At 63.7% G+C, this 57671-nt stretch carries 41 protein-coding genes (1 of these 41 running past the window's edge); 14 read left to right on the top strand and 27 right to left on the bottom strand.

The window, feature by feature from the left end; translation table 11 throughout:
- The 5 genes from dprE1 to RE4_RS24870 all read left to right on the top strand — a co-directional run.
- Positions 1 to 271, top strand: partial view of a decaprenylphosphoryl-beta-D-ribose oxidase gene (gene dprE1 / locus RE4_RS24890; protein ID WP_060939547.1) — the 3' portion only. Its footprint begins 1163 nt before the window's first position; 271 of the gene's 1434 nt are visible here — the last part of the coding sequence; its start codon lies beyond the left edge, outside the window; it ends in the stop codon at positions 269 to 271.
- Positions 268 to 1029: a decaprenylphospho-beta-D-erythro-pentofuranosid-2-ulose 2-reductase gene (gene dprE2 / locus RE4_RS24885; RefSeq protein WP_019746424.1), complete on the top strand. Its 762-nt coding sequence runs from the start codon at positions 268 to 270 to the stop codon at positions 1027 to 1029. The genes dprE1 and dprE2 overlap by 4 nt, the downstream gene beginning before the upstream one ends.
- Before the next feature lie 90 nt (positions 1030 to 1119).
- A complete protein-coding gene (locus RE4_RS24880) occupies positions 1120 to 2973 on the top strand; it encodes a galactan 5-O-arabinofuranosyltransferase (protein WP_060939561.1) in 1854 nt (617 codons plus the stop codon).
- A gap of 73 nt (positions 2974 to 3046) precedes the next feature.
- A complete protein-coding gene (locus tag RE4_RS24875; RefSeq protein WP_024487671.1) occupies positions 3047 to 3655 on the top strand; it encodes a TetR family transcriptional regulator in 609 nt (202 codons plus the stop codon).
- A gap of 99 nt (positions 3656 to 3754) precedes the next feature.
- On the top strand, positions 3755 to 4387 hold the full coding sequence (locus RE4_RS24870) for a hypothetical protein (protein WP_019746421.1): 633 nt from the start codon (positions 3755 to 3757) through the stop codon (positions 4385 to 4387).
- Positions 4388 to 4409: 22 nt separating this feature from the next.
- Here RE4_RS24870 and RE4_RS24865 read toward each other — a convergent pair whose 3' ends face one another.
- Complete coding sequence (locus tag RE4_RS24865) at positions 4410 to 5081, bottom strand: MspA family porin (RefSeq protein WP_020968119.1); 672 nt, start codon at positions 5079 to 5081, stop codon at positions 4410 to 4412.
- Positions 5082 to 5416: 335 nt separating this feature from the next.
- On the opposite strand from RE4_RS24865, the gene RE4_RS24860 reads away from it, so the two are divergent.
- Positions 5417 to 7249, top strand: a complete 1833-nt coding sequence (locus RE4_RS24860) for a glycosyl transferase (RefSeq protein ID WP_019746419.1) — start codon at positions 5417 to 5419, stop codon at positions 7247 to 7249.
- A gap of 9 nt (positions 7250 to 7258) precedes the next feature.
- Here the strand turns inward: RE4_RS24860 and map are convergent, their stop codons facing one another.
- Positions 7259 to 8023 (bottom strand): type I methionyl aminopeptidase, encoded by a 765-nt coding sequence (gene map / locus RE4_RS24855; RefSeq protein WP_060939560.1) that lies wholly within the window; start codon positions 8021 to 8023, stop codon positions 7259 to 7261.
- Between the two features lie 49 nt (positions 8024 to 8072).
- Between map and RE4_RS24850 the strand changes: the two genes are divergently transcribed.
- The 3 genes from RE4_RS24850 to RE4_RS24840 all read left to right on the top strand — a co-directional run bounded on the left by RE4_RS24850 (position 8073) and on the right by RE4_RS24840 (position 15058).
- Positions 8073 to 8342 (top strand): helix-turn-helix domain-containing protein, encoded by a 270-nt coding sequence (locus RE4_RS24850; protein ID WP_003943854.1) that lies wholly within the window; start codon positions 8073 to 8075, stop codon positions 8340 to 8342.
- A gap of 49 nt (positions 8343 to 8391) precedes the next feature.
- Positions 8392 to 11682 (top strand): arabinosyltransferase domain-containing protein, encoded by a 3291-nt coding sequence (locus RE4_RS24845; RefSeq protein WP_436799923.1) that lies wholly within the window; start codon positions 8392 to 8394, stop codon positions 11680 to 11682.
- A 73-nt stretch (positions 11683 to 11755) separates the two neighbouring features.
- Complete coding sequence (locus tag RE4_RS24840; protein WP_060939545.1) at positions 11756 to 15058, top strand: arabinosyltransferase domain-containing protein; 3303 nt, start codon at positions 11756 to 11758, stop codon at positions 15056 to 15058.
- Here RE4_RS24840 and RE4_RS24835 read toward each other — a convergent pair.
- Positions 15055 to 16005 (bottom strand): DMT family transporter, encoded by a 951-nt coding sequence (locus tag RE4_RS24835; protein ID WP_019746415.1) that lies wholly within the window; start codon positions 16003 to 16005, stop codon positions 15055 to 15057. The genes RE4_RS24840 and RE4_RS24835 overlap by 4 nt on opposite strands.
- Before the next feature lie 73 nt (positions 16006 to 16078).
- On the opposite strand from RE4_RS24835, the gene RE4_RS24830 reads away from it, so the two are divergent.
- On the top strand, positions 16079 to 16990 hold the full coding sequence (locus RE4_RS24830) for a LysR family transcriptional regulator (protein WP_020968113.1): 912 nt from the start codon (positions 16079 to 16081) through the stop codon (positions 16988 to 16990).
- Here RE4_RS24830 and RE4_RS24825 read toward each other — a convergent pair.
- The 17 genes from RE4_RS24825 to RE4_RS24745 form a co-directional block, all read right to left on the bottom strand.
- Entirely contained in the window at positions 16987 to 18528 is a 1542-nt protein-coding gene (locus RE4_RS24825; protein ID WP_019746413.1) for an acyl-CoA carboxylase subunit beta, read from the bottom strand. The two genes, RE4_RS24830 and RE4_RS24825, sit on opposite strands and share 4 nt — an antisense overlap.
- Positions 18525 to 23456 carry a polyketide synthase Pks13 gene (gene pks13 / locus RE4_RS24820; RefSeq protein ID WP_060939544.1) on the bottom strand — a complete coding sequence of 1644 codons (4932 nt, stop codon included), beginning with the start codon at positions 23454 to 23456 and terminating at the stop codon, positions 18525 to 18527. Before pks13 ends, RE4_RS24825 begins: the two co-directional genes overlap by 4 nt.
- Positions 23457 to 23493: 37 nt before the next feature.
- Positions 23494 to 25383, bottom strand: a complete 1890-nt coding sequence (gene fadD32 / locus RE4_RS24815; RefSeq protein WP_003943899.1) for a long-chain-fatty-acid--AMP ligase FadD32 — start codon at positions 25381 to 25383, stop codon at positions 23494 to 23496.
- Between the two features lie 182 nt (positions 25384 to 25565).
- Positions 25566 to 26561: an LLM class F420-dependent oxidoreductase gene (locus tag RE4_RS24810; protein WP_019746410.1), complete on the bottom strand. Its 996-nt coding sequence runs from the start codon at positions 26559 to 26561 to the stop codon at positions 25566 to 25568.
- A 206-nt stretch (positions 26562 to 26767) separates the two neighbouring features.
- Positions 26768 to 27721 (bottom strand): cutinase family protein, encoded by a 954-nt coding sequence (locus RE4_RS24805; protein WP_019746409.1) that lies wholly within the window; start codon positions 27719 to 27721, stop codon positions 26768 to 26770.
- Positions 27722 to 27730: 9 nt separating this feature from the next.
- Positions 27731 to 28282, bottom strand: a complete 552-nt coding sequence (locus RE4_RS24800; protein ID WP_021332817.1) for a DUF732 domain-containing protein — start codon at positions 28280 to 28282, stop codon at positions 27731 to 27733.
- 106 nt (positions 28283 to 28388) lie between these two features.
- Entirely contained in the window at positions 28389 to 30272 is a 1884-nt protein-coding gene (locus RE4_RS24795) for an alpha/beta hydrolase-fold protein (RefSeq protein WP_020905771.1), read from the bottom strand.
- Positions 30273 to 30525: 253 nt separating this feature from the next.
- The gene (locus RE4_RS24790) at positions 30526 to 31536 is read right to left on the bottom strand and encodes an alpha/beta hydrolase (protein ID WP_020905770.1); all 1011 of its coding nucleotides are present in this window, start codon (positions 31534 to 31536) and stop codon (positions 30526 to 30528) included.
- A gap of 331 nt (positions 31537 to 31867) precedes the next feature.
- On the bottom strand, positions 31868 to 33787 hold the full coding sequence (locus RE4_RS24785) for an arabinofuranosyltransferase AftB family protein (RefSeq protein WP_060939543.1): 1920 nt from the start codon (positions 33785 to 33787) through the stop codon (positions 31868 to 31870).
- Positions 33765 to 34670: a decaprenyl-phosphate phosphoribosyltransferase gene (locus RE4_RS24780; RefSeq protein ID WP_003943808.1), complete on the bottom strand. Its 906-nt coding sequence runs from the start codon at positions 34668 to 34670 to the stop codon at positions 33765 to 33767. The genes RE4_RS24785 and RE4_RS24780 overlap by 23 nt, the downstream gene beginning before the upstream one ends.
- Positions 34667 to 35200, bottom strand: a complete 534-nt coding sequence (locus RE4_RS24775; RefSeq protein WP_003943893.1) for a phosphatase PAP2 family protein — start codon at positions 35198 to 35200, stop codon at positions 34667 to 34669. Before RE4_RS24775 ends, RE4_RS24780 begins: the two co-directional genes overlap by 4 nt.
- Entirely contained in the window at positions 35181 to 37094 is a 1914-nt protein-coding gene (locus tag RE4_RS24770; RefSeq protein ID WP_060939542.1) for a glycosyltransferase, read from the bottom strand. Before RE4_RS24770 ends, RE4_RS24775 begins: the two co-directional genes overlap by 20 nt.
- Complete coding sequence (gene glf, locus RE4_RS24765) at positions 37091 to 38305, bottom strand: UDP-galactopyranose mutase (protein ID WP_046377735.1); 1215 nt, start codon at positions 38303 to 38305, stop codon at positions 37091 to 37093. Before glf ends, RE4_RS24770 begins: the two co-directional genes overlap by 4 nt.
- A gap of 69 nt (positions 38306 to 38374) precedes the next feature.
- On the bottom strand, positions 38375 to 39298 hold the full coding sequence (locus RE4_RS24760; RefSeq protein WP_060939541.1) for an MBL fold metallo-hydrolase: 924 nt from the start codon (positions 39296 to 39298) through the stop codon (positions 38375 to 38377).
- 110 nt (positions 39299 to 39408) lie between these two features.
- Positions 39409 to 40560, bottom strand: a complete 1152-nt coding sequence (locus RE4_RS24755; RefSeq protein WP_007731824.1) for an acyl-CoA dehydrogenase family protein — start codon at positions 40558 to 40560, stop codon at positions 39409 to 39411.
- Between the two features lie 2 nt (positions 40561 to 40562).
- The gene (locus RE4_RS24750; RefSeq protein ID WP_060939559.1) at positions 40563 to 41744 is read right to left on the bottom strand and encodes a thiolase family protein; all 1182 of its coding nucleotides are present in this window, start codon (positions 41742 to 41744) and stop codon (positions 40563 to 40565) included.
- A gap of 90 nt (positions 41745 to 41834) precedes the next feature.
- Entirely contained in the window at positions 41835 to 43256 is a 1422-nt protein-coding gene (locus RE4_RS24745; RefSeq protein ID WP_020905763.1) for an amino acid permease, read from the bottom strand.
- Positions 43257 to 43426: 170 nt separating this feature from the next.
- Here RE4_RS24745 and RE4_RS24740 point away from each other — a divergent pair, with 170 nt between their 5' ends.
- The gene (locus RE4_RS24740; protein ID WP_019746400.1) at positions 43427 to 44920 is read left to right on the top strand and encodes a PucR family transcriptional regulator; all 1494 of its coding nucleotides are present in this window, start codon (positions 43427 to 43429) and stop codon (positions 44918 to 44920) included.
- Between the two features lie 102 nt (positions 44921 to 45022).
- Here RE4_RS24740 and RE4_RS24735 read toward each other — a convergent pair whose 3' ends face one another.
- Positions 45023 to 46585 (bottom strand): SpoIID/LytB domain-containing protein, encoded by a 1563-nt coding sequence (locus tag RE4_RS24735; protein WP_060939540.1) that lies wholly within the window; start codon positions 46583 to 46585, stop codon positions 45023 to 45025.
- A 331-nt stretch (positions 46586 to 46916) separates the two neighbouring features.
- Here RE4_RS24735 and RE4_RS24730 point away from each other — a divergent pair, with 331 nt between their 5' ends.
- Complete coding sequence (locus RE4_RS24730; protein ID WP_060939539.1) at positions 46917 to 48902, top strand: N-acetylmuramoyl-L-alanine amidase; 1986 nt, start codon at positions 46917 to 46919, stop codon at positions 48900 to 48902.
- Positions 48903 to 48939: 37 nt separating this feature from the next.
- Here RE4_RS24730 and RE4_RS24725 read toward each other — a convergent pair whose 3' ends face one another.
- Positions 48940 to 49761 carry a Cof-type HAD-IIB family hydrolase gene (locus RE4_RS24725; protein ID WP_024488043.1) on the bottom strand — a complete coding sequence of 274 codons (822 nt, stop codon included), beginning with the start codon at positions 49759 to 49761 and terminating at the stop codon, positions 48940 to 48942.
- Between the two features lie 267 nt (positions 49762 to 50028).
- On the opposite strand from RE4_RS24725, the gene RE4_RS24720 reads away from it, so the two are divergent.
- Positions 50029 to 50703, top strand: coding sequence for an Ltp family lipoprotein (locus tag RE4_RS24720; protein ID WP_081098427.1), 675 nt, complete (start codon positions 50029 to 50031; stop codon positions 50701 to 50703).
- 25 nt (positions 50704 to 50728) lie between these two features.
- Here the strand turns inward: RE4_RS24720 and RE4_RS24715 are convergent, their stop codons facing one another.
- Together RE4_RS24715 and RE4_RS24710 are read right to left on the bottom strand one after the other, a co-directional pair.
- The gene (locus RE4_RS24715) at positions 50729 to 51463 is read right to left on the bottom strand and encodes a lysophospholipid acyltransferase family protein (RefSeq protein WP_019746396.1); all 735 of its coding nucleotides are present in this window, start codon (positions 51461 to 51463) and stop codon (positions 50729 to 50731) included.
- A 3-nt stretch (positions 51464 to 51466) separates the two neighbouring features.
- On the bottom strand, positions 51467 to 52222 hold the full coding sequence (locus RE4_RS24710) for a lysophospholipid acyltransferase family protein (RefSeq protein WP_020905757.1): 756 nt from the start codon (positions 52220 to 52222) through the stop codon (positions 51467 to 51469).
- 93 nt (positions 52223 to 52315) lie between these two features.
- Here RE4_RS24710 and RE4_RS24705 point away from each other — a divergent pair, with 93 nt between their 5' ends.
- Positions 52316 to 53155, top strand: coding sequence for a hypothetical protein (locus RE4_RS24705; RefSeq protein WP_060939538.1), 840 nt, complete (start codon positions 52316 to 52318; stop codon positions 53153 to 53155).
- Positions 53156 to 53165: 10 nt separating this feature from the next.
- On the opposite strand, the gene RE4_RS24700 is transcribed toward RE4_RS24705, so the two are convergent.
- The 3 genes from RE4_RS24700 to RE4_RS24690 all read right to left on the bottom strand — a co-directional run.
- Positions 53166 to 54308, bottom strand: coding sequence for an Ig-like domain-containing protein (locus tag RE4_RS24700; RefSeq protein WP_060939537.1), 1143 nt, complete (start codon positions 54306 to 54308; stop codon positions 53166 to 53168).
- 27 nt (positions 54309 to 54335) lie between these two features.
- A complete protein-coding gene (locus RE4_RS24695; RefSeq protein ID WP_155716990.1) occupies positions 54336 to 56360 on the bottom strand; it encodes an Ig-like domain-containing protein in 2025 nt (674 codons plus the stop codon).
- A gap of 251 nt (positions 56361 to 56611) precedes the next feature.
- Positions 56612 to 57671: Ig-like domain-containing protein (locus tag RE4_RS24690; protein WP_162267914.1), on the bottom strand; the 1060-nt coding region annotated here is incomplete at its 5' end.

The raw sequence follows: 57671 nt of genomic DNA, 5'->3' as shown, positions 1-57671 counted from the left end.
GGGCAATCAGGCGCCGCTGAGCTTCCCGATCCCGGGCTGGAACATCTGCGTCGACTTCCGCATCAAGCCGGGCCTGAACGAGTTCGTCACCGAACTCGACAAGCGTGTCCTCGAATTCGGTGGGCGCCTGTACACGGCCAAGGATTCGCGGACGTCCGCGGAAACTTTCCACGCCATGTACCCGCGCATCGACGAGTGGATCGCGACGCGCCGCAAGTACGACCCCACAGGCGTTTTCGCCTCCGATATGTCCAGAAGGCTGGAACTGTGATCAACGCTGTAGGTAACCCGCAAACCGTTTTGCTTCTCGGTGGAACCTCCGAGATCGGCCTCGCCATCTGTGAGGAATACCTGAAGAAGGCGCCGCTCCGCGTCATTCTGGCGGCACTTCCCGGCGATCCGGGACGCGAAGCTGCGGTCAAGCAGCTCGAAGCGAAGGGTGCCACCTCGGTGGAGCTCATCGACTTCGACGCCGTTGATTTCGAATCGCACCCGAAGGTGATCGACCAGGCGTTCTCGAACGGGGACGTCGACGTCGCGATCGTCGCCTTCGCATTGGACGGTGACTCCGAAGAGCTGTGGCAGAACCAGCGCAAGGCGGTTCTGGTCGCAAACGTGAACTACACCGCGTCCGTCTCGGTCGGTGTTCTTCTCGGCGAGAAGATGAAGGCTCAGGGCTTCGGCAAGATCATCGCGATGTCGTCGGTTGCCGGCGAGCGCGTCAAGCGTGCCAACTTCGTCTACGGCTCCACCAAGGCGGGCCTCGACGGTTTCTACCTCGGACTCGGCGAGGCTCTCGCGGAATTCGGACCGCAGGTCACCGTCGTCCGTCCCGGCATGGTGCGCACGCAGTTCAGCGCCCACGTCAAGGAAGCTCCGCTGACGGTCAACAAGGACATCGTCGCGAAGCTCGCTGTTGCCGCCTCGGACAAGGGCAAGGAAATCGTCTGGACTCCCGGCCCGTGGCGTTTCGTCATGATGGGTCTTCGCCACGTGCCGCGCCCGATCTTCCGGAAGTTGCCGGTTTAAGCTCCTCCCGTGCCAGAAACAACGACTGCTCCGAGTACAGAACTTTCGACCCCGTCGCCGTGGCGTAATGCCGCGGCGACGGTGGTGGAAATGGCCCTCGGAGCGCTGGTCGCCGCTGTTGTAGCCACTGTCGGGCTCTTTGCTTTCGGCCGAGTGCAGTGGCCGGCGTTCACGTCTTCCAACGTCACGCAGGCCGTCACGACGGTGCTGCAGGTGCTCTGCATCGCAGTGGTCGGTGTTGCGGTTCTGATGTTCCGCGCCCGCAAGGCCGAGCGGGTCGCAAAACTCCTCTCGTGGGCCGGGCTCTCCGGTTTCGTCACCACGACGCTCGGACTTCCCCTGGCCGCGACGAGTCTGTATCTGCACGGCGTCTCGGTCGATCAGCAGTTCCGGACCGAGTACCTGACCCGGCTGACGGATTCGGCTGCGCTGCAGGACATGACGTACGTGGATCTGCCGCCGTTCTACCCGGCCGGCTGGTTCTGGATCGGTGGACGCGTCGCGAACCTGCTGGGCATGGACGGTTGGGAAGCCTTCAAGCCCTACGCGATCGGCTCGCTGGCTGTCGTCGCCGTCGTTGCACTCGTGTTGTGGACCAAGCTGATTCGACGCGATTGGGCCGTAGTCGCAGCGTTGGCCGTCACTGCCGTCGTGTTGGCGTACAACTCCCCCGAGGCGTACGGCGCCGTCATCAACCTCCTGATCCCGCCGGTGCTGATCCTCGCGTGGGGCGCATTGGACCGGCCGGGGGCGTCTCGATTCGCCGGTGCCGGCGCGATACTCGGGACGGGCCTGTTCCTCGGTTTTGCCGCAACCGTCTACACGCTGTATCTCGGATTCGCCGCGTTCGCAGTGACTCTGATGGCAGTCGTTGCCGCAGTACTTGCCGCCCGCGCTCAGAACACGTGGAAAGCCGCACTGGGTCCCCTTGTCAGGCTCGCCGCAATCGCGGTGATCTCGGGTTTGGTCGCTCTGACGGTCTGGGCACCCTACCTGTTGAAGGCACTCTCGGGTGCGACTGCAGAATCCGGCACGGCAATGCACTACCTCCCCGATTCCGGTGCGGTGCTGCCCTTCCCGATGCTGAGCTTCACCCTCGTCGGCGGACTGTGCCTACTCGGCACGGTCTGGCTGATTTCTCGTTTCCTCTTCTCCCGCCGCGCCCGGGCACTCGGTATCGGTGTCATTGCCGTGTATCTGTGGGCACTGCTGTCGATGACGTTCACCGTTGCCGGCAGTACGCTCCTCGGTTTCCGACTGGAGCCGGTTCTGATCGGACTCCTTGCCGCCGCCGGCGTGTTCGGATTCTTCGAGTTCGCCGGTTGGATCGTCCTGGCCACCAGCGAAAATCCCCGCGTCAAAGCGGTACTGGTTGCACTCGGTGTCATCGGAGCCATCGCCTTCGCGCAGAACATCCCGCAGGTGCTGGCGCCGGATATCGCTGTGGCATACAGCGATACCGACGGCAACGGCGAGCGCGGGGACAAGCGACCTCCAGGGGCCGAAGCCAATTACGCGGACATCGACCGGATCATCCGCGAACAGTTGGGACGCGATCCCCATGACACGGTGGTACTCACGGCCGACATCGGCTTCCTGAGCTTCTACCCGTACTTCGGTTTCCAAGGGCTGACGTCGCACTACGCAAACCCCCTCGCCGATTTCCGTGCCCGCGCCGCACTGATCGAGCAGTGGTCGGAACTGAAGACCCCTGACGAACTGATAGCTGCGCTGGACGCGTCGCCGTGGCGCAGTCCCGACGCCTTCGTCTTCCGCCAGGGCGCCGACGGGTACACACTGCGGTTGGCCGAGGATGTCTACCCCAACGACCCGAACGTCCGCCGCTACACGGTCACGTTCCCCAAGGAACTGTTCGACGATCCTCGTTTCACAGTCACCGAGCAGGGCCCGTTTGTGGTCGTTACCCGCTCTGACGCGATCTAACCAGGAGATACGTCACAAAAGGCTTACCGTCGGGGTCGTTGACGCGACCCCGACGCACCCCTAACTTCATACCGTGACCCGAACCGATGCCCGAGCGGCAATGATCGATGCAGCCGAGCGTCTGGTTGCCGAACGAGGTCTGGCCGCTCTGACGCTTCGTGATGTTCAGACCGAAGCCGGACAGGCCAACAAATCGGCTGCGCAGTATCACTTCGGTTCACGTGAAGGTTTGCTGGCGGCCGTCGTCGAGTCCAGAATGCGACCTGCCGGTGAGCGTCGACGCGAGTTGCTCGACACGATCGATCTCGACGCGAATCCACCGACGATGCGTGCCCTCGTCGAGGCTCTCGTCCTGCCGTTGGCGGAACAGACCATCTACCGCGAGGGCACGTTGTACGCACGGTTCCTGGTGCAGTCGATCTTCGACCCGGCCATGTCGTCGACCATCCGTGATCACATGCAGGCCGAGAGTTTCCGCGAAGTTCAGCGGCGGATAGTCACTGCGTCCTCGTTGCCGGCAGAGATCGCCGAACTTCGGGCGGCAACTCTGACCGTGCTCGCCGTCGTCACTTTTGCCACGTGGGAGGGTCGCGTCGACAGCCGAGAACGTGCTCACGTGATTGTTGCCGACCTGATCGAAAGTTGCCTCGGAGCACTCTCGGCCCCGGCTGCGCAAATCTGACACGCTGTCCGGCGAGTTTGTTTCCGAAACTGCCGGGGTACTCAGCCCCTCCAAGCGCAGTCGAGCAAACGGCCGCATCAACCACCGGCGGGGTAGGTGATGACAGTGAGCGAACTCGTTACGCAAAGCCGCGAGCTTGTACCGCATCGTGCAGTTCTCGATTCCGCAGAACATGTTCTGGTCATTGCGCGCGGCAAACCGTTCGGGCGCGAGCAGGCCTTCCACGAAGTGTTGAGCGTCGCGATTCGCAATCGCATCGAAGTACTCACCCTGGCAAGGGCTCTCATCGACGTTTCCGAGTCCCGCGACTACCGCGCGATCCCGACCGACACCGCACACACCGTTGCGGTGCTCGAATGGGGTGAGCTACTCGAGATCCCGACCGAACACCACGAGAAGTCCAGAGCCGAATCGGCTGGAGACGCCGATGAAACGAACGACTTCGACGATCCGATCGAGCCGGAGTATCTGGTCGAGACCGACGTGGGCGGACGCGTCGTCTTCGTCGCCCTCGCGTTCACGATCGGCGGGATAGTCGGATTCTTCGCGCACGACTGGGCGCTTCTGCTTCTGATCACCGCCGTGTACCTCGTGTGGATCGCGGCACGGCTGGTCGCGAAACTCGTCAGTGTTTCCCGCAGTGCCCATTGGGCGGACGCCGAGCCTATTCGTGGCACCGATTCGACAACTCACAACGCGGAACGCTCCCACCACCACGCTGTTGCAGCGTGAGGGCGGGAGCGCCGGTACTGCACTACAACCGTTGCGGCACACCGTAAGTGACGACGGTATCGCCATTCGACGTGACAGCCTTCGCGTAGGGCCTGATGGTTACCGGCCCGATTGCTCCCTGTACGTATCCGTGAACTCCGGAGAGCCGGACGGCTGCTTCAGGTCCGTCGAATTCCTGGTCTTCGAGTAGCGCGACGTCGGTGATACCGCCCGGCGCCAGATCGACGTCCAGTTCCTGTGAAGGAATGATGTCGCCGCCGATGGCGAACCCGTTCGAAATGTCCAGGCCCAGTTCGAAGTCCGGAACCAGACCGATACCGAGGTTCGTTCCGCTCTCGACTGCCCAGTCGAGGCCGGGACTGTTGAGAACAACCGTCGCGCCGGTCAACGCGATCGGGTAGCCGATTTGATAACCGATCGTCAGCTTCGTTCCGGTGAAGCTTGCCGCGTCCGGCCCGTCGATCTTCACGCCGGCAACCCCGTCGTGGAAGAACTCGACGCTCAGCGGTGAGCTGTCGAGAGGCGGAAAGACGTGGATAGCGGTATCAGCCTGATAGACCTCTATCCGATTTCCTTTGACGTCGGTGATCGAACTGGTGTTGTCGACGCCTGCCGACGCCGTCCCACCCCCCAGGACAACGGCCAGTAAGGCCACTGCTCCCACTGCGCTACTGCGAACTGCTGTCTTCGACATGCACAAGCACCATCCCATCCGGTATAGGCCCCGGACGTAGGTTCCAACTCTTCGTCGAGGATGGGATTCGTCGGGGCTGCCTGAACAAACGCGAGCAAGATCCTTGTTGCGATACCCCGGTCACGAACCCGTCAAACGATGCACGAAAACATTACTTTCCGGACAAGTCGGGTGGCCCGGTTTGTCCCGTCGACTGCGCCCGCTCGCGGACGCGAACCGTTTTGTTCGTTACTCTGACAGAGGAAGTTATCGAATCGAGACCTAAATAGGCCACCCCGAACTTCTGAGAACTGCCACTTCAGGGATGGGCGCCAGAACCGAAAGGCACCGACTGCATGACCGAGACCTTGCCCGACGTCCAACTGCTCGAAGAAGCACGTCCAGGGCGAGTCCGTTCAGCAGTGCGGCGCTCGGTCGTCCAGCGCGGGCGTCTTGTCGACCTCGCGATCATGGCGACGTTCACCGTTGCGGCGATCTACGTGATGTCGAACCTGTGGAGCGATCTGCAGTCCGGCTATCTGTTCAACGCGGGCCGCGACCAGGCCATGTGGGAATGGTTCTTCGCCGATACCGCTCACGCCCTCGCCCAGTTCCGCAGCCCGCTGTTCAGTGACCTGCAGAATTACCCGCTCGGCGTGAACCTGATGGCCAATACCGCGATGTTCGGCATCAGCATCCCGTTGGCCCCGATCACGCTGATCTTCGGACCGACAGCCACGTATGCGATCGGGCTGACCGCCGGCCTCGGCGGCACCGCCATCGCTTGGTACTGGGCATTCTCGCGGCACGTACTGACCGGTGTCTCCGTCCGCTCCAAGATCGCCGCCGCCGTCGGAGCGGGGTTCTGCGGATTCGCGCCCGCCATGATCTCGCATGCCAACGGCCACCCGAACTTCGTCGCGTTCTTCGTACTTCCGTTCATCTTCTTGCAGGTAGTGCGCATCTCGAACGGCAAGCGTCCGGTTCGCGACGGAATCGTTCTCGGCCTACTCGTCGCGTGGCAGATCTTCCTCGGCGAAGAGCCGCTCCTCATCTTCACGATGTCAGCCATGGTGTTCGGCGCCGCCTATGCACTGCCTGACCTGGCCAAGTCGCGCCAGGCGATCAAGCGCGCGATGCCCGGCCTCGTGATCGGCGGCGCGGTCACACTCCTGATCACCGCGGTGCCGCTGTGGTCGCAGTTCTTCGGCCCTGCGAGCTACGACGGCGTCTCACACGGTCAGGCCGGCAACGACACCGCTGCACTCACCACGTTCCCGACCGAATCGGTTGCGGGTGATCCCGAGGGCGCGGAGTTCCGGATGAACCCGACCGAGGAGAATGCCTACTTCGGATGGCCGTTGGTGCTCCTGCTTCTCGGTGCAACGGTGTGGCTGTGGCGCATCCGGCTGACCCGCGCTGCCGCCGCCGTGATCGTGGTGATGGGTGTGCTCTCGCTCGGTTCCGAACTGACCATCGACGGTGACAAGACCGGCATCACCCTGCCGTGGAAACTCCTCGCCGACTTGCCGTTGTTCGAATCGGTGCTCGAATCCCGATTCGCCATGGGCGCGATTCCGGCGATCGGGCTACTGCTCACCCTCGGCACCTACCGCGCTTTTGTCGAACTTCGTGGACCGCGCCGCACGGCAGCCGGTGTCTGGCTGGTGGCACTCGCCGTCGCGATGATTCCCCTGATCCCGACCCCCATCGACGCCGATCAGCGATCTGCGACGCCCGAATTCATCACCAGCGGCTCGTGGGAGAACTACGTCAGCGACGGCACCCTGGTGACGGTCCCCGTCGCGAGCGCCGAAGACGCCCGCGCACTGAGCTGGCAGGTCGACGCCGACTTCGGCTTCCCCATCGCCGGCGGGTACTTCGTCGGCCCGGATTCGAAGACCCGCGCCGGAATCTACGGCGCCGAGTCCCGGCCCACCTCGACCCTGCTGGTCAATGCCAAACAAACCGGCAAGGTCCCGTTGATCGATGTGGGCACCAGAGCGAACGCCCTGACCGACCTGCGGTACTGGCACGCCGACGTACTGGTGCTTCCCCGATTCTCCGGCGACGACGCCCTGCGCCACACGGTCGACGAGCTGGTCGGCTTCGACGCCAAGCGCGTCGACGACGTGTGGGTGTGGGACGTACGAGACCTCGTGAGCGGCAAGACCTCCAACCAGAGTTGAACGGGTTGGTCAGCGGGTCATGATCACCGGACCGTCTTCGGTGATCGCGACAGTGTGCTCACTGTGCGCAGCCCTGGCGCCCGAAACGGTGCGAAGGGTCCACCCGTCGGCGTCGTGCCGGTAGTCGTCGGTTCCGTCGGCGATGAGCATCGGTTCGATGGCGATGACCAGGCCGGGCCGTAACCGGAAGCCTTTGCCTGCTCGACCTTCGTTGGGCACGTCCGGGCCTTCGTGCATCTCGCGGCCGATGCCGTGCCCACCGTGATCGGCGAGCATTCCGTATCCGAGGCCACGCGCGTACTGTCCGATCGCGGCACCGATGTCGCCCAATCGGTTTCCGGGCTGGGCGGCGGCAATGCCACGGGCTAGTGCCTCATCGGTCGCGTCGATCAGTGCCTGATCCTCACTACTTCCCTGTCCGACGGTGAAGCTGATGGCGGAGTCGCCGCACCAGCCGTCGAGTCTCGCACCGCAGTCGATACTGATCAGGTCACCGTCACGGAGTCGGTACCCATTCGGGATACCGTGCACCACAGCATCGTTCACGCTGATGCAGGCGACACCGGGAAAGGGTATCGGCGCCGTCGCCGGCCGGTAATTCAAGAACAGCGCCGAGGCGCCCGCAACCGAAATGACCTCCGCGGCAACGGCGTCCAATTCGAGCAACGTCACTCCGACGCTCGCCGCCTCACGCGCCGCAGCCAGCGCCTGCGCGGTGATTCTCCCCGCCGCCGCCATCGCGTCGATTTCCCCTGCGGTCTTGATTTCGACCATCTCGAACACCTTCCTTGTCGAATAACTATACCGGTATTACTATAAGCACATGGTGCGCGTGCCGCTGACGGCGGAAGAACTCGAACGAGGACTACGACTGGGTGAACTCCTGCGATCGGCGCGGGGGGACCGAAGCATGGTTCAGGTAGCGCTCGACGCCGGTATCTCCGTCGAAACGCTGCGCAAGATCGAAACCGGACGCATCGCGACACCCGCCTTCTTCACCATCAGCGCGGTCGCGGAAGTGTTGGGTATTTCACTCGACACCATCGCCCGAACACTTGAAACACCACAATCCGAACAGGAAGTTGCATCCTGAGTAGTTCTCTCAGGATGTGTGGGCCCGCACTCGCCTAACATCGTTCCTTGTGCCGTCTGAAGTAGTAGTGCCCCCGAAACCCGTGCCCACTGGCCCCGAAGCTCCCCGAGAATCGGATTCCCAGAGAGTCCGGACGGCACGACTCATCGCGATAGTCACCGGCCTTCTTGGCCTGCTTCTTGCACTCGCGACGCCGTTCCTGCCCGTCAAGCAGGAAGCCGCGAGCATCGACTGGCCGCAGGGTGGGACCGTCAACAGCGTCTCGTCGCCGCTGATCTCCTACTCGCCCACATCGCTCGACATCAGCATTCCCTGTTCCACGCTCGGCCAGTTGGGCGGCAGCGGCGGCACACTGCTCTCGACCATGCCGAACGGTGCGCCGGACCGAAACGCCCGCGGCCTCACCGTCCGCACCACGGCCGACCGCCTGGAAGCACTCACTCGCGATTCGGTGCTGATCTCGGCTCCGCTCGATCAACTGAGCGGGTGCACGGCGATCACCATCACGACCAACTCCGAGCAGACCGTCGCGGCGGTCACCGGAATCGACGGCGTCGGCACCACCCTGACCGGTGACTACCGCCCACAGGTTGTCGGCATCTTCACCGACCTGCAGGGCGCAGCGCCCGCCGGACTGTCCGCCCACATGGACGTCGACTCGCGGTTCTCGTCCAGCCCCACACTTCTCAAACTGTTCGCGATGATCGTCGCCGCACTCTCGACCGTCGTCTCGCTGTACGCACTGCACCGGATCGACGGCGTCGACGGCCGTCGTGCCCGGCGGTTCCTTCCGGCACGGTGGTGGAAGTTCACCGGCATCGACGCCCTGGTGATCGGCACGCTGGCGCTCTGGCATGTGTTCGGCGCCAACACTTCCGACGACGGTTATCTGCTCGGCATGGCCAGAGTCTCGGAGCACTCCGGGTACATGGCGAACTACTTCCGTTGGTTCGGCGTCCCCGAAGCGCCGTTCGGTTGGTACTACGACGTGCTGGCGCTGTTCGCGAAGGTCAGCACCGCGAGCATGTGGATGCGCCTGCCCGCGTTGATCGCCGGCATTCTGTGCTGGATGGTCATCAGCCGCGAGGTGATACCGCGACTCGGTGTTGCGGTGCGCCGCAACAAGGTTGCCATCTGGACGGGCGGGCTCGTGTTCCTGGCCTTCTGGTTGCCGTACAACAACGGCCTGCGTCCCGAACCCATCATTGCCCTCGGCGCCCTGCTCACGTGGTGCTCCATCGAGCGCGCCATCGCCACCGGACGTCTGTTGCCCGCCGCGATGGCCGTGCTGATCGCCGCATTCTCGCTGGCCGCCGGGCCTTCCGGGCTGATCGCCATCGGCGCGCTGATCGCCGGAGCCCGGCCGATCCTGCAGATCCTGATCGCCCGCGGCAAACGCGTCGGCTTCCTGTCCCAGGTCATGCCGATCCTCGCAGCCGGAACCGTGGTTCTTGTCGCAGTCTTCGCAGATCAAACCCTCGCAACGGTTCTCGAATCCACCAGGGTGCGAACCGCCGTCGGGCCGAACGTTCCGTGGTTCGAGGAGCGGTTGCGGTGGGACGCACTGATGACCATCTCCCCCGACGGCTCACTCGCACGCCGCTTCGGCATGTTCGTCATGATCGTCGGACTCGTCTTCTGCGTCATGATGATCCTGCGCAAGGGCCGGATCCCCGGCACCGCGATCGGGCCCTCGCGCCGAATCCTCGGCATCGTGTTCGCGTCGCTGCTCCTGATGCAGTTCACCCCCACCAAGTGGACCCACCACTTCGGTGTGTACGCCGGTCTGGCCGCCACGGTTGCCGTGCTCGCCGCCGTCGGCGTTAGTGCGTCGAGTATGCGTTCCAAACGAAACCGCGCGCTGTTCGCCGCGGGCATCCTGTTCATCCTCGCTGTGGCGTTCACCAGCTCCAACGGCTGGTGGTATGTCTCGAGTTACGGCGTCCCGTGGTGGGACAAGCCGCCGTCAATCGCCGGCAAGGGATTCTCGACGGCCTTCCTCGGTCTGACGATCCTCGCGCTGCTGTTGGCAGCTTGGTACCACGTCATGGAGCCGCGCGAGCGAAACGGCACAGAAGACAGCGTCAAGAAGACAAGGCGACTTCGTCTTCTCGCCCCGTCACCGTTGACCATCGCGGCCGGAGCCGTCGTGCTCTTCGAGGTGCTGTCCCTACTCAAGGGAGCGGTCGCTCAGTACCCCGCGTACTCGATCGGCAAGTCCAACATCGAATCCGTCTTCGGCGGAAGCTGCGGTCTCGCGGGCGAGGTACTCGTGGAGTCCGATCCCAACACCGGCGTCCTGCAATTGGTGGACAGGCCCACCGACCTCGCCGGCGCCGGAGCTTTCGGTGCAAGCGAATCGACCGGATTCTCGCCGGACGGAGTCGCCGGCGACCTCACCGCAGACGCCGAGGACTCGACGGCGGGCAGTGCAAACAGCCTCGACACCACGACCTCTCAGTCCGGCACCACCAGCACGCCCGGAACCGGATCCGGAACCGCTGGCGGCTCGCAGTCGACCTCGGGCGTCAACGGCAGCAACGTCGCGCTCCCGTTCGGGCTCGACCCCGCAAAAACGCCGGTGCTCGGTAGTTACGGAGCGCCCCAGAACGCGTCGCTGACCACCGGTTGGTACTCACTGCCCGAGCGCAACGACGCCGCGCCGCTCCTCACCGTCGCCGCGGCCGGACGAATCCGCTACGTCAACTCCGACGGCATCGTCACCCCCGGCGCGGTCTTGCAGGTCGAGTACGGCAAGAAGCAGGCCGACGGAAGCGTCGACGCGCTGGGACGAGTCGATCCGATCGACATCGGCCCGTCGCCGTCGTGGCGCAACCTGCGCGTTCCGATGGATCAACTGCCCGCCGACGCCGACACCGTGCGTCTGGTGGCCAGTGACACCGACATCAGTGCCGACCAGTGGCTGGCAGTGACACCGCCGCGAGTGCCGACCATGCGCACGCTGCAGGACGTCGTCGGATCCACCGATCCGGTGCTGATGGACTGGGCCGTCGGTCTGGCCTTCCCGTGCCAACGTCCGGTCGATCATCTGTACGGCGTCGCCGAGATCCCCGAGTGGCGCATTCTGCCCGACCGCATCGGCGCGGAGTCCACCAACGCCTGGCAGGACCACTACGGCGGCGGACCGCTCGGTTGGACCAGCGAACTGCTCTCGGCCAGGGCATTGCCCACCTACCTGGACAACGACTGGGACCGGGACTGGGGTTCGCTCGAGCAGTACACACCGCTCGATCCGGACGCGATTCCCGCGCAAATGAACGTCACCACCGAGACCCGGTCGGGCACCTGGACACCCGGCCCGATTCGTTACCAGTCGTAACTGTTACGCGTGGACCTACCAACCACCCAGGCACGGTAGGTCCACGCTCAGCCCTGACATACCATCGGTAGCCGTGCCCGACGCCGTGACAGCTTCACCCCAGACTTCGAGTTCGCCGCCTCCTGCTGGTCAGGATGCCCGCGAGCGTTTCCATCGCACTCGATGGGTTGCGATCATCGCCGGCTTGCTCGGCTTCGTACTCGCACTGGCAACTCCGCTGCTTCCTGTCGTGCAGACGACGGCGACGGTCAACTGGCCACAGAACGGCGTGATCGGCGACGTCGAGGCACCGCTGATGGCGCAGGTTCCCATCGACGTCAACGCGTCGATCCCCTGCACCGCGGTCAGCTCACTCCCCGAGGGCGGCGGCATCCTGATGTCGACGGCACCTGCTCAGGGCGACGGCGCCGCGCTCTCGTCGATGTTCGTCCGCGTGTCCGCTACCAGCGTCGACGTGCTCGATCGCAACGTCGTCGTCGCTTCGGCAGCGCGTGAGGACGTCGAGTCGAGTCGCTGCGGCTCCATCGCGTTCAGCTCGGACATCAACCGAACCACGGCAGAGTTCGTCGGACTGACGTATCCCGACGGCAACCCGATTCGTGGCCAGCTCGACGGCGACTTCCGCCCGCAGGTGGTCGGCGTCTTCAGCGACCTACCCGACGGCGCTGCCCCCGAGGGTCTCGGCTTCTCGATGACGATCGACTCACGTTTCTCGTCGAGCCCCAGCGTCTTGAAGCTGGTCGCGATGATCGTGGCCGTCCTCTCGACCATCGTCGCGCTGGTCGCCCTGGCTCGCCTCGACGGCACCGACGGCCGCAAGCACCGACGCTTCCTGCCCGAACGCTGGTGGAAGTTCTCCGGTATCGACGGAGTTGTGGTCGGCACGCTGGTCGTCTGGCACTTCATCGGCGCGAACACCGCCGACGACGGTTATCTCCTGACCATGGCCCGAGTCTCGCCGGACGCGGGATACATGGCCAACTACTTCCGTTGGTTCGGCGTTCCCGAGGCCCCGTTCGGTTGGTACTACGAAGTCCTGGCCGTGATGGCGAAGATCTCGACGGCGAGCCCGTTCATGCGTCTGCCCGCTCTGCTCGCCGGAATCCTCTGCTGGATGGTGATCAGCCGCGAGGTCGTCCCGCGTCTCGGCCGGGCGGTTCGCCGGAGCAACGTCGCCCTGTGGACCGGCGGTCTGGTATTCCTGTCCTTCTGGCTGGCGTACAACAACGGTCTTCGCCCCGAGCCCATCGTGGCTCTCGGCGCACTGCTCACCTGGTGCTCCATCGAGCGCGCCATCGCCACCGGACGCCTGCTGCCCGCGGCCACGGCAATCTTGATCGGCGCCTTCACTCTTGCCGCCGCACCCACCGGATTGATGTGTATCGCAGCCCTTCTCGCCGGTGTGCGCCCGTTGGTGCGCATCGTCGTCAAGCGTCACCGACTGGTCGGCACACTGCCGCTTCTCGCTCCGATCGCCGCTGCCGGAACCATCGTGCTGGTGGTCATCTTCGCCGACCAGACCTTTGCCGGCGTCATGGAAGCCACGCGCGTCCGAACGATCATCGGGCCCAATCTCGAGTGGTACCAGGACTTCCTGCGCTACTACTACCTCTTCGTCCAGACGGTCGACGGCTCGGTTGCCCGACGCTTCGCGTTCTTGACGATGATCCTGTGCCTCTTCACGACGCTCTTCGTGTTGTTGCGCCGCGGCCGCGTCCCCGGCGCGGCAACCGGTCCGTCGTGGCGCCTGGTCGGCGTCGTCTTCGGCACGATGTTCCTGATGATGTTCAACCCCACCAAGTGGACTCACCACTTCGGTGCGTACGCGGGCATCGCCGGTTCTCTCGCCGCGCTGACCGCCGTGGCTGTGTCCGCGTCTGCCCTGCGCTCGCGTCGCAACCGATCGGTGTTCGTGGCCGGGCTGCTCCTGATGCTCGCGTTGACGTTCGCCGGCATCAACGGCTACTGGTACGTCTCGAGTTACGGCGTTCCGTGGTTCGACAAGACCATCTCCTACGACGGCCGTGAATCCAACACACTGTTCCTCGCGCTCTTTGCTCTCGCCTTGGCCTTTGCCGCCTGGCAGTACCTGCGTGAGGGATTTGCAGCCCCGCCCGAGAAGCCGAACACGGCCAAGGGCAGACGAATTCGCAAGTTCGCGGCTGCTCCGCTCACCGTGATCGCCGGTCTGATGGTCCTGTTCGAGGTGCTCTCACTACTCAAGGGGGCGGTGTCGCAGTACCCGGCGTACTCGCTGGGCCGAAGCAACATCGAGGCACTCGCGGGCAAGACCTGCGGCATGGCCGAGGATGTTCTGGTCGAGACCGACGTCAATTCCGGGAATCTGCGGCCTCTGCCCGCTCCCGGATTCAACGCGGAGGATCCGTTGTCCGGAGTTGATTCGAAGGGCTTCTCCCCCAATGGGGTTCCCAGCGATCTGACTGCGGATTACATCGAAGTCAAGCAGGGCATGGGTAATACCGACAGCCAGAGTGTCGGCCCCACCTTCGCCACCGGTTCCGGCGCCGGAACCAGCGGCGGCACCGGTAACCTCGGCGTCAACGGCAGCACGGCCAAGCTCCCCTTCGGCCTCGATCCGTCGAAGACGCCGGTCATGGGTAGCTACCAGCCCGGCGTGCAGGAACCTGCTTCCCTCATCTCGAGTTGGTACGGATTGCCCACTCGCAGTGAAGAATCACCGCTGGTGGTCATGTCCGTAGCGGGCCGCGTGTGGTCCGTCGACAACACCGGTGCGATCACGTACGGCCAGTCGCTTCTGGTCGAGTACGGCAAGACTCAGCCCGACGGAACCGTGCAGGTTCAGGGTTCGTACATGCCGCGAGACATCGGCCCGGCGCCGTCGTGGCGCAACGTCCGTATCCCGATCGACGAACTCGCGCCAGATGCCGATGCCGTTCGGGTGGTCGCGTTCGATCCCAACCTCACGGGCGATCAGTGGATGGCGTTCACGCCGCCGCGCGTGCCCAAGCTCGAGTCCCTGGACTCGTACATCGGCAGCGAGCAGCCGGTCCTCCTGGACTGGGCTGTCGGCCTTCAGTTCCCGTGCCAACGTCCGTTCACACATCAGAACGGTGTGGCCGAGATGCCGAACTTCCGCATCCTCCCGGACCGTCCTCTGGCCGTCAGCTCCACCGATACCTGGCAGTCCGCGGACAACGGTGGACCGCTCGGATTCACCGAGGTCCTCGCCGGTGCTACGACGGTTCCGACGTACCTGAAGGACGACTGGGCACGGGACTGGGGATCACTCGAGCGCTACGACCGGTACTTCCCGAATGCTGTTCCGGCAGAGGTGGAGACGGGCACCGCAACCCGCTCGGGCATGTGGATGCCCGGCGAGATGCGAGTGCACTAGCCTGCGCTACCTACTCGGGTGACTGCTCGGGTGCGACGTACGGAGACGGCCGAGACCGCTCCGACAACGACGACGCACCCGAGTAGTTGCCCAACGCCTGGCCGTTCGCCGAGCAGCACAACCGCCAGCAGTACGGCGAGGACCGGTTGCATGAGCAGGAGCGTCGCGCCCACCTCGGCGGGCAGCCGAGGGAGCGAGTGCCCCATCAGCATCCAGCCGAACACCTGGCCGACCAGCGCCAGTGCCGCGAGCCAGCCGAACGCTTCCCAACCCGGGACGAAATCGATCCGGCCCCACAGTGATCCGATGACGGAGCCGGCGATGCCCGCGGACGTCGTCGAGATCAACACCTGGCTCGCGGCCCGATCCGCCTCGCCCGTACGACCGACCACGAAGATGTAACCGCCGTACGCGATTCCGGAGACGAGCGAGAGCGCCGTTCCCCACAGCAAGTCGTCGCCGGTTCCCCCGCTCCCGAACACGCCGCCCGCCAAGGCGATTCCCGTGAACATGAACGGTAGGGCGAAGACGAAGCGCATCGGAACCCGATTGCCGAATACCAACCAGGACAGTGCGGGCACCACAATCACCTGCACGTTCACGACGACGCTTGCCATACCCGCGCCGATCATCAGAATCGACTGCGACCACAACGCAAAATCCAGTCCGAGCAACAGACCGCCGAGCACCTGCAGAACGACTGCCCGCCGGCTCGGTTTGCCCACCCGGCGGTACTCTCGCCACGCCAACCACAACAGCGGCGGCAAGGCCAGGAAGCAACGGAAGAAAACGGCGGTCGAGGGCCCGACATCAGCCAGCTTGATGAGGAGCGAACTGATCGAGATCGCGGCTGCGCCTCCGACGACCAGCAATCGAGGGTCGATACGCCCCCGAGGAGTTCTGGTGGGTGTCGGTGTCTGCGCAGTCACGGAGGTCAGAGTGGTCACCCGACAATGTTCCTGCCGCTAACTATTCAGCACAAGCAAATGTTCAGACCGTATATTCGGTAGCATTACTACTGTGTTGAATCTCGAAAGACTCCGCGCCCTGCACGCTGTCGCCGAGAACGGATCAGTAGCGGCTGCCGCCCGCACCTTGCATGTCACACCCTCCGGAATTTCGCAGCAGTTGAACAAGCTCGAGCGCGAGGTCGGTGTTCCGCTCCTCGAACCGCAGGGCCGCGGTGTACGACTCACCGAAGCGGGCCGGATCCTCGCGCGCCGAACCGCAGAGGTTCTCTCGACGCTCGCCCAGGCCGAGGCGGAAATCGCGTCGCTGCAGAGCGAGGTGACGGGCCGCGTACGCATCGGGGCCCTGGTCTCCCCCAGCAGGACAGTGCTGCCGCGAGCCATCGCCGAGATCAGGCACGCGCACCCCCAGCTCGAAATCACCTTCAACGAAGGCGAATCCGAAGAACTCCTCCCCGCACTGATTCGCCGCGACCTCGACGTCGTGGTGGTCGACAGTTGGAGCACTCTGCCCGTCGAACTTCCCGACGGAGTCTCCTTCACGCCCGTGTACGACGACGTGGCGCTGCTCGCTCTCCCCGCGTCACATCCGCTGGCGGAGAACAAGGTCGTCGCGCTCAGCGAGCTGTCCGAGCATGCCTGGGCGACGTGGACCCGGGGAACGGACTTTCACACCTTCACCGTCAGGACCCTGCGCGCGCAGGGGTTCGACCCACGAATCGAGTACGAGGTCGCCGAGTTTCCCACCCAGGTCGAATTCGTCGCTCAGGGCCTCGCCGTCGCTTTGATCCCGCGCCTGGCGAGAGTTGTACCACCGGAAGGTGTTCGAATGCTCGACACCCTTCCGCCGCTGGGCCGCGACATCTACCTCGCCTGGCGGACCGACAGCGAAAGACCTGCCGTCCTGGCGGCGATAGAAGCGCTACGCCGCCAGTTCGACGCCCTCGGTGACAAGAAGAATTAGAGCGGCATCAAGTTGTGCTTGCGCGGGTTCTTGAAAATCGTCTTGTCCTTGAGCAACTTCAGAGCCTTGCGGATTTCGAGACGCGTCTGCGAAGGCTCGATCACCGCGTCGATGTATCCGCGCTCAGCCGCGATGTACGGCGTCGCGACGAACTCGTTGTAGAAGTTGATCAACTGAGCACGCACCGCGGGTGCGTTCTCGCCCGCCTCGGCGAGCTGACGACGTCCCATGATGTTGACGGCACCCTCGGCGCCCATCACGGCGATACGAGCGGTCGGCCACGCGAGGTTGATGTCGGCACCGAGCTGCTTGCAACCCATGACGGCATAACCGCCGCCGTACGCCTTACGAACCACCACAGTCACCTTCGGGACAGTGGCTTCGATGTACGCGAACAGGAAACGCCCGCCACGCTTGATGACACCGACCTTTTCCTGATCGACGCCGGGAAGAAAGCCTGGTGTGTCGACGACAAAAACGAGCGGGATGCTGAAAGCGTCGCACAGGCGCACAAAATGGGCAGCCTTGTCGGAGCTGTCCGCATCGAGGGCGCCACTGAGGTACGTGGGCTGGTTGGCCACGACACCGACGGGCAGGCCGTCGACGCGGGAGAACCCGGTGATCACGTTGTGCGCGACCTGGGCTCCGATTTCATGGAAGGTTCCGTCGTCGAAGATCCGCAGAATGATGTCGTGCATGTCGTAGCCGGCATTGTCGGCATCCGGCATGAAGGCGTTGAGTTCGAGATCCGACTCGGTGATCTCGGGTTCGAGACCCGGGTTGATCAACGGCGCCTTCTCCGTGCACGAGGACGGCATGAAGCTCAGGTACTCACGCACCCAGTCGAATGCAGCCTTCTCGTCGGGAGCGACGTGATGGATGTTTCCGTACTCCGCCTGCTTGCGCGCCCCGCCCAGATCCTCCAGGCTGACCTCTTCGCCGGTGACCGACTTGATGACGTCGGGTCCGGTGACGAACATGTACGACTCTTCGGTCGCGACCACGACGTCGGTGTTGATCGGTGCGTACACGGCACCGCCGGCGCACTTACCGAGGATGACCGAGATCTGCGGGCAGACGCCGGACAAGGGCTCCTGACGTGAACCCATGTTGGCGTACCAGGCCAATGAGGAAACGGCATCCTGGATTCGAGCTCCACCGGAATCGTTGATACCGACGACCGGGCAGCCCACCTTCAGTGCAAAATCGTTGACGGCTGCGACCTTACGGCCGAACATCTCTCCGGCGGCACCGCCGAACACAGTCTGATCGTGCGCGAACACCGCAACCGGACGCCCGTCGACAGTTCCGTGACCGGTCATGACGCCGTCGCTGTACGGGTTGTCCTCGCCCGCCATCTTCACCAGGGCGCCGACCTCGACGAAGCTACCGGGATCGAGCAACATGTCGATGCGCTGGCGCGGCGTACTGTGCCCTGCTGCATCGCGCTTCGCAATGGCCCGAGCCGAGCCGGGTTCCTTTGCCTTCTCCAACTTTTCGCGGAGTTCAGCGAGCTTCTCCGCGGTGGTTGTCGTCACTTCTGAACTCCGGTTTCCGCTGCTTTGGTCTGAGCTGTCTCGATCTGGGCCAGCTTGGTGGTGAGGTCTGCCGCAACCTTCGCGATGTACGGCTCGTCGACGATCTGCAGGTGGTCCCCGCCGATGTAGACGACCTCGAGGTTCTTCACGTAGTCACCCCAACCACCATCTGCCTTGCGGGTCTTGAATGCAGGCTCGAGCGTCATCAACTCGTCGTGGTACTTGTCGGCCATGTAGAGCACGACGTCGCCGTCGTAGCTGCTGAACTCGGCCGTCTGGATGGCGCGGTTGTCCAACCACGACGTCCGCTGATGCTCGATGATGCCGCCGGGAATCTTGGCGCCGCTCATCTTGATCATGTCCATCAAGATCTGGATCTGATCCTCGTCTGCTTCGGTGGAGGCCAGAACGTCAAGCGGCAGCGGAACATCCAGGTTGTAGGTGCGCTTGGCGAACTTGCCGTAGCGCTCCCAACGCTTGCGTCGTTCCGCCTCGGTGTCCGGCACTACCTCGCCGGCCATGACGGTGTCGAGCAGTCCGACCACACGCACGTCAGCGCCCTGCTCACGCAGCAACTTCGCGACCGCATACGACATCACGCCGCCGAACGACCAGCCACACAGTACGTACGGTCCGTCGCCCTGGATCTCACGCAGCAGCGGAACGTAAGCAGCAGCACGGGTTTCGATCGAGCCCTCGACCCGCTCGAACCCGTACATCGGCGTGCCGGCGGGCAGGCGCTTGAGCAAAGGCTCGTACGTCACCGTCGAACCACCGGCAGCATGGAAGACGAATACCGGTACGGCAGTGGAGCCTTCGGGACGAGCACGCAGAGTGCGTACGAGTCCGTCGATCTTGCCGTCGTCCTCGAGGTACTGGCGCACGACGTCCGCGAGCTCTTCGATGGTGGTGGAATCGAGAACGTCGTCGAGAGTGATCTCGCCGCCCGCACGCTCGGAAAGCCGAGCAGCAAGCTTCTCGGCGACCTCGTCACCGACGATCGGCAGATCGTTGAAAATACCCTTGGCGGACTTCCCGGTGACGACGGCCCACGTCGCAAACGTCAAGCGCTCGGCCGCATCTCGCGGCGGAACATCGGAGCCGGCATCGTCGGCAGTTCCGGCTCGAGAAGGATCGGAAGGCGCAGCAGCAACCGGAGCAGTCGCCGGCAGTTCCACCGACTCCTCAGCGGGAGCAGCGTCCTCGTCAGCCGCATCGGCTGCCAACTTCTCGGCAGCCTGCTTGTCGGCCATCGCCTGAACCTCTTCGCGATTGTCGATCGCGTAGCGCAGGTACTTGTTGACCTCGTTGAGGCTCGCGTCCTTGACTGCCTGGAGCTGGAGCTGCGGAATGTCGAACTCGTACTCGACGCGGTTCTTGATACGCATCGCCATGAGCGAATCGAGACCCAGTTCGATGAGCGGAACCTCGGCCGGAAGATCTTCCGGCGAGTACCCCATCGACTCGGCCACAACGATCTTGAGGCGGTCGTCGAGGCTCTGCGAACCGTTCGGATCCCACTTGTCTCCGGCGTCTTCGACGACCTCGGCCAGGGTTTCCATCGGCGCACTGGTCTTGACCGGCGCGCTAATGACCAGCTCGGGCAGCGGCTCACCGGACGTGACGACGGCATCGAACAGCAAACGGAACGTAGCGCCCTCGCGTGCGTGCACCTGCACCGACGCTCCACCCGGATGCGGGTTGAGGGTTGTCGTCAGGGTCGCAGCGCCGGCCAGTTCACCGTGCGGAACGGCAGCGGTGAGAGCGACATCCGAGAGCACCTGTCCGGCAGCAGCGCTCACGAGCACAGCCAGATCGGTGACGGCGGATGCGTCGACCTCCCACACGTGGCGGCCGTCGGGCAGAGCGACGTGCGAGCCGGGTACGCGAGCCGAACCGCCGGCACTGACGCGAATGTCGAGCCAGTACGGCTTACGCAGGAATGCAGTACGCGGAACCGAGGCGAAATCGCCTGCAGGAAGCAAGGACTCGAGGTTCACGGCATGGCCGTGCACGTACAGCTGCGCGAGAGCGGCAAGCACACCCGCGGACTCGTCTTCCTTACGCTTGAGCGTCTGGATGAGTTCCATGTCGTGCAGGCCCGAATCGAAAGCGGTAGCCGCCACCGACATCAGCGTCACCGGGTTGGGTGCAAGCTCGACAAAAGTGGTGTGGCCGTGGGCAACCGCACCGCGCACCGCGTTGGTGAAGTACACGCTGTGGCGAAGACCCTTGACCCAGTACGCCTCTTGATGGATCGGCTCGTGGCCGGGACGGTAGAAGGTGTCCTTGTCGACGGACGAGTAGACGCCGAGCTTCAACGTGGTCGGCTCGATACCGGCCAACTCCGCGGCAAGCTCGCCGAGCAGCGGATCCACCTGTGAAGTATGGCTGGCACCCTTGGTCTGCAGGACACGCGCCATCTTGCCGTCGGCCTCGGCGGCCGCGACGATCGCCTCGATGTCCGGCTGCGGTCCACCGATCACCGTGTGCGTCGGAGCTGCGTAAACGCAGACCTCGAGCTTGGGATACGTGGGCAGCAGCGCCTCGATCTCGGATGCGCTGTACTCGAGCAGTGCCATCAGACGGATGTCGTCACCGACGAGTGCGCCCTCGGCCTCACCCATCAGCCGTGAACGTGAACAGATCACGCGCACAGCGTCTTCCAAGTTCAGACCACCGGACACGTATGCGGCAGCGGCCTCACCCATCGAGTGCGGAACCACGGCTTCGGCTTCAGCGCCGTGGTGACGCAGCAATGCGGCCAGACCGACCTGGATGGTGAAGATTCCCACCTGTGCGGTCTCGACGTTGTACTCGATCGCATCGTCGAGGAACATCTCGACCATCGAGTAGCCGGCCTCGTCCTGGATCAGCGCATCGACCTCGTCGACGGCTGCCTTGAAAGCCGCGTTCTCCGTGTAGAGCTGCTTGGCCATCTTGCGGTGCTGCGAGCCGAAGCCCGAGAACACCCACACCGCGCCCTTGGGCGACGGCGAGTCGGCCGAGAAGACTCCTTGAGCCGGCTTGCCTGCGGCGACGGCGCGCAGCGAGCTGATGGCCTCGGACCGCGTCTTCGCCAGAACAGCGGCGCGCGAGCGTCCGTGGTTGCGACGCGCGAGTGTGCGGGCAACGTCGGCGAGGGGCGTCTTGCTTCCCTCTTCGGTTTCGAGCCAGTCGGCCAGATCTGCAGCTGCGCGGCGACGACGCGAAGGCAGCGCACCGGACACAGCCAGCACAACGGTGCTCTCGTCCTCTGCTGCCGGTTCGTCAGCTACCGGGGCATCCACGACTGGTTCATCGACTGCCACGTATTCCTTGACCACGACGTGCGCGTTGGTTCCGCCGAAACCGAAACCGGAAACACCGGCGACGGCCTTGCCGGTGTAACGCGGCCAGTCGGTGGCCTCGGGCGTCACCTGCAGGTGCGACTTCTCGAAGTCGATGTGCGGGTTCGGGCCCAGGTAGTTGATCGTCGCGGGAATCTTGTTTTCCTGCATCGCCAGAACGACCTTGATCAGGCCGGCGGCGCCCGCAGCTGCTTCCAGGTGCCCGAAGTTGGTCTTCGCACTACCGAGCAGAGCCGGCTTGTCGTCGTCACGGCCACGACCGACGACACGGCTGAGCGCGTCGGCCTCGATGGGATCACCGAGATCGGTACCCGTTCCGTGCGCCTCGATGTAGTCGACTGTGGTCGGCAAGATTCCGGCGTCGCGGTACGCGAAACGCAACACGTCGGCCTGGGCGTCAGGGTTGGGCGCGAGCAGACCGTTGGAACGGCCGTCCTGGTTGACCGCGGATCCGGCGATCACCGCGAGGATGGAATCGCCGTCACGCTCGGCGTCTTCGAGACGCTTGAGCACGACGAGTCCGCCACCCTCACTGCGAACGATGCCCTGAGCGTGTGCGGAAAATGCACGCAGTTTTCCGTCGGGAGCGAGCATCCCGGTCTGATCGAAACCGAGGGTTCCGGGAGGGGCCAGCAGCATGTTGACGCCACCGGCCAGCGCGATGTTGGAATCACCACTGCGCAGCGAACGCACAGCCTCGTGAACGGCAACCAGCGAAGACGAGCACGCGGTGTCCAGAGCGATGGACGGTCCACGGAAGTCGAAGAAGTACGAAACCCGGTTCGCGACGATGGCCGTCGACGTTCCGGTCAGTGCGTACGGGTGCGCCGTCGTCGGATCACTGACCGCGAGCAGCTGGTAGTCGTTGGCGGAACTGCCGATGAAAACACCGACCTGCTTGCCCTTGAGCCCGCTGGCCGGAATGCGCGCGTGCTCGAGCGCTTCCCACGCGAGTTCCAGGGCGAGGCGCTGCTGCGGATCGACGTTGACGACCTCGAGCGGAGACATCGCGAAGAACTCGGCGTCGAAGCCCTTGACGTCGTCGAGGTACCCGCCCTTGGTGTTGGCGTTCTCGACCGCGGCCTTGATGGCGGGATCCGACATGAACTCGGCCCAGCGGTCCTCGGGGAGGTCGCTGATGCCGTCGCGTCCGGCCGCCAGCATTTCCCACATGTCCGAAGGCGTGTGCCCGGCACCGGGGAATCGTGTGGACAGTCCGACGATGGCGATGTCGTGGGCGTCCGTCGTGGCGCCTGAGACGTAGTACGACGCGTCGACGGTCTCCTCCGGCGCCTCGGGCTCACCTTCGATGATCCGAGTAGCCAGCGAAGCGATGGTGGGGTGTTGATAGGCAACCGTGGCGTTCAGCGTGACGCCGAGCAGATCCTCGATGTCTCCGCTCAGAGCGACTGCGTCCCGCGAGGCGAGCCCGAACTCTTCCATCGGGCGATCGTCCGTGATCGACCCAGCCGGCTGACCGGTCGCATTCGCGATCCAATTGCGAAGCCACTCACGCAGCTGCGCGACACTCATCTCGCTCACAACGTCTTTGCTCTGCACACCATCTTGTTCAACCATCAACTCACCAAGCCACCGATCATGAAGGGACTGCTCCTCAAACGCTATCGGGGAATGCGGTCTGCTGATAGCCGCCTCGCAACGTTCCCTCGATATAACTCGCCTTACACGCGCGGCGAGCGATCTTGCCGCTGGACGTACGCGGAATCGAACCCGCGGGGACGAGCAGGATGTCTCGGGCCGTAACACCGTGACGGGAAGAAATCGCCGCACGCACGGTGTCCGCGATCGGCTGCGGATCGGCCTTGCCTGCGCCGGGAGCACGCTCGGCCACGATGACCAACTGCTCCGAGGAATCGTCGTCGTCGAACTTCAGACCGGAGTGCGTGTTGGAGAACACGACAGAAGGCAACTGGTTGGCCGGCACGGCAAACGCAGCGATGAAGCCGGGGCGCAGGGCGGGGCTGGCTTCCTGAGCCGAAGCCTCGAGGTCCTGCGGGTAATGATTGCGACCGTCGACGATCACGAGGTCCTTGACGCGACCGGTGATGTACAGCTCGCCGTCGACGTAGACGCCGAAGTCGCCGGTACGCATCCAGTTGGCATCCGCCGGCGTGCCCTCGGTGTGGCTGTCTTCGCTCAACCGATTGTCCAGCTTGTTGTGGAAGGTCTCCGCCGTCTCGTCGGGGCGACCCCAGTAGCCGATGCCGATGTTCTCGCCGTGCAACCAGATCTCGCCGACGTGATTGTCGGGGACCTCGGTCAGAGTTTCGGGATCGACGATCGCCGCCCACTGACTGCGCGAGACGTACCCACAGGAGACCTGTGCGATGGCGTTCTCGGAGTACTGGTCGACGATGACCATGCGGCCCTTGTTGAGTTCCGTGCGGTCGACGTAGATGACTTTGGCCTCGTCGGAATGCTTGGTCGAGGAGACGAAGAGCGTCGCTTCGGCCATGCCGTACGACGGCTTGATCGCAGTCTTGGGCAGACCGTACTGAGCAAAAGCGTCGTTGAACTTGCGCATCGACGACGTCGTGACCGGCTCACTGCCGTTGATCAGGCCGATGACGTTGCTCAGGTCCAGGGTCTCGCCGTCCTTCGGCAGGCCGCGCGCGGCAGCGTGCTCGAAAGCGAAGTTGGGAGCGGCGGCAAAGGTGCCTGCGCCGTCGGAAACCGCAGCCAGTTCCTTGATCCACCGGTACGGCCGCTGCACGAAAGCGCGCGGGCTCATGATGGTGATGTACTTGCCGCCCAGAGCAGGCAGGATGACCGTCAGCAGGCCCATGTCGTGGAACAGCGGCAGCCACGTGACGCCGCGTGAGTCCTCGTTGAGTTCGATGGAGTCGACCATCTGCAGCGCGTTCGTTCCGACAGCGCGGTGGGTGATCTCCACGCCGGCGGGAACTCGGGTCGAACCGGAGGTGTACTGCAGGTACGCGATGTCGTCGAGTTCGATGTCGGGACGAACCCACGTTTCACCGACAGTGTCGGGAATCGCGTCGACGGCGATGATGCGCGGACGCTCGGCAGCGGGAAGCGAGCGGAACAACTGACGAACACCGGCAGCCGACGAAGCGGCAGTCAGAATCGCAGTCGGCTTGCAGTCACCGAGAACAGCGTGAAGACGGTCGGTATGACCAGGCTCGTCCGGATCGAAGAGCGGCACCGCGATGGAACCTGCCTGAATGGCGGCGAAGAACGAAATGACGTAGTCGAGCCCCTGCGGCGCAAGAATCGCGACACGGTCGCCACGCTTGGTGACCTGCTGCAAACGGGCTGCAACAGCGCGCAGACGCACACCGAACTGCTCCCAGGTCAGCTCCAGGGCTTCACCGTCACGCTCGCGTGAGTAATCGATGTACCGATACGCGAGCTCGTCCGCGTTGACACGCGAGTGTTGCTCGACGTAGTCGACCAGCGTGAAGCCTGGTTGCAGGCGGATCTGGCCCTTCTCGTCGAGAAAGCCATCGAACAGCGCGTTCATTCCATCTCCTCCGAAGCGATCACACAAGCACTGTCTTTCATGCCTGCGCCCCAGACTTCCTTCGCTCTCTCGGGTCCATCTTCGATCAATCGAATCGCACTTTGTGCGCAACTCACCTGAATCACTTCATCGATCCCAAACCATCGATATGTTACAGATTCGCATCGTCCGTATTCTCCGGCCTACTCGCCCGCCAGTAACGGGATGATCGGGGCGAACGCTTCCATCTGCGTCGGGAAGACCCCGACGTACGACATCGACGTCTTCTCACGGACCAGTCGAATCTGGTCTGCGATTTCCTCGAAAGTGCCCACAGCCAGGTATGGAGAGTTCAGCAACTCCTCCACGCTCAGCTTACGATCCACTTCGATGTTCGGCGGAAAACCTTGGTCCAGAGCGGCGATTGCCATCTCGGCAGCCTGCTCTCGATCGTCGGTGATCATGATCATGGTGATGGTCCAGTTGAGTTCGATCTCATCGAAACGCTCGCCGGCAGCTTCGCGGATCCGCTCGACACGTTCGATGGTCTTTTCCATCGTGATTCCGGAGAGCAGAAGCCGCCCGTCACGGTTGGTCGGTGTGGCGACCGAGATGATGTCCGCGTACTTCGCGGCGAGAGCGAGCATCTTCGGTCCACCGCCTCCGACGATGATCGGCGGCCGCGGGCCCTGCCGCGGTCGCGGGCTGCCCTTGAGGCCACGCACCTGATAGTGCTTGCCTTCGAAAGTGCATTCCTGCCCACGCAGCAGTGTGTCGAGAATCTGCAGAGACTCCTCGAGTTTCTCGATGCGAACGCCGGGGCTTTCGTATGCGATGCCGCCCTTGTCGAACTCTTCCTTCATCCAGCCTGCGCCGATACCGAGTTCGAGTCGACCACCGGACAGCACGTCGATAGTCGCCGCGTCCTTCGCGAGCACAGCAGGATGGCGGAAGCCGTTGGCCAACACGGCAGTGCCCAGACGGATCTTGTCCGTGGCCACTGCGAGCGCTCCCAGAGCGGCGATCGGTCCGACCTGATTACCCAGGTGGTCCGGAATCATGAACGAGTCGTAGCCGAGTTCCTCGGCCTTCTGCGCAAGCTTGACGAAACGTCGCGCACCACCCTCTTCGGCGTTGCCCTCGCCACCGGCCGCAAACCGGAATTTGCGTAGGGCATCGCTGCCGTGGGTGGAACTCATATAGCGATTCTCCTGTGATGGACACGTACGTCGTACTCGGACTTCGAAACCGGACAAATCGAACCTACTCGCCAGTCACTTACGTGACAGCACTGTAGAGGACGCCCCCGGACCGTGCAGCACTCTACCGGGACCAAACGAGCAGATTACCCGCGAGCGAACTCCCGAGACGCCCGATTGTGACGAATCAACAGTGCGGCGGTGACTCAACTGTGGGGCGGTGTCGGTGCGGCGTCGATCTTCTCCGCAGCCCACTGTGCCATCCATTGGGTGGCCGTCGTGCCGTTCGGATCGACTTGGAAGGAGTTGTACATCGCGTGCACAGGGTTGTTGTAGTACTCGAGAAGCCGCGGCGCCGAACTCAACCAGTTGGTCGGATTGAGAGCGGCGGCCGGAGCGTCGCAGATACCGTCGCTCGGCGCGCAGATCTGATAAGTCCGGTCGTTGAGGTCACCGAATCCGCCTGGCCTCGGGCCGGTCATCGTGAGACCGGGAAGCTTCAGCCCGTTCAGCGACAGCTCGGCGCCGACACCGGCAACGCTCGGGCCAACCGTGTTCCCGAACGCCGGATCGCGCCGACCGTCGGCAATCAAGCCGACGCCCAGAACCAGATCGGCAGGCACCGCGCCGGTACCGTCGCCGATACTCGCGGCGACGTCACCCGCGATCACCGCGCCCTGGGAAAATCCGGTCAGGACGTAGCTCGTGAGCGGGCACTCGGCGTGCCGCTTCATCAGAAAGTCGTTAGTGGCAGCAGTTCCCGCAGCCCGGCTGTTGTTGTAGGACTGCTGTCCGTCCGGCGGGATCGCAACCGGATTCGAAAACTGTGCGACGTAAGGAACGGTGTAGACGTCGGCCCTCGAACTATCGAACTTCTCCTGAAGAGGACGGGTCACGTTCAGCATCAACGACGCCGGATTGGCCGTCGGGTTGTACGGGTCGTCGGTAGCACTCGACTCCCACGTACCCGGTATGGCTACTACCTGGACATCGGGGCAACTGGCCGGCTGAGAGACCGGTGGCTCCGGACTCGGCGGGATCGGAGTCGGCGAAGGCACCCGCCCGGCCAGGATGTACCAACCGCCGATCACGACCGCTGCGACCACAAGAATGATCAGCAGCGGGATCAGGCACCCACGACGCTTTCCAGACCTCGCCATGACCCGCGCCTACTTGCAGTAGGTGGTGTTGGCGACGTCGATATAGATCTGAGCGTTCGCACCTGCCTGCTCGGGAGTGATCTGCTTGCCTTCCGCCGACGCTTCCTGGCCGACGAAGGCAGTCACGAAGGTCAGGACCTCGTCGTCGGTCTGAGGACCGGCAGCGCAGATGTAATTGGCCGTGTTGACGGCGATGCTTCCGTCACCGGCTGGGGTGATGCCCTTCGCCTTCAGTCCGTCGAGGAACTTCTGTGCCTCTGGACTGACCTCGACGACTGTGGGGCCCGGGAAGCCTTCGATGCTCTGCGGCTGCTCCGGCGGCGCAGTGGCTGCTGCTCCTGGACTGGTGGGTGCAGCCGACGCCGTCGTGGTCGCAGAGGCGGACGAAGACGCCGAACCGCTCGAGGACGAAGCCGCAGCGGACGTCGTGGTGACCGGATTGGAGGTTGCAGTGGAGTCGTCACTACCGCACGCGACCAGCGCGCCACCCGCGGCGAGCGCCAAGGCGCCGACCGCGATCGCGCGTGCACAAGTGTTTCGGTTACCCGAGAAAAGCGACATCAATGTCCGTCCTTGCCTTCAGTCGAAAGTCCATCAACAGGTTACGCAACGCACGCGGGCGGGCACCGATCCGTGATCGGGCCCGCCCGTCGTGCACCACTGTGAGTTAGTGAACTTCCGTCTTGTCACCGATCACCGTGATGTAGCCGAACTGGAAGTTCTGCTGGACACCACCGGGAATGTCGAATTTGTCACTGATCGGGAATCCGAGGCGGCCGCCCTCGTATCCGACGCTCTTCCAGCCGTCGAAGAGCGGGCCGTTCTCGACGGACCATGCACCGGTGCCGGGGCTCCAGTAGATGTTGCCGCCCTCGAACTCGGTGAAGCGCCCGTTGTCCTTGATGGGAACCTCGTTCGACTTCGGGAATCCGAGCCAGCCGTTTTCCCAACCGAGTTCGCCGTACTTGCCCATGATCATTCCGAGAACCGCGTGAGTTCCGTTGGCGCTGCTGTACATCGCGCCGATCTCGAATCCCTGAACCTTGCCCGGCTTGCCGGGGGTCGCGATCTCGTCGGCAGTCGGGTAGCCGAGCGGGCCACCTTCCCATCCCTGTGCGGACCACTCGGCGAGGATGTCGCCGCTGACGGGGTGAGCGCCGGTCTGCGGGGTCCAGTAGATGGAGCCGTTCTGGAAGTGGTTGAAGCGTCCGCGTCCGTCGGGGGTACCGAGTTCCGGGGTACGCGGGAAGCCGAGCGGGCCGGCCGCTGCTCCGGTGTTCATGTACGCGCCGGCGATACGACCGGCGACAGGCTGGGCGCCCGTTCCACTGGTGAAGTAGATGCGACCGTTGCGGAAGTCCTGTGCCAGGCCACCCGCGACGCTGTACTCGGGGGTGATGCAGTCGCCGATCCAACCGTTGGCTGCAGCCGTCGCACCGATCTCACCCGAAGTGCCGCAAGCCGGCTTCTCCACCTCGACGCCGATGGCGTTGGCCAACTGCGGCCACAGCTGATGAAGCTCGAACTGCCAGTACGGCCACGAGTGGGTTCCGGACGGGCGGTAATTGACCTGCGCGGGGATGCCGAGCTGGTTGAGCTTGGTCGCGAAGGTCTGCGAGGTCAGGCGAGCGAGGATCTCGAGGCCCATACCTGCGTAGTTGGTGCTGACGCCGGGAATTCCCGACGGCTGGTCGTACGGGCCGGTCGTACCGCTACCACTCGAGACGTACAGGCTGACGCCCTTGAGCTTCTCGGCGAGCGCATACGGATCGTGTGCAGCCCACTGTGCGTTGGACGGCGGTCCCCACATCGCGGCGGAGTTGTATCCACCGGCGTCGGTCATCGCGAACTGGATTGCCTGAGGCATGCCGAGCGAGGTGGTGGTGAGGATGCCGGACAGCGAAGCCGCGAACTTGAAGAAGCCAGGGTTGCGCGCCGTGAGGAACATCGCGGACGTTCCGCCCATCGACAGTCCGACGACTCCGCGCGTCTGCGTGGTCCGCCAGTCCTTTTCGAGGATCGGGGGCAGTTCCTTGGTCAGGAACGTCTCCCACTGGTAGTTCTTGCCGTTGTCGGGCTCGAGCCAGTCGGAGTAGAAGCTGGATTGACCGCCGACGGGAAGAATGACGTTGACGTTCTTGTCCGCGTAGAAGGACTCTGCGTCGGTTTCGTAGGTCCAGGCGTTCTCGTTGTCGGTCGCGCGAAGACCGTCGAGCATCCAGACCGAGGGGAAGCTGGCCGACGGATTGACGTTCCAATCGCGAGCCAAGAGGATCTGCACCTGAATCGGGGTGCCCATCGCGGGAGAGTTCACCCACAGCGCGACGCGACGCTCACTGAGCCAGTCGACCTTCGTGACCGCTGCGCCGGTGGGGTTCTGGGTCACGGCCGGTGCGGCCTGAGCAGGTGCCGGCGCGGCTGCCGCGGTTCCGGCCGTCGTCAAGCCCGCGGCGATCGGCAGTACCAGCATCGCTGCCAGTGCGCCGACGACCTTTGTCCGGAAGGTTGCCCGGGACCGGCGACGGTCCTCCGTGGCAAGGCCTACTCGCATGAGCTCACTCTCTTTCCTTACGTTCGGTCCGCGCGTCGATCGTGTAGCCGCCTGAGCAGCCAGACCCCCGTTGAAACTATTTCTACACGCAAACGATCCCCGCTTGGGGTAGCCGCGCTGTTACTGGTGGTGCAATTGTTACTGACCTCAGGCGATCGTGCAGCGCCTGAATACACAAGTGCCGTCCCGGTTTCCCTTGGAGGGAGTCCGGAACGGCACTGGTGAAGTGACTAGGTCACGGGATGGCGCACGATCACCAAGCGTTCATGGTGTCGAGGATCTGGCCGCGAGCCTTCCACAGCTCTGCCGACCAGTACGGCCACGAGTGCGTGCCGTTGGACGGGAAGCTGTAGGTGGCCGGGATACCCAGCGAGTTCATGCGGATCTGGAATGCACGGGTGTTGACCAGGGCGAGTGCTTCGAGGCCCATGCCGTTAGCCGTGTTGTAGTAATCGATCGGTGCGCGCGGGTGGTCGTATTCACCGGGCAGGCCGCTTGCCGACGAGATGTACATCGACAGGCCCTGCAGACGCGGTGCGAAGACGAACGGGTCGTTGCGCAGCCAGGACGGGCTCCACGGCGGTCCCCACATGGAGTCGACGTTGAAGCGACCGGCATCGAGCATTGCGACGCGGATTGCCTCGCGCATGCCGGGAGCCGAGATGTTCAGGTAGCCCGACAGCGAGCCGGCGAACTTGAACTGGTCGCGGTGGTAAGCAGCCAGCGTCAGAGCAGCGCTGCCACCCATCGAGAGACCGAGAACCGCGTTGTTGTTCGGCGAGACGCCGTAGTTCGCGAGGAAGTTGGGGAGTTCCTGCGTGAGGAACGTTTCCCACTTGTACGTGATCTGCTGACCGTTGAAGTTCGACGGTGCATACCAGTCGCTGTAGAAGCTGGACTCGCCGCCGACGGGCATCACGAGGGTGATGTTGTCGTTGCGGTACTGGTCCATCGCGTTGGTCTCGAAGCTCCACGCATTGGCGTCGTTGCGCGCACGCAGGCCGTCGAGGAGGTAGAGGGCAGCGTTTCCGCCGCGTGCGGCCCACTGGACCTGGACCTTGATGTTGCCCATCGAGGAGGGCACCCACAGCTCGTCGTATCCGCCGGAGGGGGCGGTGTGGCTGGGAGCAGTGTGCGCGGGCGCAGCAGAGGCGACAGCACTACCGGCAACTCCTGCAGCAAGGGGTAGCACAAGTGCTGCGGCACCGATGGCCAACGCTCGGTGCTTGAGGCGCTGGGTCAGCCTCTTTCTGGCAAAACGCATGGATACTGCTCTCTCTCTTCGTCTGCGGCACTCACTCGGTGGAGTGGCTCCGGCGGATTCCGTCGGGGAACAGGCTTTTCTGCCAGCCCGAACAAGTTCGGGTCGGCAGCGGACCTCTTCCAAGTCACACTGCGCTCGCTGGACTTTATGTCACAGGTTCAGCTGTGACAAATAGACAGACCGTTACGTCTCAGTCCGCGGGCGACGCCGTCATCACCCCTAGGGAGTGATTCAGGTTAGGTGAATCGTCTTCGAGTACATCGTGGCCAATCGATTCGGTGTTACTGAATCGAAATATTCAAACCTTCAACGGTCGGTGATGCTGATCACATCACTTGGGTGGCTCCGGCGGAACGAGCCCGCAGCGTTCCAATTCGTAGGCCGGAACCCGGTCGAATCGGTACTTCGCGAAGTCGAAAGCCTGCTGGAAGTTCTGTTTGAATCTGGCCCAGGTCAGCTCGGAGCGATACGACGTGAGCAGCTCCTGCGTTTTCGGGCACGTGATCGCCAGCTTCGCGTCCGCAACCCAGTCTTCGTCGAGGAAGAACGGCAGCCACGGTCGAACGTCGATCATTCCCGTGTCCGCGACCACCCAGTCCGGATAGAGATTCTTGTCGTGCCCGATCCGGCCGTCCTCGAGTCGCTCGGTGTGAGCTGCCAGGGGGTACGCCAGCCCCATCTGATCGAGCACCCGAACGTCGAGGCCGACGTTCATGCTCGTCATTCCGAGGTTGAGGAAGAAGACGACGTGCTCGGCCGGCTCCTCGATCGGTCCGGGTGGTGGGACGACGAACCAGGAGTCGTAGCTCGCGGACGGCAGCAGCAGCCCACCCTCCGGAGTCCGCGCGATGGTCTCGACCATGGCACGCATTCGCGGATAGTCGAGGTAGTCCTCGGCCAGGATCGGATGCTTGTGACCGGTGTTGAGTGCGTAGAACGCTCGCTCGTCGACGATTCCCGAGCGACCCACCACGGATCCTTCGGGCATACCCGTCGTGTTCGCGGCGAAGAAGGCCCAGATGATCGTGCCGATCCACAGCACCGCCGAGACTCCGAAGATCGCGGTGTCGCGATTACTTCCGAACGCTGCCCGCGCCGGCACCCGCAACGGAATGACCGCCACCGGGATGAGCAGGCAGAACAGCACCGGCAACAGGACGCGGCCGTGCATGAAGTCGCCGCCGACGCGCAGAGAGTAGACCCCGAGGATCAACCCACTGCCGAGAATGAAGGTGACAATCGCCCGCGGCGTGCGCAGAAACTGCTGAAAGCGCTGCCACAGCGGGCGTGCGGGTTGATCTGCGGTAGCGGTAGGTGTGTCCGCTCGGCTTCGCCACACGAGCAGCAGCGCACCGATGAGCAGGAACAGCAACGGTAACCAGAGCAGGTACGGCCCGACCAGGTTCCACAGGTACGCAAAACCCTGCGCCCACTTCGCGCCACCGGCGTCCTTCGACACCGCGGTGTTCGGGTACGGCAAGGCGTAGTAGCCCATTCGCCAGATCTGATAGGCCACCGGGACAAGTCCGGCGACGACGACGATCAGTGTGCGAATCTTCCAGGTCAGGCCTGCGGAGAGAACGATCATCATCAACGCGGCAGCACCGGGAATCGCCATCTCGGGTCGAACCAGTGGTCCGAGTCCGGCCACGAACGAGAGAGTCAGGATCGACGCCGTGGACGGCGTCGACGCCTGCGCCCACCGAACGAGCAGTAGCCACAGGAGCGCGATCCAGAAGATCACCAAGCATGTCTCGAGCCCGGAAGTGGCGAAATCTCGCGCAGGCGGAACCGCGATGTAGACGAGAACACCCGCCGGTACCAGCAGGATCGTTCCGCCCGCCGACGGCCGAACGCCGCGGTACAGACGACCGGTGCCGAGCATCGCCAACACGACGGCAGCAGTCGAGAGTACGAGCGCGATCGTCAGAACAACGTATTCGAGACGGATCTGCGTGAGCCAACTGAACGCGTAGACGATGTACGTCCACGCGGTACTCGTGTTCGCCTCGACACGCTCACCCGCGTTGAAGACCGGGCCGTTCCCCGCGAGCAGGTTGCGGACGGTTCGCAAGACGATGAGTCCGTCGTCGGCGATCCAGCGACGCTCCCACGCACCCCAGAACATGAGGGCAGCAGCAAGCACCACCCCGCCGAGAAAAACTCCTCGACTGAGGGTGGTGCGATTCGCCGCAGTGTCGACGTGCGGGTCGGCCTCGGTGCGTGGCTCAGACGAGGTAGACAGCGACACCCACTACTCCGATCCACGCAATCGCGAGGAGTTGCAGCACCCGGTCACCGAGCGCGATCTCCTCAGGCTCTCCGGCTTCGCCGCCGTCGACGTCCACCGCGTATCGCAGCACCGCGATGGTGAAAGGCACCATCGAGATGGCATACCAGTTAGTGCCCTTGATGGCGTCCTGTTGGAACGCCCACAGTCCGTAGCAGAGGACCAGCGTCGTCGCTGCCATCGTCCACACGAAACGCAGGTACGTCATCGTGTAGCTCTCGAGGGACTTACGGATCTTCGCGCCGGTCTTCTCGGCCAACTGCAGTTCGGCGTAGCGCTTGCCTGCCGCCATGAAGAGTGAACCGAACGCCATCATCAGCAGGAACCACTGCGAGAGATCGATCTCGGCGGCAACGCCACCGGCGATCGCTCGAAGCAGGAAGCCGGACGAGACGATGCAGATGTCGATGACGGCCTGATGCTTGAGACCGAAGCAGTAGGCGAGCTGGATGACGATGTACACGCCCATGACCACGGCGAGTTGCCAGTTGGCCAGGAAGGACAGCCCGATCGCACCGGCAAGCAGCACGACTGCCATGCCGTACGCGATGTTGACGGGTAGAACTCCGGCCGCGATGGGACGGAATCGCTTCGTGGGGTGAGCACGGTCGGCTTCGACATCCATCGCGTCGTTGACGAGGTAGATGCCCGATGCCGCCATGCAGAACACGACGAACGCCAGCGCGACGGGCAGGAGCACGTCGGCTTCGGTGGCGGTTCCGGCCGCGATGGGCGCCGCCAGCACAAGGACGTTCTTGACCCACTGACGTGGGCGAAGCGCCTTGACGATGCCGGCGGGCAGGGACTTCGGGGGTCCGCTGACCGTAGCCGGTTCCTCGCTCATTTATCTCCACATTTCTGTTCGGCTCTGGCTTCTTCGACCCGGCGAACTACCGCCGCGGATGCGGCTCCCAGTGCCGCTCCGGCGAGTACGTCGGTCGGGTAGTGAACTCCCAGGACCAGACGCGAGAGCATCATCGGGGGCACCAGCAACGCCGGTAAGGGTAGCCCGGTGAGTCGACCGATCAGCACAGCCGCCGCCGTCGTCGACGTCGCGTGTGACGACGGGAAGCTGAGCTTGCTCGGTGTCGAGACGTTGACCTGCACCGAAGGGTCGGAAGGTCGCTTGCGCCTGACGACTCGTTTGATCACCACGGAGGCGGCGTGTGCACCGAATGCTCCGACGGCTGCTCCGGCCCATTCACGTCGACGCGGCTTGTCCACAGCAGCTCCGACGGCAGCGATCGCGATCCACCCGAGGGAGTGCTCACCGAAGTGAGACATACCGCGGGCGACCTTGACGGCTCCCGGCAGCTGCCCGACGGTCGATTGAATTCCGGCCAGAATCTGTACTTCAGGAGATGCCGAAGACACGTTCCCACCTTTCCGTGCTGGTCAGTGAAGGAACGGCGTCCTGGTACTGCTTCTTGAGTTCAGGGAAACGCGCGGCGAGTTCGCGGCGCAAACGCATGGCTTCCTTGAGCAGTTCGAGTGCCTGCTTGGGGTTGCGCTTGCGGTAGACGACGCCGCGGCCGTCGGCGGTGGTGACGGTGACGCCGTCGACCTGCGAGAGCAGGTACCACCTGGCGTCGATGGTCGGCACGTTGAGCTGAGGACGCTCGTGATGCTCAGGGTGCGCAGGCTTGAGGTTGTGTAGCACGGCCTTGCCGACGCGGACGATCTTGGCGACGGGGTTGGTCGGCGCGCTGACGTCCCCGACCTCGGCGCCGGAGGGCAGCGGTAGTGCGGTTGCCGAGGGCACCACGACGGCGTCGGGGTACTCCTTGCGCTGGGCATGGACCTCACCGAGTGCGGTGGGCAGCATGTTCGCGACGTGTTCCGGTCCGGCAAGGAAGTCCGCGATGGCCTTGTTCTGGATCGCAACGGTGGAGTACTCGAGGCACAGCAGGTGCTTGAGAGTCGCCTTCACCGTGTTGACGACAAGGCCGCGGCCGTTGCCCGGCATATGGAGCGCGGCCACCACCAGACGGTTACGGAGGTGGAAGTACGCCTGCCAGTCGATGGCGTCGTCCTTGTCGCTCCACGCCATGTGCCAGATCGCGGCACCGGGCAGCGTGACGGTCGGGTATCCGGCTTCCTTTGCGCGCAAACCGTATTCGCAGTCGTCCCACTTGATGAACAGTGGCAGCGGCTGCTTGAGCTCTTCCGCGACCTGGCGCGGGATCATGCACATCCACCAGCCGTTGAAGTCGACGTCGATGCGACGGTGCAGCAGTTTCGAATCTCGCAGCGAATTCTTGGAGAAGTCGTGGTCGTATTCGACGTTCGGCGCCGCAGACCACATGAAGATCCCGCGGTTGACCACTTCACCCATCACATGAAGGTGGCTGCGTTCCTGCAGGTTGAGCATCTGCCCACCCACCAGCATCGGCGACTTCGCGAAGCGCGAGAAAGCAAGCGCGCGAAGGATCGAGTCGGGTTCGATCTCGATGTCGTCGTCCATGAACAGGATGTGCTGGCACTGCGTGGTCTTGAGTGCCTCGTACATGATTCGGCTGTATCCGCCGGAGCCGCCGAGGTTGCCCTGATCGTGAATGGCGAGCCGATCACCAAGTGCTGCAGCAGCTTCGGCGAACCCGGGCTCGTCACGCACCTTGCGGGTGCCCTGGTCCGGCATGATGACGGCCTTGATCACGTCGGACACCAGAGGATCCGAGGACAATGCAGCCAGCGCCTTGACAGCGTCGGTCGGGCGATTGAACGTCGGAATACCAACGGCAACAGTCGCTTCGCCGGGCGCCTCGACGGGCGCGTACCAGCCACCGCTCTCGACGACGACGGCCGTATCGGTGGTGATGTCGAACCAGATCCAGCCACCGTCCTCGAACGGCGTCAGTTCCACCTCGAACTCGACCGCGGCATCACCGTCGGCAAATTCCTTGCCTTCCACGTGAATTCGCGAGGAGTCCGCCTTGGAACGGTAGACATCCACGCGGCCGTGTCCGGACAGTTCGAGTCGAAGGACCACCGATTTCAGGATGGACCAACGGCGCCAGTAGCTGGCGGGGAACGCGTTGAAGTACGTGGCGAACGAGACCTCGGTCTCGGCGCCGAGCGCGACGGACGTCCGCGAGGTGGAGTGAGCCCGACGACTGTTGGTCGAAGCTTCCTCCAAGTACAGCGTGCGGACGTCGAGAGGTTCGCCGGCGCGGGGAAGGATGATCCGGGAGAGCAGGGACTTGCCGAGGTAGGTCACCTCGTCGCCGGTGACGACTTCTTCGCCTTCGAGTAGATGACGTGCGTTCATTCGCTCTCCCCTGCCAATTCCGCACCCGTTTCGAGATGCGGGCGCAGGGTGTTCTCGAACATCGTCAGCGCGCTGGCGATCGCCATGTGCATGTCCAGGTACTGGTAGGTGCCGAGACGTCCGCCGAAGAGGACCTTGTTCTCCGCCGTCTCCTTCTTGGCGCGGGAGCGGTACGCGGAGAGCTTCTCGCGATCCTCGGGCGTGTTGATCGGGTAGTACGGCTCGTCCTTCGCCTCCGCGGCACGCGAGAACTCACGCATGATGACGGTCTTGTCGGTCGGGTACTCGCGCTCGGGGTGGAAGTGCCGGAACTCGTGGATACGGGTGAACGGCACGTCGGCGTCGTTGTAGTTCATGACCGGGGTGCCCTGGAAGTCTCCGGTGGGCAAAACCTCGGTCTCGAAATCGAGGGTGCGCCATCCGAGCGAACCTTCGGAGTAGTCGAAGTAGCGGTCGAGCGGGCCCGTGTAGATGACGGGTGCGTCGGGGCTCGCGGTGCGCAGTTCGTCGCGGACGTCGAAGTAATCGGTGTCGAGGCGGACCTCGATCTTCGGATCCTTTGCCATGTTCTCGAGCCACGCTGTGTAGCCGTCGACGGGCAGGCCCTCGTACGTGTCGTTGAAGTAGCGGTTGTCGAAGTTGTAGCGGACCGGCAGGCGGCTGATGTTCGCCGCGGGCAGCTCGGTGGGGTCGGTCTGCCACTGCTTTGCCGTGTAGTCACGCACAAATGCTTCGTAGAGCGGGCGTCCTATCAGGGAGATCGCCTTCTCTTCGAGGTTGGAGGCATCCTTCGAATCGATCTCGCTGGACTGCTCGGCGATGAGGGCCCGTGCCTCTTCGGGAGTGAAGTACCGACCGAAGAACTGCGACACGAGGCCGAGGCCCATCGGGAACTGGTACGCCTGTCCCTTGTGCAGCGCGAAGACGCGGTGCTGGTAGTTCGTGAACTCCGTGAACTGGGTGACGTAGTCCCAGACCTTCTTGTTGGAGGTGTGGAACAGGTGGGCACCGTACTTGTGGACCTCGATGCCGGTCTCCGGCTCAGCCTCCGAGTATGCGTTCCCCCCCAGGTGGTGACGGCGGTCCAACACCAGCACACGCTTACCCAGCTGGGTAGCGGCACGCTCGGCGATGGTCAGCCCGAAGAATCCCGAACCGACGACGATCAGGTCGTACTGGGCACGGGCGGTCTCTGAATTTGCAGCGGTCACGATGAACCAGGGTATCGGACCTGTTCGGACGCCGAGGGTTGGATGCGTCACCAGGGACGATGCGGCAAGTCAGGACGTTGCAAGACCGATCAGACCGGAAGCACTCGGTGCACCGCTCGAATCGAATTCGATGGTGATCGGTTCGTCGACGGGGAAGTGTGCGGGAAGTAGAAGCAGTCCCTCCGACGCGCAGCGCTCGAGAAGTTCGCGGCGGGTGACCCTGGCGATCTCGGGATCCGCGTCGCCGCCCTGGCTGAGGTCCGGGTACAGAAACTGGATCGGATGGTGGATCACGTCGCCGGCGATGACGGCGCCGCCGTCGGCAATGCGGATCTCGATCACGACGTGGCCCGGCGTGTGACCGGGCGCGCCGCGCACGACGACGCGTGTGCCTTCGGACTCGGCCAGAACGTGGCCGTCGTCGACCGCCTCCCACTTCGCCCCGTCCAGAACGGGACGGACGCTGTCCTCGAAGGTTTGCGCCAAATCCGAGACCACTCCTTCGTGTGGACCGTCGGCGGCGAGTTGTTCGAGCGCGGCCAGTTCGGTGCGGTCGAAAATGTAGGTCGCGCGGGGAAAGGTGGGCCGCCAGGTTTCGGCCTCGAGGTTGGTGTTCCAACCACAATGATCGGGGTGCAGATGTGTGCTGACCACCAGATCGACGTCGCCAACGTCGACGCCGGTGTCGGCGAAGCGCGAGAGGTAGTCGGTACCGAACATGTGGTGCGGCAGGAGGTTCGGCCGGTGCTTGCTGTTCCCGTTGCCGGTGTCGACGACGATGGCCTTGCCCCCGATTTCCACCAGGTAGGTGTGGATGGCAAGTACGAGGTCACCGCTACCCGCGTCGAAGAACTCCGGTGTCAGCCGCGCCGACGCGTCCTCGATCTCCGCATCACCCGCGTGCGGAAAAAGCTCTCGCGGCGGGAACGGCCAGTGCGCCAGCTCCGTCAGTTGGGTGACGCGCGCCGATCCGACGTCGATGGTGAAGCTCATCAGTGATTGCCTTCCGAACAGCTCGATACCGCTTGTAGGCACACACAAAGGCACCCACCGAAATGCTCGGTGGGTGCCTGGTCGGTGTCAATGGTTTTCGACGCCGGTGATCAAAGACTCTTCGCGATGATGCCCTTCATCACTTCGTTGGCGCCGGCGTAGATCTTCTGGACGCGGGAGTCCTCGTACATGCGCGCGATCGGGTATTCACGCATGTAGCCGTATCCGCCGTAGAGCTGCACGCACCGGTCGACGACGGCGCACTGCTGTTCGGTGAGCCAGTACTTGACCATCGCGGCGTCTGCGCCGTCCAGCTCGCCGTTGAGGTGATCCTCGATGCAGTTGTCGAGGAAGACACGGCAGGTGCGCGCGATCGTCTGGCACTCGGCCAGCTCGAAGGCGGTGTTCTGGAACTCGAAGAGGCTGTGCCCGAACGCTTGACGCGCCTTGGTGTACGCGACGGTCTCCTCGACGGCACGCTCGATGGTGCCGATGGCCTGTGCGCCGATGATGAGGCGTTCCTGCACCAGCTGCGCCATCAACTGACCGAAACCGAGCCCCTCGGACTCGCCGAGGAGGTTCGAGACGGGAACGCGAACATCGGTGAAGGACAGCTCCGACGTATCGGCGCCGTGCTGACCGACCTTGTCGAGGACGCGGCCGACCGCAAAGCCTTCGCAGTCACGCAGATCCACGATCAGGAGCGAGACACCCTTGGCGCCCGCCTTGGGATCGGTCTTGACGGCGAGCACGATCATGTCTGCGCTGCCACCGTTGGTGATGAAGGTCTTCGACCCGTTCACGACGTAGTGGTCACCGTCGCGGATCGCGGACGTGGTGATGGCCTTGAGGTCGGAACCTGTTCCCGGCTCGGTCATTCCGATGGCGCCGAGAATTTCGCCCGTCGCCATACCTGGCAGCCAGGCCTTCTTCTGCTCTTCGCTTCCGTACTCGAGCACGTAGTGGGCGACGATGCCACTGTGCACGGAGTTCCCGAGTGCATAGTCCCCGCAGTAGCCCTGCGCCTCGAAGACTGCAAGATCGTGCGCGAAAGTTCCACCGCCCCCGCCGTATTCCTCGGGAATCGAGCAGCACAGCAGGCCGAGCTTGCCGGCTTCGAGCCACACGGACCGGTCGACGCGATGCTGAGCGTCCCACTGCTCACGCTTGGCGATCAGTTCACGATCGAAGAAACCACGGGCCAGTTCGGCTACTGCGGTGATCTCGTCGTCATGCCACGACGGCTTGCGCTTGGTCGCCATGATCAGACCCGCTTCAGCAGGGCAGCGAGTGCCTGACCGCCGCCGATGCACATGGTGACGATGCCGAATTCGAGGTCGCGACGGACCATGTCGCGTGCCGCGCGCAGCGTGAGGATGGCTCCGGTAGCGCCGACCGGGTGTCCGAGGGCGATTGCTCCGCCGTACGGGTTGGTCTTCTCCGGATCCAGGCCACTGTCACGGACGACGGCGATGGCCTGCGAAGCAAAGGCCTCGTTGACCTCGGCGGTGCCGATGTCGGACGGCTTCAATCCTGTTTGCGCAAAAAGCTTTTCGAGAGCGAGCACGGGAGCGTAGCCCATCAGGCCGGGCTCCATGGCTGCCGTCGTGACGGTTTCGAGCGTGACGAGTCCGGTGAGGCCGCGCTTGGCTGCCTCGGTGCCTGTCGCGAGGACGAGTGCGCCGGCGCCGTCGTTGATGCCCGACGCGTTACCGGCGGTGACGGATCCGCCCTCTTCGAATGCAGGGCGCAGCTTGGCGAGGGTTTCGACAGTGGTTCCGGGCTTGGGGTGCTCGTCTTCGGTGACGGTGACGGAGCGCCGACCACCGGTCTCGACGGGAGTGATCTCCTCGGCGAATGCTGCCTTGGCTGCGTCGGTAGCAGCGCGGCGCTGAGATTCGACGGCGAACTCGTCCTGCTGCTCGCGGCTGACGCCGTACTTGCGGGCGACGGCTTCGGCGGTGCGGCCCATATGAGCCTTGCTGAACGGGTCGGTGAGCATGGCGACGGTGCCGTCGACGAGGCTGCGATCGCCGAGCTTGTAGCCCGAGCGGGCGGCGAAGTCGTAGAACGGCATGCGGGACATGCTCTCGTCGCCGCCGGCGAGGGTGATGGCAGCTGCGCCCCAGCGCATCTGCATCGCCGCCGACCACACGGCCTGCAGGCCGCTGCCACAGAGGCGGTTGACGGTGTAGGCGGGAACGTTCTCGGGCAGTCCGGCGGCGATGCCCACGCGGCGTGCGTTGTAGGCGTCTGGGCCGACCTGGCCGATGCAGCCCATGACGACCTCGTCGATGTCTTCGGGTGCAACGCCGGCGCGGCTCAGCGCAGCCTTGGCTGCTGCGGCACCCAGCTCGTGTGCGGGTACGTCCTTGAAGACGCCGCCGAAGCTACCGACGGGGGTCCTGGCCCCGTCGACGATGACGATCGGTTCGGGTGTGGTCATGATTGTCCCCATCTGCTGTGCTCACGTCGATTTCTCTGTCCGTGGCCGATACTAGGACATCTAAGTATCTCGCAGATGGGGACGTTGGTGTCAGGGTGTGGGAGCGCTCTCGGACACGGGTACAACCTCGGCGTCGGCGCGTTCGGCGTCCTCGGTCTCTTTGTGGTTCCGGTATCGGTAGAGCCCGATGCCCACGAGGATCGCTGCGAGCCCCAGGGACACGATCATCTGGCTGCGCGTCGAGTCCAGGGTGAGCATGCCGATGCAGAGCGCGATGATGGCGGCGATCGTCGCGTAGGTCAGATACGGGAAGAACCACATCTTGAGCTCCAGCTCCTGGCCCGAAGCTTCGAGCTTGCGGCGGGTGCGCAGCTGGGACACCGAGATGACGAGCCAGACGAACAGTGCGATCGCACCGGAGGAGTTGACCAGGAACAGGAAGACCTTGTCCGGGGAGAGGTAGTTCATGCCGACGGTCAGGAAGCCGACGATCGTCGAGACCAGGACGGCACGCATCGGGACGCCGGTCTTCTCGATACGTGAGAGCGACTTGGGGGCGTCACCGCGACCGGCGAGGGAGAAGATCATGCGGCTCGCGGTGTAGAGACCGGAGTTGAGGCAGGAAAGAACCGACGTGAGGACGACGACGTCCATGATGTTTCCTGCGGCCGGAATGCCGTACGAGTCCATGACGGCGACGTACGGACTGAGCGCGACCGATGCGCTGTCCCAGGGAAGCAGAGTGACGACCACCGCGATCGAGCCGATGTAGAAGATGAGAATTCGCCAGACGACGGACTTGACGGCAGCGCGAACAGCTTCGAGCGGGTTGGCCGATTCACCGGCGGCGATGGTGGCGATTTCGGCGCCGAAGAACGAGAACACGACCACAAGGACTGCGGCGAGCATGGCTCCTGTTCCGTTCGGCAGGAAACCGCCGTGACCGGTCAGGTTGGTCATTCCCGGTGCTTCGACGCCGGGCATCCATCCGCAGATCGCCACGATGCCCATGCCGAGGAACGCGATGATGGCGACGACCTTGATGGAAGCGAACCAGAACTCGAACTCGCCGAACGACTTGACCGAGATGATGTTGGTCAGCGTCAGCACGATCATCAGAATCAGAGCCCAGGTCCACTGGGGAACGCCGGGAACCCAACGATTCATGATGAGGGCACCGGCGGTGGCCTCGATGCCGAGCACGATGATCCAGAACCACGCGTACAGCCAGCCGATCGAGAAGCCCGCCCAGCGGCCGATGGCCTTGTCGGCGTACGACGAGAACGAGCCGGTTTCCGGCGACGCTGCCGACATCTCGCCGAGCATGCGCATCACGAGGATGACGACTACGCCGGCCAACGCGTAGGAAACCAGGACACCCGGTCCCGTCTCCTGGATCGCCACACCGGAGCCGACGAACAGTCCGGCGCCGATGACGCCCGCGATCGCAATCATCGACAGATGCCGCTTCTTCAGCGTGTGCTGAAGTGCCGGCTGGTCTGTACTGGACATCAGTACTCCTTGTGGGCTGTTCGGGACGTGGATCTCGGTGACGCTCTTCTGGAGCGCATTTTCGATAGCGCCAGTGTCGGACCTTCGGCAAGCTCGCGTCAGGCTCCACTTTGTACAAACGTGACCGCAGGCACTACAAAGTGGCGAGTTCGAGGTGTCAGACTGGACCCATGCCCATCACGCTCCGCCAGCTTTGTGCGACCGAACAGTTCGGCCTTCGCGTCCTGGCTGGGCACGACCAGCTCGATCGCACCCTGACCTGGGCACATGTCTCCGAACTTCCCGACCCGACGCCCTTCCTCGACGGCGGCGAACTACTACTCATCACTGGAGTGTCGCTACCGACGACGGCCGCGGAAACGACCCGTTTCGTACGCACCCTGGTGGCGGCCGGAATTGCCGGAATCGGTTTCGGAACCGGCCTCGGATACGAGCAGGCGCCGCAGACTCTGGTGGATGCGGCCACCCGTTTCAGTGTGCCCCTACTCGACGTCCCATTGCGAACACCTTTCATCGCCCTGACCAAAGCGGTGTCGAAAGCGCAATCCGACGACGACATGAAAGCGCTGCGCAGCAACTACCAGAGCCTTCGGCGACTACTTCAAGCTGCAGTGACGGTCAACGGCACCCGGGCAGTCGTACGACGGGTGGCGGAATTGATCGGCGGATGGGCGGCCCTGCTGGACTCGGCCGGCCATACCGTCGAGATCTCACACACCGCCGCTGCCGCAGGAATCGAGCGAACGGCTCCCGAGCGCGACGCCCGCCCGATGGAAGTCAGTTTCCTCACGAGTGAGAACGAGGACGTCATCTCGCACCCTTTGATGACGTCGAGGGGAAAGCTGATGGGGTATCTCGTCGCCGGCTGCCCCGGCGCCGTCGGCTCTCTGAATCAGGGCATCGTCATCGCCGCCGCGTCTCTGCTCACGTTGATGACGGCTCGAACCCGAGATGCGCAGTTGACGATGAACCACTTGCGTACCGTGGCGATGCATCAGCTGTTCGAAGGACAGAATGCGCTCGCCCGCAACATCTCCGGTGAACTGTGGGGAGGATTTCCGGTCGAACCTTTCCAGGTCTTCCACGTAGCGGGCCCGAGTGGCCTGCTCGAGAGCGTGTCCGTCTCACTGCTCGACGGCCTCAGCCGCGATCTGGCGTTCGGCATCACCGACGGAGCGTTGATCGCCGTCGTCTCGGCTACCGACAGCGGGCGAATCCTCGCCCGTGTCAACGAAATCGACGTAACCGTCGGCGTGTCGGACATGCTGTGGTGGGACGATCTCTCGCGCGCCAGACGCCAAGCCGCGCAGGCAGCAGCCGAGGCCGGCGCCCGCAACCTGCCTTCGATGCGGTTCGCCGAACTCTCGGAGAGCGGATTGTCCGCGTTTCTCGATCAGGATCGCTCGACGGCATTCGCGGCGGCACACTTGCGCCCGCTCCTGGAAGCGAAGGGCGGTAGCGATCTCTACCGAACCTTGGCCATGTGGTTGGCACACAACGGTGTGGGCGACGCCGCAGCCACAGCGCTGAATATTCATCGGCATACGTTGCGCAGCAGACTCGCTCGGATCGAGAGCCTTCTCCAACTGGACCTCGGCTCCCCCACGGAACGTGCGGAGTTGTGGCTCGAGTACCGCTTGCTCGGCGACGCTCCGACCATCTGACCGACAACCAATGAGCCCTGAACGACCTGAAGGGCCTCCGCCGGGTTACGGCAGAGACCCTTCAGAGTCGATACGTGCGAGTCGCTACCGACCGACCTTCCCCTAGCTTCCGCCCGTCGGTATCCACTCGCGGAGCACGTTGGCATCAACTACCTGCGCACCCAAAACCTTTGTCCAGATGATGGTTCCGTTTTCGTAGACACGGAAAGTGCCTGCTTCGGAGGGCAACTGCATCTCCGGGCCGGCAGGAGCACCGAGAGAGCCGCTTTCACCGCCGAGCTCCCGATACTTCTTCTCGATCTGCGTCTCCGTAACCGTACCCGATGGATCGCCGGATGGCGAATTGGATTCCGGCACTGTCGATTCCGAATCCGGTGCCACTACCACACCAGTGCCGTCGCCGACGGTAAACCAGTCCGATTTCAGGCCGAGTTTCTGACGGAACTGCATTCCGGTGGCGCCAACAGTTGCATCTGTTCCGACCACCTCGACTGCCGTCACTCGCCCGCCGTCGGTACCGAATCCGTTGCGCGAGAGAATCTTGAGCGATTGCAGCTCGCCCACATCGAAGGCGTCCGCAATCTCACCCGCGGTCAGATTCACTGTCCAGTCGTGATTGGGCGAAAGGGCGTCACCGAGATCCTCGACGGCCGGGAATTCACCGCCGGAGCTGTAACCTCCTGTGGACGAAGAGAATTCGGTGGCAACGATCTTGCCGTCACGCGACAGAACGGCGCCGGCGGTGGACCGAACGGCTTCAGTGGTCCGGGGATCTTCCTTGCCAGCTCCGCCGTAGACCTGGCAGTCCTGAGTGTCGCACGTGTCGGCGTACGAGCTGCGATGCTCGGTAGCAGCGTACGAGCGCGCCGCCACGGCTTGCGCCCGTAGTGCTTCGGCCCCACCGGAATCGGCCCATTCGGCTTTCGCCTCGACCGGCACCACGCCGAGCAGGTAGTCCTCCATGTCGAGGAGATTGACCGTCCGAGCCGAGCCGTTGTCGAGCACTACGCCGAGGGCGCCGCGATAGGGCGCGTCGTTGTTGCACAGCTTCAGGAACTGGTCGGCGGGTCGATCGGGACTGAGATCCACAGGATCCACCCACGGATGCTCGGTGACCGCTTCCCAGACAACCCCGCCACCACACCCGCTGGTGACAACCACCTGCGCACCGCCACCGGGCAGTGCAGTGAGATGGGCAGCCTCGCCCGGCGCGGTGCGCTGACCGTTGACCACGAGGCCGGCGTCGGAGTAGACGTCGAGCGTCGAGTTGTCCTGGGCTGTGAGCCGCACACTCATCTGGGCGGGCGGCAAGGAGTCCAGGACGGTTCCGCCGTAGTAGTGACTGAGGATTCGCTCGCCGGACCAGCCGTCGTTCTTGGCGTAGCCGTAAGCGCCCCACTGCCCCATTCCGCGGCCGTGTCCGTTGCCATGACCGGAGAGCGTGAATTGTGTATCGGCGGCGACGGCGTGCAGGATCGACGGCTCGTCAGCGCGGATTTGCGTGAAACCTCCGATCGCGACGCCGAGCGCAAGAGCCGGAACGAGACCGAGTACCGAGACCCGCATCAGCGAGGTTCGCCTCCCGGGTCCGCCCACCAGAAAGCGACCTGCGCGACCGGACACAGGCTTCTTACCTGCAGTTCCGCTTCTTCCGCTTCTCGCCATCAATGCTCTCCTCATCGCTACCGGCCTCACGAGTCCGCGAAGTCGGTACTTCGCGCGCAGGCCAGTCCACAACGATTTAACTAAAGTCTCACCCTAAGGTTGAGCGTTATGGACTTTTGTGACTAGTGTGGCAAGAGTGTTTGGAGTTAGCAACACCAGTCACACGAGTCACATCAGCATCACGAGTTGCAGACGTACGCGTCCGAAAACTGGAGTTCAACCCCAGAACATGGCATCCGACCTGCTCGGATCCGGTTTTGAAGGATTCCGTTCACGGCCGTCATCGGCCCTGAAGTTCGCTCGCAAGTAACTACAACCGAGGAGTAATCCCTTGCCACACCGTCGACCGAAGCCCTCGCTCGTACTCGGGGCTGTAGCCGCAGTGGCTGTCGCAAGTCCTTTTGCGGTCTACGGCTTCACGAGCACTACGTCCGATGTACGTTCCGCGAACGAAACGACGTCAGTAGCAGTGCCGACCCAGATCGCAGAGGTGCTCCTCGCGTCGGTGCCCGACATCATCATTCCGGTCAAGGAGCTGACCGGTCTCGATCTCCCCGACATCAACCTGGGCGATCTCAGAAACCTCAAGCTCCCGACCGAAATCCCGCTACCTCCAGGGATCACGTTGCCGACCGAGCTCTTCCCGGCACCCGCTGCTCCCGGTGCCCCGACCGAAACCGCTCCGGTTCCTTCCGAGGAAGAGCCAGGTGCCGTGGTCAAGGAAGTCACCCGCGACACTCCGTTCAGCATGGTCGCGTTGACCTCGGACACGCTCGCCTCGGCGCAGTCCAAGGTCCGCGCCTTGGCCGAAGACGGCACCTGGGGTCCGTGGTTCACCCCTGACGCCATCGACTCCGCCAGTTCGGATCAGGCCACCAATGCCGGTACCGCCACCGAACCTGTCTTCGTCGGCGCCACCAAGTCCATCCAGATCCTCACCCCGCAGGGTGTCGCTGCCCCCGCGGCCGAAGCTGTGCCGGCTCCGGAAGCCGCACCCGCACCTGCTGAAGCGCCTGTGCCTGCCGAAGCACCTGTGCCTGCGGAAGCACCCGCAGCCACCGGTGAACTTGGTTACACCCCGGCTTCGGTGTCCAAGCCGCTACGCCAGGCGACGACGGCAGCAGATGCCGTTACCGCAGTGTTGATCGATCCGGGTACCAGCGACGCGGACAGCAATCTGCAGGCAGTCGCGGCACCGCTCGGCGGCAGTGGACCCTCCGTCATCACCCGCGCACAGTGGGGAGCCGACGAGTCACTTCGCTGCGACTCCCCCACGTACGACGACTTCACCGGTGGAGCAACCGTTCACCACACCGCGGGCAGCAACAACTACACCAAGGAAGAATCGGCCGGCATCGTCCGCTCGATCTACGCCTACCACGCACGGACTCTCGGCTGGTGCGACGTCGGATACAACGTCCTCGTCGACAAGTACGGTCAGACCTTCGAAGGCCGCGCAGGCGGACTCGACAAGGCAGTTCAGGGCGCGCACGCCGGCGGCTTCAACGAGAACACCACCGGTATCGCGATGATGGGTGACTACTCCACCGTCGAGCCTTCGCAGGCGACGCTCAACGCCGTCGGCAAGTTCCTCGGTTGGAAGCTCGGCCTGGCCGGCCTCGACCCGAAGGGCCGAACGACGATGTACTCCGAGGGCACGGAGTTCACGCCGTACCCGCAGGGCGCAGCAGTGGATCTGCCGATCATCTTCGCCCACCGCGACGTCGGAAACACGGCTTGCCCTGGTGATGCCGCATACGCACACATGAACGACATCCGGAACATCGCGGCCGCGAATATCGGCGGATCGTTGAACCCGTCGAACCCCTCCAATCCGTCGACGCCTGCGCCCAAGCCGACCACTCCGGTCGACACGGTCACCGGTGGCACCGGATCGTCGATCCCGGATCTGGTCACCCAGATTCTGAAGATCACCGACAATTCACCGCTCGCGCAGAAGTGGATCGCCGAAGGTGGTGACCTCGGACGCCTCGGCCAGGCGCTGTCCGGAATCCTGCAGGCGAAGCTCGGCAACCAGGGTGCGTTGTTCGAGAACGGCGCTGTCTACACCTCACCCAACGGCGGAGTGTTCACCGTGCTCGGCGAGATCTTCAAGTCGTGGCAGAGCTTCGGTTCCGACGCGGGTGAACTCGGATTGCCGATCTCGGACGAATACTCGATCCCGGACGGCCTGCGCAGCGACTTCGAGAACGGTTCGCTGATCTTCAACCAGATCACCGGCATGGTCACGAAGGTCCTCAAGACCTACAACGAGACCTTTGCCCAGGAAATGGCCAACAGCGCGCCTGTCGGCTGACACTCGAGCAGTACACGTCCTCGGGCGCTGGTGGGTTCTACGACCACCAGCGCTCGAGGACTTTTGCGACCCCGTGCGCCGAATTGGTGTCGGTGACCTCGTCGGCTGCGGCTTTGGCTTCGGGGTGAGCGTTGCCCATGGCAACGCCGAGGCGTGCCATCCCCAGCATCGGGATGTCGTTGGGCATGTCCCCGAAGGCAACCAGACCCGACAGGTCGAAGCCGAACCTTTCAGCGGCGGCAACCAGGCCGGACGCCTTCGTGATTCCCGGCGCCGAGAGTTCGATCAGTCCGTTCTCGGTGGAGTACGTCATGTCGGCGAGCGCACCGACGTGCGGGGCGAGCGTGTCGTACATCGCCGTGCTGGTCATGCCTGGACGGCGAATCAGGAGTTTGACGGCCGGCGCCGCAAGCACTTCGTCCTCGGACATCTCGGTGTTGTCCGGGTTGAGCCAGGCGTGTTCGTAATCTGGTGAGCTGACGAACTGTGGGGTGGCGGCGTCGTGTGCGCTCTCCCCCACCCGTTCCGCGGCCAATCCCGACCCGGGAAGTGCAACCAGAGCCAACTCGGAGAGTTCGGTGAGTGCGTCGACCGACAAGGTCGCGGCGCTGAGGACGCGGTCGGCGTAACTGTCGTAGACAACAGCACCGTTTGCGCAGACCGCGAGTGGCGCGTATCCCAAACCTTCGACGACGGGCGAAATCCAACGCGGAGGACGCCCGGTTGCCAGCAGGAACGGCGTGCCGGATTCGACGACGGCATGCACGGCGGCGCGGGTGCGGGCACTGACCAACTCGTCGTGATCGATGAGGGTGCCGTCGACATCGGTCGCAACCAAGGTTGGGCGGTCAGGGCTGATACGACGGTCTGGGCTCACACCGCCATTGTGCCTGCCCAGTACGACGGTCTCGCTCAGCGCGCCCGCTTCGCGCGTCCTCACCGGAGATCGCGAACCCCGAGAGATACCCGCAAATCACATTTCAGTCCGACCGGTCTGGTATCTATTGCGGGAGAACCAGACATTCGGCCTTACCTGGGACCGCTGCCCTGCTCCTTCGGCGCACCTGACTCAGGGTCCTTTCGTCCTCGAACCCGAGACGATCAACCTTCTCAAGGAGAACACCCCATGTCCGTGCCACCCGATCTGCCGCAACCTTACGGGGGCCCACAGCCTCCATTCCAGATTCCGCCACAACCGCAACCTGAGACCAAGAAGTCGAAGAAGTGGCCGTGGATTGCCGGTGCAGTCGTCGCGTTGCTCGTCGTCGCAGGCATTCTCGGCGGACGAGACAAGGACGACGCAAAAACCACCAGCGCTGCACCGAGCTCGAGCGCCTTACAGGCCACTACCAGTGCCGTTACGTCGCGCGCCTCTGTCGCACCGATCGTCAGTTCGCCGACCGCTGCTCCTGGCCCGCCATCCAGCAAGGTGGCGGAGCCCACGACGACCACGTACCAGGCGCCCGCACCTGTGGTCACTCCGACAGTTGCGCCTGCCCCGGCCAGGCCGCAGGTCAGCTCCGGTCAGCGCAACGCCGTCCGATCCGCCCAGCAGTACATCGACATGACTGCCTTCTCCCGCAGCGGACTGATCGAACAGCTCGAGTACGAAGGTTTCTCCACGGAGGATGCGACGTACGCGGTAGACAATTTGAACGCCGATTGGAACAAGCAGGCTGCGCTGAGTGCCGAGCAGTACCTCGAGATGACGTCGTTCTCCAGGTCAGGACTGATCGAACAGCTCGAGTACGAGGGCTTCACGAGTGCGCAGGCCGAGTACGGAGCCAACGCTGTGTACTGACCGCATCAGCGCAAGCGCCGTCTATTCAGCGCGCCCGCTTCGCGCGTTCCTGTGCGTCCATGGCCGCGGCTTCCGCCGGCGTCGGCGCGCCACCGCCGAGTCGGCGAGGCACCCAGTACGCCCCGGGCTCGTGCACGAACCCGTCCTGAACGTGGCGCAGGATCGCATCCATCTCGATGCGCAGGATCTCGCTCAGCGCTTCGGCGGGCTCGACCGGATCGATCGGTGCACCCACCTCCACCGAGATCGGGAAATGATTGCGGCCCAGATTCTTCGGTCCGCCCTTGGTGACGATCCGCTGGGCGCCCCAGACGATCAGCGGAATTATCGGCACGCCGGCGTCGATGGCCATCCGAGATGCTCCGGATTTCATTTCCTTGATCTCGAAGCTCCGGCTGATCGTCGCTTCCGGGTAGACGCCCACCAATTCGCCACGCTCGAGGGCGTCGACTCCGGCTCGATACGCCTGCGCTCCGGCGGAGCGGTCCACTTCGATGACGCCGCATCCACGCATGAGGAAGCCGAGGACCTTGTTGTCCGCCAGCTCAGCCTTGGCCATCACTCTGAGCTTGCGTTTCGCGGTGCCGACCGCCAGGGCCGCCGGTATGAAATCGAGGTAACTCGTGTGGTTGATCGCGATGACGGCACCGCCGGACACCGGGACGTGTTCCGTCCCGGTGCGGGTGACTTTCACGCCCTGAAAACCGCTCAGACCACGCGCGACTACCTCGACGGCGGTGTAAACGGGTTCGAAGGACATGGGTCAGCCTTCGGACTTCCGCGCCTCACGTGCTTTGGCTTTCGCCTCGGCCTCGTCGGCATCCATCTTGTCGGCCTGCTCGAGCGTCGGCGCGCTGCCACCGAGGCGGGCCGGTACCCAGTACTCGCCGGCGGGATGGTCGTAGTCCTTCTGCAGATCGAGCAGCAACTCCTGCATCGTCGACCGTAGCTTCGCCGTCAGCTCACTCGCCGGTTCGAAAGGTGCAATCGGCTCGCCGACGGCGATGGAGATGGGAGTGTTGGTGCGGCCCAACCGCTTCGGATAACCCTTCGTCCACACGCGCTGAGCGCCCCAGATGACGACGGGAACGATCGGGACGCCCGCCTCGATCGCCATCCGGGCGGCGCCGGACTTGAATTCCTTGATCTCGAAGCTCCGACTGATCGTCGCTTCGGGGTACACGCCCACCAATTCGCCGCGCTTCAGGAAATCTACGGCCGCCTTGTAGGAGTCGGCGCCCGCGCCGCGGTCGACCGGGATGTGCTTGAGGGCCCGCATGATCGGTCCGGAGATCTTGTTGTCGAAGACCTCCTTCTTCGCCATGAACCGGATGTAGCGCTTGGGGGTCCGCGCCGGCAGTCCCGCATACGTGAAGTCCATGTATCCGGTGTGGTTGATCGCGATCACGGCGCCACCGGACGCCGGGATGTTCTGCTCTCCCTTGACGGAGAACTTCAGGCCCTCGAAAGCGAAGACGGTACGGGCGATGCCGATGACTGTTCTGTAAACGGGATCCACAGTTCGCTAGCGTAGACGGGAATCCGTGATCTGACCCGCAGCAGTTATGGGGTGGATGTTGGTCAGAATGTCGCAAAAGGGGCGTAAGAACGAATGAAGTCGGCAGGACGAGCGGCAGTGGGGGCAGTCGCACTCGCCATGACGTTGGCGATAACCGCATGTGAGGACGACGGACGGACAGGAATCCTGACGGACGAACCGTCTCCGCCTACGACGGAAACCACGACGACAACCACTCTCGCGCCCACGACCACCACTGCGCCCGCCACGCCGGTCGCGCCACCTCCGGTTGGTGACGTGCCCGGTAATCCGGCTGCTGCGCCGGCCTTGGCGGCCTGGGCAACGGACCTGGTGTCTTTGGACGTCGACGCGCTCACGAACGCATGCTGGACGATGCCGCCCACAACAATTGCCGACCGATACTCGGATGTGCCCGCCATCTTGACGGCCATCGCCGCACCAGGCGTCGACGGCCAGTACGCGGTCACCTGGAGTGGAGGCGGACTCTCCGTCGCCGCCAAGCGCTCGGAGATCGCTTCCGGCTATGCGTGCCCGTTCGTCTTCCCTGCGGGGCAATCAAACTTCTACACCGCGGCCGACGCTTCCCACGCCGTCGTCCGGTTTCTCTCACGCGCCACGGGACGGCCGGTCAATACCCGCGACGTCGAGACGTTCTATCCACTGATCTGCCCCGGCAACAGCCCGTGGGATCCCGACGGCACCGGCGCCACCGGCCAGCCGCCACTCAAGCTCGATCCGAATCAGCTGGCCGGTATCAAGTCTTTCGACGCCGACGCTGCAACAGTCACTCCGGTTCGCGGCGACTACGTCCGTGTCACCCTGCCCGTCAGCGACGGAACCGGTAACTCACGGTCGATGCAGTTCACCCTGTCGATCGGCCCCGAGGGATACTGCCTCGGGGCCGCGACCTGAACCGCTTCGGTCAGGAACCGAAGGGAAGGAAATCGCTCGAGCCAGCGCTGCCTGAACCGAGGCTGCCCGTGCCACCACCGGTTGCAGCCTTGATCTGAATTGCGTGGGCCGCCGAGGTGGAGCCTGTGAATCCGGCTGCGCCGCTGTAGATTGCCGAAATCGAATGCGCACCGGTTGCGGTGAAGGTGTGGTTCAGCGCCGCGATCCCGTTGACCACTGGCACAGCGTCACCGATCGGGGTGTCCCCATCCATGAACTGCACCGTTCCACCGTTCTGCACCGAACTGACAGTCGCCGACAGGGTCACCGACTTGTTCACCACACCATCGGCAGGCACCGTCACCACAGTCTCCGTGGTGACATCCGAAGGCGCAGGGTCCGTCACATTCACCGTCCGCGCCTGGGCCGAGGACCCGACTACACCGGCTCCTCCCGAGTAAACCGCCGTGATGCTGTGCGCACCCGCAGAGGTAAACGTATGCGACAGACCAGCAGCGCCGGCCGTAACCGGTTCAGGACCGCCGATCGCGACGCCACCGTCGTAGAACTGCACGGTTCCGACGCCGACAGCGTCATCCGACGACGTTCGGACTGTTGCCCACAAGTCGGTCGCCACACCAGTTTTGGCATCGGTGGGGATATTCAGTTCGACGACGGATTCCTGGTCGGCAACACTCACCTGAACTGACTTCGCACTCGCAACCGAGTTCTTGAATCCGGAACCAGCGGTGAAGTCCGCGGTAATGCTCTGAGCACCAGCAGCATCGAAGATGTGCGAGAGCGTCGCGGTTCCACCGGAAACTGTCACCGGTGAACCAATGGCCGTGCCGTTCGACTTGAACTGCACCGTACCGACAGCATTGTTCGGAGCAACATTGGCCGTCAGATCAACAGCCGCACCCGTGATTGCCGTAGCGGGAACCGAGAGCGACGTCGTGGTCTCGACATCCACCGGAGCCGGATCCGAAACGGTCACCGTCTGAGCCGACGCCGACGAGCTGACAAACCCTGCACCGGCAGTGAAGTCCGCCGTAACGCTCTGCGCGCCAGCAGCATCGAACGAATGCGACAGCGTCGCAACACCCGCGGAGACTGCCACCGGTGAACCAATGGCCGTGCCGTTCGACTTGAACTGCACCGTACCCGACAGCATTGTTCGGAGCCACCGGTTGCCGTCAGATCAACCGCCGTACCCGTGATTCGCCGTCGCCGGAACCGAGAGCGACGTCGTCGTCTCCACATCCACCGGAGCCGGATCGGACACCGTCACCGTCTGAGCAGATGCCGACGAACTCACAAACCCTGCACCAGCGGTGAAGTCAGCGGTAATGCTCTGAGCACCAGCAGCATCGAACGAATGCGAGAGCGTCGCAGTCCCACCGGACACCGTGACCGGGGAGCCGATCGCCGTGCCGTTCGACTTGAACTGCACCGTACCCACAGCATTGTTCGGAGCAACCGTCGCCGTCAGATCAACAGCCGCACCCGTGATCGCCGTCGCCGGAACCGAGAGCGACGTCGTCGTCTCCACATCGATGGGAGCCGGATCGGACACCGTCACCGTCTGGGCCGATGCCGAGGAGCTGACGAAGCCTGCACCGGCGGTGAAGTCAGCCGTAATGCTCTGAGCGCCAGCGGCATCGAAGGAATGCGAGAGCGTCGCGGTTCCACCGGAAACTGTCACCGGTGAACCAATGGCCGTGCCGTTCGACTTGAACTGCACAGTGCCCACCGCATTGTTCGGAGCGACCGTCGCAGTCAGATCAACCGCGCTGCCCGTGATCGCAGCAGCCGGAACTTGAAGCGTTGTAGTCGTACTCAGCGCTGAGCTCGAGATCTCGATGGTCTGAGCTTGCGCGGTCGAACCACCAAAACCTGCAGTGCCTGAGTAGACCGCAGTGATCGAGTGCGATCCGGTCGTAGTGAACGTGTGATCCAGGGTCGCCGCTCCGGCAGTCACCGCGATCGGTCCGCCGATGTCTGTGCCACCGTCCTTGAACTGGACCGTTCCGCCGTCAGTTGCCGGAGAGATGTTTGCGGTCAGCGCGACCGAGGTCTGCTCGACGGCGCTGCTCGGAACTGTCAGCGCCGTGGTCGTCTGTACATCGGCAGCAGCCACGCTCACTGTGCGCGCAGGTGACGTTGAGGTCAAGAACTCGAGAACTCCGTCGTACACAGCGGTGATGGAGTGATCTCCCGCCGCGGTGAATGTATGTGGCAGTGTGGCAACGCCATTGACGACGGCCACCGGGGCGCCGATGTCAGTCCCGCCATCCTTGAACTGAACGGTGCCGCCTGTCGGCACCGGGGAGACCTGCGCAATCAAATCCGTCGATTGACCGATCGTTGCCGACGCGCCGGACGTCACTGCGGTCGTGGTCGCCACCTGCGAGACGACGTTGACGGTGGCCAATGCCTGACCACCCGCATTCAATCCCGCGCTGCGTGAGTCATGCGGAGAGCAGTTGTACCTCTCCCAGTATGCGACGGTGAAGACGTCCTTCTCGCGCTGCAAGAAGGTGAAGGCATTTTTCGGAGAATCAAAGGATCCCGAATTGCCATCCGTCACCCTTAACTTCGGCTGCACAGTGCTACCCGCACCACCCGCAATCACCGTCACATCGATCGCCGGCAACCGGAAAGTCTTTCCAGCCTCCGCGCCGATTCCGCCATCATCGTTCTTACTTGTACTCGGACCGTTTCCACCACCGCCATTGGAGTCAGCAGTCTGATTGTTCCCCGAAATACGCAAGTGAGTGCCCGCAGCATCCGGCGAACCACCGTCGTTGATTCGAATTACCGAGGGCGCCGCACCCGACAAATTCGACGACGTACCCGCCACTACCTGAGCATCGACCAACGACACCCCCGCAGGAATGTCGAAGTCGTACTTCATCCGTGTCCACCTGATCGCCGAACGCCCCGCATGACCACTCGTGGGAACAGTCATCGCACCTGGCTGGACTCGGTAGGTGAACGTCGACCCCGCCGCGACCTTCTCCGGAGCCGAGATGGTCACGCCCGTGGAGTGGAATTCGTCGGAGATGCTGCCCAAGCCAGGGTGCTCGTAACCATCGCAACCCAGTTTGAACCCGATCGTGTTCTCCACCGCGGGAGATGACGTCGGAGCAGCCGAAGCAACACCACCTGCCACCAGCACGCCACCGACCAACGCTGCCACCACAACCGCGGAACTTCTTCTCACCAACACGAACTCTCCTCAGCTAGCAACAGACGTGGATCGGGAACCGCACGGAAGGAGGTCACTCGAACAGAGCGGAAATCAGAATGGAGCTGGACGCTCGTACAGTACCCGTCGAAAGTAGTACTTGTATCAGTTATTTCAGACAAATATTCACGAATTGCCGATAGTTCTGCTAACGACCAATCATCGATTCGCGAAGAGCGATGCCCCTCGCACCCGTCGGGCGCAAGGGGCATCACATCATCGGAGAATCAGGACCCGAACGGCAGCGACAACGATCCGAGCGAACCGAAGTCACCGCCCCCGTTGCCGACGTTCACAACCGATGCAGTCGACGTGGAACCCGTGACGCCCTGGGCTCCGCTGTAGACCGCGGTGATCGAATGGTTGCCGGTCGTGGTGAAGGTGTGGCTCAACACAGCCTGCCCACCGACAACATCGACGGCCGTTCCGATCGGAGTCGTTCCATCGAAGAACTGGACGGTTCCCGACGTCGCGCCGGAAGAACTGACCACAGCCTTCAGCTGCACCGACGTGCCGACCTTTGCCGAAGACGGAGCCGTCAACGACGTAGAGCTTTCGACATCCGACGGGGTCGGAACCGTGACATTGACGTCGACGGATTCCGCGGTGGACGACGTGAACACGCCGGAGCCACTGAATACAGCCGAGACTACAAAGGTGCCTTCTGCTCCGAACACGTGCGGCAGCTTGGCAACTCCGTCAACAACCGCGACCGGGGCACCCTGATCGACTCCACCGATCTTGAACTGAACCGTTCCGCCGGACGGCACCAGGGCGTCCGAGGGATCTTCGGACACTGTCGCGAAGAGATCAACAGGCAGTCCGACCTTGGCTTCACCCTGAACGCTCAGAACCGTCTTCGTCGCCTTGTCGACCGGAGCCGGATCGGACACCGTCACCGTCTGAGCGGACGCCGAGGAACTGACAAACCCTGCACCAGCGGTGAAGTCCGCCGTAACACTCTGAGCGCCAGCAGCATCGAACGAATGGCTCAATGTCGCAACACCCGCGGAGACTGCCACCGGTGAACCAATGGCCGTGCCGTTCGACTTGAACTGCACCGTACCGACAGCGTTGTTCGGAGCAACGGTTGCAGTCAGATCAACAGCCGTACCCGTGATCGCCGTCGCGGGAACCGAGAGCGACGTCGTGGTCTCGACATCGATCGGAGCCGGATCCGAAACGGTCACCGTCTGAGCCGACGCCGACGAGCTGACAAAGCCAGCACCGGCGGTGAAGTCAGCGGTAACACTCTGTGCGCCAGCAGCATCGAAGGAATGCGACAGA

The sequence above is a fragment of the Rhodococcus erythropolis NBRC 15567 genome (assembly GCF_001552595.1).
Classification (GTDB): domain Bacteria; phylum Actinomycetota; class Actinomycetes; order Mycobacteriales; family Mycobacteriaceae; genus Rhodococcus_F; species Rhodococcus_F erythropolis.
The sequence above is the reverse complement of the archived record's forward strand: the minus strand, read 5'-3'. Positions and strand labels throughout refer to the sequence as shown.

Coding starts and splice junctions, on each gene's coding strand:
- RE4_RS24880 (WP_060939561.1), top strand. CDS start 1,120: ATGGCCCTCGGAGCGCTGGTCGCCGCTGTTGTAGCCACTGTCGGGCTC.
- RE4_RS24870 (WP_019746421.1), top strand. CDS start 3,755: ATGACAGTGAGCGAACTCGTTACGCAAAGCCGCGAGCTTGTACCGCAT.
- RE4_RS24865 (WP_020968119.1), bottom strand. CDS start 5,081: ATGTCGAAGACAGCAGTTCGCAGTAGCGCAGTGGGAGCAGTGGCCTTA.
- RE4_RS24860 (WP_019746419.1), top strand. CDS start 5,417: ATGACCGAGACCTTGCCCGACGTCCAACTGCTCGAAGAAGCACGTCCA.
- map (WP_060939560.1), bottom strand. CDS start 8,023: ATGGTCGAAATCAAGACCGCAGGGGAAATCGACGCGATGGCGGCGGCG.
- RE4_RS24850 (WP_003943854.1), top strand. CDS start 8,073: ATGGTGCGCGTGCCGCTGACGGCGGAAGAACTCGAACGAGGACTACGA.
- pks13 (WP_060939544.1), bottom strand. CDS start 23,456: ATGGTTGAACAAGATGGTGTGCAGAGCAAAGACGTTGTGAGCGAGATG.
- fadD32 (WP_003943899.1), bottom strand. CDS start 25,383: ATGAACGCGCTGTTCGATGGCTTTCTCGACGAGAAGGGCCAGATCCGC.
- RE4_RS24810 (WP_019746410.1), bottom strand. CDS start 26,561: ATGAGTTCCACCCACGGCAGCGATGCCCTACGCAAATTCCGGTTTGCG.
- RE4_RS24805 (WP_019746409.1), bottom strand. CDS start 27,721: ATGGCGAGGTCTGGAAAGCGTCGTGGGTGCCTGATCCCGCTGCTGATC.
- RE4_RS24800 (WP_021332817.1), bottom strand. CDS start 28,282: ATGTCGCTTTTCTCGGGTAACCGAAACACTTGTGCACGCGCGATCGCG.
- RE4_RS24795 (WP_020905771.1), bottom strand. CDS start 30,272: ATGCGAGTAGGCCTTGCCACGGAGGACCGTCGCCGGTCCCGGGCAACC.
- RE4_RS24790 (WP_020905770.1), bottom strand. CDS start 31,536: ATGCGTTTTGCCAGAAAGAGGCTGACCCAGCGCCTCAAGCACCGAGCG.
- RE4_RS24780 (WP_003943808.1), bottom strand. CDS start 34,670: ATGAGCGAGGAACCGGCTACGGTCAGCGGACCCCCGAAGTCCCTGCCC.
- RE4_RS24770 (WP_060939542.1), bottom strand. CDS start 37,094: ATGAACGCACGTCATCTACTCGAAGGCGAAGAAGTCGTCACCGGCGAC.
- RE4_RS24760 (WP_060939541.1), bottom strand. CDS start 39,298: ATGAGCTTCACCATCGACGTCGGATCGGCGCGCGTCACCCAACTGACG.
- RE4_RS24755 (WP_007731824.1), bottom strand. CDS start 40,560: ATGGCGACCAAGCGCAAGCCGTCGTGGCATGACGACGAGATCACCGCA.
- RE4_RS24750 (WP_060939559.1), bottom strand. CDS start 41,744: ATGACCACACCCGAACCGATCGTCATCGTCGACGGGGCCAGGACCCCC.
- RE4_RS24745 (WP_020905763.1), bottom strand. CDS start 43,256: ATGTCCAGTACAGACCAGCCGGCACTTCAGCACACGCTGAAGAAGCGG.
- RE4_RS24740 (WP_019746400.1), top strand. CDS start 43,427: ATGCCCATCACGCTCCGCCAGCTTTGTGCGACCGAACAGTTCGGCCTT.
- RE4_RS24735 (WP_060939540.1), bottom strand. CDS start 46,585: ATGGCGAGAAGCGGAAGAAGCGGAACTGCAGGTAAGAAGCCTGTGTCC.
- RE4_RS24720 (WP_081098427.1), top strand. CDS start 50,029: ATGTCCGTGCCACCCGATCTGCCGCAACCTTACGGGGGCCCACAGCCT.
- RE4_RS24715 (WP_019746396.1), bottom strand. CDS start 51,463: ATGTCCTTCGAACCCGTTTACACCGCCGTCGAGGTAGTCGCGCGTGGT.
- RE4_RS24705 (WP_060939538.1), top strand. CDS start 52,316: ATGAAGTCGGCAGGACGAGCGGCAGTGGGGGCAGTCGCACTCGCCATG.
- RE4_RS24700 (WP_060939537.1), bottom strand. CDS start 54,308: ATGCTGTCGGGTACGGTGCAGTTCAAGTCGAACGGCACGGCCATTGGT.